The organism is Candidatus Paceibacterota bacterium (assembly GCA_035452965.1).
Classification (GTDB): domain Bacteria; phylum Verrucomicrobiota; class Verrucomicrobiia; order Limisphaerales; family UBA8199; genus UBA8199.
In genome coordinates, this window is the sequence record DAOTCE010000008.1 from 115343 (window position 1) to 160739 (window position 45397).

34 protein-coding genes (1 of these 34 only partly in view) are annotated in these 45397 nt (G+C 61.9%); 25 read left to right on the plus strand and 9 right to left on the minus strand.

What is annotated here, in order from left to right; all coding sequences use genetic code 11:
* Nucleotides 1-325 carry the 3' portion of a Gfo/Idh/MocA family oxidoreductase gene (locus P5205_09185; GenBank protein ID HSA10529.1) on the plus strand. It extends 989 nt beyond the left edge of the window, so only the last 325 of its 1314 coding nucleotides appear in the window; its start codon lies off the left edge, out of view; it ends in the stop codon at nucleotides 323-325.
* 215 nt (nucleotides 326-540) lie between these two features.
* On the plus strand, nucleotides 541-2556 hold the full coding sequence (locus P5205_09190; GenBank protein HSA10530.1) for a HEAT repeat domain-containing protein: 2016 nt from the start codon (nucleotides 541-543) through the stop codon (nucleotides 2554-2556).
* A gap of 19 nt (nucleotides 2557-2575) precedes the next feature.
* On the opposite strand, the gene P5205_09195 is transcribed toward P5205_09190, so the two are convergent.
* The 3 genes from P5205_09195 to P5205_09205 all read right to left on the minus strand — a co-directional run bounded on the left by P5205_09195 (nucleotide 2576) and on the right by P5205_09205 (nucleotide 5620).
* The gene (locus P5205_09195) at nucleotides 2576-3565 is read right to left on the minus strand and encodes a hypothetical protein (GenBank protein ID HSA10531.1); all 990 of its coding nucleotides are present in this window, start codon (nucleotides 3563-3565) and stop codon (nucleotides 2576-2578) included.
* 227 nt (nucleotides 3566-3792) lie between these two features.
* The gene (locus tag P5205_09200) at nucleotides 3793-4110 is read right to left on the minus strand and encodes a hypothetical protein (protein ID HSA10532.1); all 318 of its coding nucleotides are present in this window, start codon (nucleotides 4108-4110) and stop codon (nucleotides 3793-3795) included.
* Between the two features lie 172 nt (nucleotides 4111-4282).
* The gene (locus P5205_09205) at nucleotides 4283-5620 is read right to left on the minus strand and encodes a dioxygenase (protein HSA10533.1); all 1338 of its coding nucleotides are present in this window, start codon (nucleotides 5618-5620) and stop codon (nucleotides 4283-4285) included.
* Nucleotides 5621-5851: 231 nt separating this feature from the next.
* On the opposite strand from P5205_09205, the gene P5205_09210 reads away from it, so the two are divergent.
* The 10 genes from P5205_09210 (at nucleotide 5852) to P5205_09255 (ending at nucleotide 18439) form a co-directional block, all read left to right on the plus strand.
* Complete coding sequence (locus P5205_09210) at nucleotides 5852-8755, plus strand: bifunctional fucokinase/fucose-1-phosphate guanylyltransferase (GenBank protein HSA10534.1); 2904 nt, start codon at nucleotides 5852-5854, stop codon at nucleotides 8753-8755.
* A 220-nt stretch (nucleotides 8756-8975) separates the two neighbouring features.
* Entirely contained in the window at nucleotides 8976-11675 is a 2700-nt protein-coding gene (locus P5205_09215) for a family 78 glycoside hydrolase catalytic domain (protein ID HSA10535.1), read from the plus strand.
* A 270-nt stretch (nucleotides 11676-11945) separates the two neighbouring features.
* Complete coding sequence (locus P5205_09220) at nucleotides 11946-12527, plus strand: hypothetical protein (GenBank protein ID HSA10536.1); 582 nt, start codon at nucleotides 11946-11948, stop codon at nucleotides 12525-12527.
* A 109-nt stretch (nucleotides 12528-12636) separates the two neighbouring features.
* The gene (locus P5205_09225; GenBank protein HSA10537.1) at nucleotides 12637-12924 is read left to right on the plus strand and encodes an HU family DNA-binding protein; all 288 of its coding nucleotides are present in this window, start codon (nucleotides 12637-12639) and stop codon (nucleotides 12922-12924) included.
* Between the two features lie 619 nt (nucleotides 12925-13543).
* Nucleotides 13544-14410, plus strand: a complete 867-nt coding sequence (prmC, locus tag P5205_09230; GenBank protein HSA10538.1) for a peptide chain release factor N(5)-glutamine methyltransferase — start codon at nucleotides 13544-13546, stop codon at nucleotides 14408-14410.
* Between the two features lie 59 nt (nucleotides 14411-14469).
* Nucleotides 14470-15732: a UDP-N-acetylglucosamine 1-carboxyvinyltransferase gene (gene murA / locus P5205_09235; GenBank protein HSA10539.1), complete on the plus strand. Its 1263-nt coding sequence runs from the start codon at nucleotides 14470-14472 to the stop codon at nucleotides 15730-15732.
* Entirely contained in the window at nucleotides 15729-16133 is a 405-nt protein-coding gene (locus tag P5205_09240; GenBank protein HSA10540.1) for a hypothetical protein, read from the plus strand. The genes murA and P5205_09240 overlap by 4 nt, the downstream gene beginning before the upstream one ends.
* A gap of 135 nt (nucleotides 16134-16268) precedes the next feature.
* Nucleotides 16269-16787 (plus strand): hypothetical protein, encoded by a 519-nt coding sequence (locus P5205_09245; protein HSA10541.1) that lies wholly within the window; start codon nucleotides 16269-16271, stop codon nucleotides 16785-16787.
* A gap of 130 nt (nucleotides 16788-16917) precedes the next feature.
* Nucleotides 16918-17925 carry an outer membrane protein assembly factor BamD gene (gene bamD / locus P5205_09250; GenBank protein HSA10542.1) on the plus strand — a complete coding sequence of 336 codons (1008 nt, stop codon included), beginning with the start codon at nucleotides 16918-16920 and terminating at the stop codon, nucleotides 17923-17925.
* Nucleotide 17926: 1 nt separating this feature from the next.
* Nucleotides 17927-18439 (plus strand): LptE family protein, encoded by a 513-nt coding sequence (locus P5205_09255; GenBank protein HSA10543.1) that lies wholly within the window; start codon nucleotides 17927-17929, stop codon nucleotides 18437-18439.
* 95 nt (nucleotides 18440-18534) lie between these two features.
* On the opposite strand, the gene P5205_09260 is transcribed toward P5205_09255, so the two are convergent.
* Complete coding sequence (locus P5205_09260) at nucleotides 18535-19542, minus strand: serine/threonine-protein kinase (protein ID HSA10544.1); 1008 nt, start codon at nucleotides 19540-19542, stop codon at nucleotides 18535-18537.
* Nucleotides 19543-19723: 181 nt separating this feature from the next.
* Here P5205_09260 and P5205_09265 point away from each other — a divergent pair, with 181 nt between their 5' ends.
* The 6 genes from P5205_09265 (at nucleotide 19724) to P5205_09290 (ending at nucleotide 32086) form a co-directional block, all read left to right on the plus strand.
* Entirely contained in the window at nucleotides 19724-21154 is a 1431-nt protein-coding gene (locus P5205_09265) for a sodium:proton antiporter (GenBank protein HSA10545.1), read from the plus strand.
* An 84-nt stretch (nucleotides 21155-21238) separates the two neighbouring features.
* Nucleotides 21239-22546 carry a 3-deoxy-D-manno-octulosonic acid transferase gene (locus tag P5205_09270; protein ID HSA10546.1) on the plus strand — a complete coding sequence of 436 codons (1308 nt, stop codon included), beginning with the start codon at nucleotides 21239-21241 and terminating at the stop codon, nucleotides 22544-22546.
* Nucleotides 22547-22725: 179 nt separating this feature from the next.
* Nucleotides 22726-23322: a hypothetical protein gene (locus tag P5205_09275; protein HSA10547.1), complete on the plus strand. Its 597-nt coding sequence runs from the start codon at nucleotides 22726-22728 to the stop codon at nucleotides 23320-23322.
* Nucleotides 23323-23359: 37 nt separating this feature from the next.
* On the plus strand, nucleotides 23360-26827 hold the full coding sequence (locus P5205_09280) for a polysaccharide lyase family protein (protein ID HSA10548.1): 3468 nt from the start codon (nucleotides 23360-23362) through the stop codon (nucleotides 26825-26827).
* Nucleotides 26828-27767: 940 nt separating this feature from the next.
* Complete coding sequence (locus P5205_09285; GenBank protein HSA10549.1) at nucleotides 27768-29075, plus strand: MFS transporter; 1308 nt, start codon at nucleotides 27768-27770, stop codon at nucleotides 29073-29075.
* A gap of 242 nt (nucleotides 29076-29317) precedes the next feature.
* Nucleotides 29318-32086 (plus strand): glycoside hydrolase family 78 protein, encoded by a 2769-nt coding sequence (locus P5205_09290; protein ID HSA10550.1) that lies wholly within the window; start codon nucleotides 29318-29320, stop codon nucleotides 32084-32086.
* 24 nt (nucleotides 32087-32110) lie between these two features.
* On the opposite strand, the gene P5205_09295 is transcribed toward P5205_09290, so the two are convergent.
* A complete protein-coding gene (locus P5205_09295) occupies nucleotides 32111-33016 on the minus strand; it encodes a DUF4190 domain-containing protein (GenBank protein ID HSA10551.1) in 906 nt (301 codons plus the stop codon).
* 116 nt (nucleotides 33017-33132) lie between these two features.
* The gene (locus tag P5205_09300; protein ID HSA10552.1) at nucleotides 33133-34596 is read right to left on the minus strand and encodes an alginate export family protein; all 1464 of its coding nucleotides are present in this window, start codon (nucleotides 34594-34596) and stop codon (nucleotides 33133-33135) included.
* A gap of 264 nt (nucleotides 34597-34860) precedes the next feature.
* On the opposite strand from P5205_09300, the gene P5205_09305 reads away from it, so the two are divergent.
* The 3 genes from P5205_09305 (at nucleotide 34861) to P5205_09315 (ending at nucleotide 37236) form a co-directional block, all read left to right on the plus strand.
* Nucleotides 34861-35373 carry a thioesterase family protein gene (locus P5205_09305; GenBank protein ID HSA10553.1) on the plus strand — a complete coding sequence of 171 codons (513 nt, stop codon included), beginning with the start codon at nucleotides 34861-34863 and terminating at the stop codon, nucleotides 35371-35373.
* 73 nt (nucleotides 35374-35446) lie between these two features.
* Nucleotides 35447-36778, plus strand: coding sequence for a phenylacetate--CoA ligase (locus P5205_09310; GenBank protein ID HSA10554.1), 1332 nt, complete (start codon nucleotides 35447-35449; stop codon nucleotides 36776-36778).
* 17 nt (nucleotides 36779-36795) lie between these two features.
* Nucleotides 36796-37236 carry an amino acid-binding protein gene (locus P5205_09315; protein ID HSA10555.1) on the plus strand — a complete coding sequence of 147 codons (441 nt, stop codon included), beginning with the start codon at nucleotides 36796-36798 and terminating at the stop codon, nucleotides 37234-37236.
* Nucleotides 37237-37284: 48 nt separating this feature from the next.
* On the opposite strand, the gene P5205_09320 is transcribed toward P5205_09315, so the two are convergent.
* From P5205_09320 to P5205_09330, 3 genes are read right to left on the minus strand one after another with little or no spacing between them, the layout of a single operon-like run.
* Nucleotides 37285-37728, minus strand: coding sequence for a hotdog fold thioesterase (locus P5205_09320; protein HSA10556.1), 444 nt, complete (start codon nucleotides 37726-37728; stop codon nucleotides 37285-37287).
* Nucleotides 37729-37738: 10 nt separating this feature from the next.
* Nucleotides 37739-38218: an indolepyruvate oxidoreductase subunit beta gene (locus P5205_09325; protein HSA10557.1), complete on the minus strand. Its 480-nt coding sequence runs from the start codon at nucleotides 38216-38218 to the stop codon at nucleotides 37739-37741.
* Nucleotides 38219-38235: 17 nt separating this feature from the next.
* Nucleotides 38236-39864 (minus strand): thiamine pyrophosphate-dependent enzyme, encoded by a 1629-nt coding sequence (locus P5205_09330; protein ID HSA10558.1) that lies wholly within the window; start codon nucleotides 39862-39864, stop codon nucleotides 38236-38238.
* Between the two features lie 116 nt (nucleotides 39865-39980).
* On the opposite strand from P5205_09330, the gene P5205_09335 reads away from it, so the two are divergent.
* From P5205_09335 to P5205_09350, 4 genes are all read left to right on the plus strand, one after another.
* A complete protein-coding gene (locus P5205_09335) occupies nucleotides 39981-41273 on the plus strand; it encodes a phenylacetate--CoA ligase (protein ID HSA10559.1) in 1293 nt (430 codons plus the stop codon).
* 44 nt (nucleotides 41274-41317) lie between these two features.
* Complete coding sequence (locus P5205_09340) at nucleotides 41318-41746, plus strand: acetolactate synthase (protein ID HSA10560.1); 429 nt, start codon at nucleotides 41318-41320, stop codon at nucleotides 41744-41746.
* A gap of 406 nt (nucleotides 41747-42152) precedes the next feature.
* Nucleotides 42153-43631, plus strand: a complete 1479-nt coding sequence (locus P5205_09345; protein HSA10561.1) for a sigma-54 dependent transcriptional regulator — start codon at nucleotides 42153-42155, stop codon at nucleotides 43629-43631.
* Between the two features lie 557 nt (nucleotides 43632-44188).
* Nucleotides 44189-45151, plus strand: a complete 963-nt coding sequence (locus P5205_09350) for a ketose-bisphosphate aldolase (protein HSA10562.1) — start codon at nucleotides 44189-44191, stop codon at nucleotides 45149-45151.
* The last annotated feature ends 246 nt before the right edge of the window (nucleotides 45152-45397 follow it).

Consider the following 45397-nt stretch of genomic DNA (forward strand, 5'->3'; position numbering starts at 1 on the left):
GTCGGGCGAGGTGCTGGTCAGCCGTGGCGACCGACTGGACACAACCCCCGCCGAGCTAAAGAACCGGCCACTGGCTCCCGGCGACATTCACCTCTACGAATCATACGATCACGAGGGAAACTGGCTGGATTGTATTAAGAGCCGCAAGCCACCCATCTGCCCGGCTGAGATCGGGCATCGCACCGCAACTATCTGCCACCTGAACGGCATCGCCGAACGGCTCGGCCGGCCTATCAAGTGGGACCCGGTGAAGGAGGAAATCATAGGTGACGCCGCAGCCAGCCGCTGGCTGGATCGCCCGCGTCGCACCCCATACGTAATATGAGCCTCCCCCAATCCGCCATTTCCGGCCGCCAGGATGATCGCGGCCAGCCTAACCAACCGCCGCCGGGAGGCAGGGGCTGTTTCTGACTACCTGCCCGGAGACGAAATTATGAAGCAAGTCTTATGATAACTGAGGTGGCTTTCGCACGATGGCGAAGCGCCCAGGCTCGCCTTGGGTGGCGCAGCATTCGAGTCTGGGGATTTCTCTTCCTCAGCATGACCACGCTGCCAGCCGTTGCGGGCGTGGAGCAAACGGTCACCGACCTCCTGCCCAGGCTCGCCGCCGCCAAGGTGGAAGACCGCTATGACGCGCAAATGGAATTGCAGGCCTTGGCGGCCAATGCCGCCCGTCCCGGCGCGGAATCTGAGCGCGCCGAACTGGCCGGAGTCCTTACCGCTAAAGCCACCGACGCAGCAGTGCCTCAGCCGGCGCAGGTTTGGGTCGTGCGCCAGCTTGAGTATATCGGCGCGGCGGAATCGGTCGCAGCGCTGGCGGCATTGCTCGATGGTTCGGACGTGGAGTTGAAGGAATGTGCACGACGGGCTCTGGAGAAGAATCCTGACTCGACGGCGGGCGACCGCTTGCGCGCGGCGCTCCAGCGGGGCGGCGAGGTCAACTGGAGGATAGGACTCATTCAGTCGCTCGGGGAGCGCCGGGACAGCCGCGCGGTTGAGCTCATAAGCGGTGAACTGAGCGGCAAGGAGACCGCCCCTGTTGCAGCTTCCGCACTGGGAAAGATCGCCGACGCTCAAGCGGTGAGCGCGTTGTGGAGGGCCTACGACAGAGGCGTTGTCGGTGCCGCCGACGGATTGGTCATGGCCGGCAACCGCCTCCTCTCGGACGGCGTTGGCGATCCTTCGGCCCAGGCCGTCTTCAAGCGGCTTTATCTGGGCGGCGCCAGGCAGGCAAGCGCCAGGGATCCGATTGCGCCGGTTCAGGTGCGCGCGGCCGCTCTGATCGGCTGGGCCAAGGCCGATCCGCACACGGCCCGGCCCTATATCGAGGCGGCCCTGCGACTGCAGCAGCCGGAACTGCAGCTTGCGGCGGTATCCGCGGCCACAGCCGCTTTTGAAAAGGCTAAGGTCGGCCCCTTTCTTGTGCCTCTGTTGCCGGGACTTCCATCCACCGCCAAGACCTATGCGTTGCGGGTGCTCGACGCTTCCGCCGAGAAAGAGATCATCGCCGCCGCGAGCGACCCGGACGAATCGGTGCAGTTGGCCGCGCTCGAACGGCTCGGCCAGATTGGCAGTGCGGCCAGCATCCCGGTGCTGTTCCAGACCGCTGTCGCCGGTTCGGCCAGCGCGCGGAGGACAGCTGCGGGCGCGCTCGCGAGCATCTCCGACCGCAACGCCGGCGCGGCTATTGGCAAACTGGCCGGAGCAGGCGGCAGCCGGTCGCGCGCCGTGGCGATGGAGGCTTTGGCAGCAAGGAACGACAAGACGGCTGCGCCCGCGTTGCTGAAGTACGCAGGAGAACCCGACCCTGCGGTGAGCGCCGCGGCATGCGCCGCCCTGGCCAGGTTGGGAACCGACAGCGAACTGGATGGCTTGATTCAGCTTGTGCTGGCAGGCCGAGCAGCCGGCGCCGCGCCTGCCTTGCAGGCCGTTGCCGGCCGCACCACGGACAAGGCCGCCGCCGCTCAGAAGTTGATTGCCCAGGCACAAGCCGCCGCGCCGACACAGTTGGCTCCGCTCCTGGAGGTGCTCGCGGTGCTGGGCGAAGAAGAAGCTCTTGGCGCCGTCTCCAGTTTCGTGAACAGCAGCAAAGCAGAAATCAAAGATGCTGCGATTCGCGCCTTGGCTAACTGGCCGGATTTTGCCGCCAACAAGGAGCTTCTGGCAGTGGCTGCTGATCCCAACACGACGCGTACCCACAATGTGCTGGCCGTCCAGGCCGTCGCGCGGCTGGTAAAAGCGGCGGACAGAGAGCCGCCCGGGGCTCGCGTGGAGGTTGCGCTTTCCGCGCTGAATGCCGCCCGGCGCGACGAGGAGAAGAAGCTGCTGCTGTCTGCGCTTGCCTCGGTGCCAGACAAGAAGGCGGCGGACGCGATCAAACCCTATTTGCGCGATCCGCAGTTCCAGCAGGAAGCCGGCCTCGCCGCCATGACCCTGGCCGAGGCGTTGCGCAAACCCGACCGGCCGGCAGCCAGGGACCTGGCTCGGGCGGTGAAAGATGCCAACCTCTCCGACGAGCTAAACCGGAAAGCCAACGCGTTGTTGAACAAGAACTGATGCCCGGCGGCCGGCAGGGTTACTTCTTCACCCAAAGGTACTGCTGGACGACCGCATCGCGCAGCGTCACGACCAGCGTGCCGCGTGCAACCAGAGGAGGGTTGTCGTCATTGGCCTTCAGGCGGGCTTCGACCTTGTATTTGCCGAGTGGAAGCTGCCGTTTAATCTCCTGTTCCTGGCCAAAGAGGAAGACGGCTCCATCCTCTCGCTCGACACGCCAGTTCTGAACTTGCAGCGGATTTGCAGTCTGGCCAGTCCACCTGACTCTCAATCGCACCTCGACCAGATCGTTGGCCGGAGGCCGGGAAGTCCGGGCGGCTTCGATGGCCAGCGGGCCGGTCCAATCAACAGAGGGCGCGGGGAATCCAGGTTCGGTCAAGGCTGCCTGCGGTGGAACAGGTTCGCTTTGCGCCGACACTGCGGCTGCCGCCCGGGCGGGCATATCCACCTGAATGAAATTGGTAACCGGTTGTGAGAGCCAGTTGGTTTTGAACAGAACCACCGTCTCCCAGTTGGTCAAGCTGAGCGTGCTCCAATTAGTTTGATAGTTGTTGACGATGTTGGTTTGGAGCAGAGTGACGGTCACCGGATTGATCTGCGTCTTCTCAATCCGGTTGGTGCGATACTCGACTACCGTGTTAGTCCAGATGGCATCCACCACCACGTGGTTGGTGACCCGCCGCATATTCCAATTGGTATGAAAGGAAACCGCGTAGTTGGTCTGAAATGCGTCCACGACTACCCGGTTGGTCTCAGTGCGCAGCACGTGATTGGTGGCGTACACGTTGAAAACGTTTGTCCGCAGATGCGTGACCCAGTTGGTGTGGTACTCGTTGACAAAGTGATTGACGGGCATCGTCAATTCGATAACGTTCGTGATCCAGCGGTCAGACCAGTTTGTGCGCGTTATGTTCGCTTCCGCACCCGCCAGAGAGGATTTGGAGACCCATAACACCAGGCTTACTGTGAAAACACGCGCCAACCCTACAAGAGCTGAATTGCCAATCATAATCTCATTTATGAGTTAGCAGGCCACATGCCAAGCGGATGCGGTGTAAGTGTAGCGTCCACAGGTAGTTAGGAGTCATTCCCGGGACGAGCAGGTCCCCCTGCCATACATCAAACCGGGGGTGCCAAATGCTCCTGAGCGGCTTGGCATGCGCCGGAAGCCCGGCGCACACCAAAACCAGGCGGAAGAGCGGTAGGCTCAGGGATCGCCCGCCACTGCTGGTCAATTCAGCGTTTCGACGACTTTCGTTTCCGCTGTTGGGCTTGAAGCTTGGGAGGTCGAGCGGATTTTGGCCTGGCAGCTTGCCTGGCCGCAGGTTTCGGAGCGGTCTTCTCGTGGATTACCTGCCGCATCCGGTCGAGGTTTTTGTCAATCTCGACCCTGGCCCGGGTGATGCCTTTCTGGCTGAGGTTGATGGCGTCGGCCAGGAAAGAGCATCCCTTCTGAATGGCCGCCGGGTAGCTGCCATCCTTCATCTCGATTCCCTTGGCTTTGAGGAATTGGCTGAGGTAGTCGTAAAGTTCTTCTTTTTGTATTCGTTTCATACGCAATCCTGTTCCGGTGTTCGCCCGCAGCATCACCTACCTGTGACCAGGGGGCAATTACACAACCCGGTCAGGTTTGTAATTTCGGGCTCAGCCGTGGATTGCAGGAAGCCACGTTTGCGCGACTGCCCCATTACGCCCGGGCACAAGGCGACCGAGTTCAGCTTCCCTGCTAAACCCGACGCGGCTGAATGCTCACGGAGGGTGCTGCCGCGGCGCGTGAATACCGGGAGAAGGCAACCCCCTCAATCTCAACCAGCAAATCGGGCCGGCAAATGTCCGCCACCGCGTAAATGACCGGCACCCCACCAAAGCGCTGCTCACAGATGGCCCGGCATCTGGGCAGGTCCTCGGGACGCTTGAGATAGACGCGGATCTTGGCCAAGTCGCGAAGGCTGGCGCCGGCGCCTTCGAGACCGTGCTGACTGAAGTTCTCCTTCGCAATCAATCGTTCGATGTTGTCAATCGTCTGCTCGGTTTGCTTTTCGGGGTCGCCCGGGTAGCAGGTCTCGGAGTCAACGATGCTGGCGGTACCGGAAACCCAGGTGGTGAGGCAGTCCCCCAGCATTAGGGCAACGGCGCGCGAGAATTTCGGGCTCTGCGATGAGTACCTCGCGTCGTAGGCGTAAGCCGGGGTTTGCCGGGGATTCTCCAGCGGGAGCAGCACAATATCGTCGCGCGGGGTCTCCAGCGCAACACAGCTCATTACGAGTCCGCGGCCACCCATGCCAATGCCGGTGCTGGCCGGGTAAACGCCCTGCGCCGCCGCCGGGGCCAGCGAGCTGCAGCGAAAGCGAACCCCGCGGTAGTAGTCCGACCGCGCACGGTTTAGTTCCTGATAGCGCCCGACCTTGCCCTCGGGCCTGGTAATGCCGCCCAGGTAGAACCACGTGCGGACTAGGTGTTGGAAACCGCTGCCGGCTTCGGCCAGCGCGGCACGGGTGTGTTCCAGGACATCGAGCGTTTGCGCATAGACTCCCCGGGATGCGGAGGTCGGCTTGAAGCCGGCGCAGTAGATCCAGCGCACGCCGTCGTAGGCGACCGAAAGCGTGCGTGAGCCGAAGTGCTCGACGCGGACTGAATCACCTCCGATTGCCCAGGCCTCAAGAGCCAAAGCAGCGCCGTTGCAAGGCGGTTGCAGAATGAAATTGGCTACGGGCGCGTTGGAGTTGAAGAGGTCGGAGAGAAGTTCCTCGAAGGCCGGCTGGTCGCGGAGGTTCTTGAGGAAGACCGTCAGGACGGTGACCACCATTGTCTCGGGCTGACGCTCAAGCACGGCTTGCAGCGCCGCCAGCACCTCGCGGGCCTGCTCGCGAAATACGCCTCTTCGCCGGGGAGTAACCATAATGGCCACCCGCACAGAATCGCCCAAATCTACGCGCGAATGCATCAAGTCCACCGTCGTGCCCGGAGCGCCCGCGGCCGCGCCTATGGCCGGTCGCGCAGGCAGAGCGCGACCGCGCGAAGGTGTCTTAACCTGCGCGCGCTCAGCCGATGAAGTGGCACACATAGTCGGTGATGATAGCAGGACGGCTGCCTATCTCAAGGTACTCGCTCCTTTTATAGACTTATCTTTCCGGCTGTCGGTTTCACAAATAATTGTCGTTTCCGGGTGTTCCTTGCGTTGCGTCTGCTCGCGCCGTTCTGTGAGTTCTGAAACTTGCTGTTGTTTCGGCGACCTCCTCTGCGCAAATCCGCTCGACAGGCACGGCGGGTCTTTCCCATCATTCCGGCCACAGCTATGCCAGGCACCGAAGTTCCTTTGCAGTACCTGTTGACTCTCCCGCCACGCATGGTGCTGGAGTTCGAGGCATTGGAAGGCCGACGACGGCCCGAATGGATTGCAGCCTGCGATCCGCCCGGTCAGCCCTTGGGATCAGGGGGCGGCACGGCTAATCTCCTGGCGGAAGCCTGGCGCGCAAGCGCCCCCACCGAGTCGTTTGCCGCCTGGCTCCGCCAGAGCCGCAAGCTCATCCTGCATGCGGGTGGCCTGAGCCGGCGTCTGCCCGCCTACGCGCCCGTCGGCAAATTGCTCATGCCGCTCCCCGTGTTTCGCTGGTCGCGCGGCCAGCGACTGGACCAGTCGCTGCTCGATGTGCAATTGCCTGACTACCAGCGCGTCCTGGCCCATGCCGGGCCACGCACCGCCGCCCTGGTTACCAGCGGGGACGTGCTGCTGCGCTTCACTCGCGATCTGCCGCCCTTCCCTGAAGTGGATGTCCTCGGTCTTGGCATGAGAGTGGCGCCTGAGAGGGCGAAGGACTTCGGCGTGTTCTTTTCCCCGCGCGCTCATCCGACCGAACTGGCGTTCTTCCTGCAGAAGCCCGCCGCGACAAAGATTCGCGAGTTAGCAGAGGATTATCTCTGCTTGATTGACACTGGCATGTGGCTGTTGAGCGAGCGGGCGGTGGAGGTGCTGATGGAACGGTGCGGCTGGGAGACGAGCCGGTTCGCCGGCGGCGCACCGCGCCGCTACGAGCTCTACGCCGAGTTTGGCCTCGCCCTCGGCAAAACGCCCACGGCTCGCGAGGCAGCGGTTAATGCGCTGACTTGCGCCGTGGTGCCGCTGCCCGAAGCTGAGTTCTATCACTTCGGCACGAACGGCCAGATGATCGAGTCGGTCTCGGCCTTGCAGAACCTGGTCCTGGATGAAACCAAGGTCGGCCGGACGGGTGCGCGTCAGCAGCCGGACCAGGTGACCCAAAACTCACGCTTTGACGCCGCCTTGCGCCGACAGGGCAACCACACGCTATGGGTAGAGAACAGCGTGGTGCCGTCGGGCTGGCAGCTTGCCTCGCAGCACGTGCTCACCGGCGTGCCGGAAAACGAATGGGCCCTCAGCCTGCCGGCCGGCGTCTGCCTGGACTTCGTGCCGATCGGAAAGGACCAAATCTGCGTTCGCGCCTACGGCTTCAACGACGCCTTCCAGGGACCGCTCGGCGACGCCTCCACCCGCTGGTTTGGCCGCCCGCCCGCTGACTGGTTTGCTGCGCGTGGTATTCGGCCCGAAGACGGCGCCCTTGATCCGCAGGCCGATCTTCAATCCTGCGCGCTCTTTCCGGTTCTGCCGGAAGCCAAGCTCGATCCGCGGTTTATCGAGTGGCTGTTTGCAACCGCGCCCCAACGCGAGACTGGCTTCGCCCGTCGCTGGTGCGAGCTGCCCCGGCTTTCCGCGCAACAAATCCTCGACAAAGTCAACGTGCGCCGCATTTACGAGCAACGCTCCCGTCTGCGCCAGGCCTGCCTCTCGCCGATGCTCAGGAACTTTCGCTGGAGCGTGTTCTTCCGGCTCGACCTTGAAGCGACGGCGCGCGCCTTTGCCGCAGGCGCCGGCGCATTGCCCGAACTCCAGCTCGACGACCACGACGACCCGATGCAGTTGGTTCACGACCAGATGTTCCGCTCCGCTGTGCTGCGGCATCGCGGCGGGCCGGGCTGGGAGAAGTTTGAGGCGGGCGCGTTCGCCCGGTTGCGGGAGATGATTGTCCAGGAAACGCGGCTCCTGCCCGCCAGCCCGCGACGCAACGTCATGGAGGATCAGATCGTCTGGGCCCGCAGCCCGATCCGGTTCGATCTGGCCGGCGGCTGGACTGACACGCCGCCTTACTGCATCGAGCACGGCGGCAAAGTGCTCAACGTCGCCGCCGATCTCAACGGCCAGCCGCCCATCCAGGTCTTTGCCAAACTCTCCGAACGCCCCGAGCTGGTTATGCGCTCGATTGACCTCGGTGTCGAAGAGCGCGTGCGCACCTACGCTGAGCTGGACACGTTCTCCCGCCCCGACAGCCCATTCGCGCTGGCCAAAGCCGCTTTCGCGCTCGCCGGGTTTCTCCCCCGGTTCCACGCGCAAGGCGGGTGCGGCTCGCTGGAGCAGCAACTGCGCGAGTTCGGCGCCGGCATTGAAATCTCCCTCCTCGCTGCCGTGCCCAAAGGCTCGGGACTGGGCACCAGCAGCATCCTCGCGGCCACGGTGCTGGCCGCGCTGGGTGATTTGTGCGGGTTGGACTGGGATCGCAACACGCTGTTCACGCGCACACTGGCGCTGGAGCAGTTGCTCACCACCGGTGGCGGCTGGCAGGACCAGGCGGGCGCGATCTTCCGCGGCATCAAGCTCATCGAGACATCGGCTGGGTTGGCCCAGAGGCCCGCCATCGGCTGGCTGCCGCATCACCTTTTCGACCACGACTACGCCAACCGCTCGATCCTGCTCTATTACACGGGCATTACGCGCCTGGCCAAGAACATCCTCGCCGAGATTGTCCGCGGCCTCTTCCTTAACTCGCCCTCGCATCTGGGCATCATTGCCGACATCGGTGCCAATGCCGATTTCGCCAGCGCCGCGATCCAGAAGTGCGACTACGACCTGCTTCTGGCTGCCATTCGCAACAGTTGGACGTTGAACCAGCGCTTGGACTCCGGCACAAACCCGCCCGAGGTGCAGCAAATTCTCGATCGGGTCAACGACTGCCTGGGCGCCGTCAAGCTGCTTGGCGCCGGTGGCGGAGGGTATCTGCTATTGTTCGGCAAGGACGAAACTGCCGCGGGCCGGATCAAGCAACTGCTGACCCAGCATCCCCCCAACGCCCGCGCCCGCTTCGTGGACTTCAGCCTCTCGACTACCGGCCTGCAACTCACCCGAAGTTGACACGGCACAAACCTGCCGCCCGGAGCTTCTCCGATGGCGCGGCGCAAGTCAGCTACAGCGTGGTTGATCTGCGTCTCAGGAACCGCTACATACCCCCGTGCCCAAGTTGAAGCGGCACGACATCATGATTCGACGGAGCTATATATACGTTCTACCAATTGTATTGGCGTTGGCAGCCTCAGGAACCGGAGTCACGGCTGCGGCACTGAAAGTGCAGGGATTGAAGTGTGAGTACCGGGTCAATCCACTCGGGCTCGATACGCCGCAGCCACGGCTGAGTTGGCGGCTGGAATCGCCGGAGCGCGGCCAGACCCAGACGGCTTACCAGGTGCTGGCGGCATCAACCAGGGCTCTGCTCTCCAAAGACGAAGCCGACTTGTGGGACAGTGGGAAAGTGATCTCGGGCAAATCGGTCCACGTGGTCTATGGCGGGCGGGCGTTGCGCCCCGGTCAGCGGGTGTTTTGGAAGGTGCGCGCCTGGGATCGCGACGACCGGCCCTCGGGCTACAGCGCAGAGGCGTGGTGGGAGATGGGATTGCTGGAACCGGGGGACTGGCGGGCGGTTTGGATCGCGCGCCAGCCAAGTGAGCCGCGCTCGGAGCAGCAGATGTTTGAGGATGATCCGGCGCCGCTGTTCCGGAAGGAGTTCCTGCTCGAGAAGAAGCTCCGGCGCGCGCGGCTCTATGTGAGCGGGCTGGGTTACTGCGAAATGCGCCTCAATGGGCAGCGCGTTGGGGACCAGGAGCTTGACCCCGGCTGGACCACCTACTCGAAGCGCGTGCTCTACTCAACTTACGATGTGACGGCCCAGTTGAAGCGCGGCTGCAACGCGCTGGGGGTGATGTTGGGGAACGGCTGGTTCAATCCTCTGCCGCTACGGCTCTGGGGCCACATCAATCCGCGCGAGAATCTGACCATCGGGAAGCCCCGTGTCATTGCGCAGCTTGTCGCCGAGTTCGAGGACGACACCGTGCAGACGGTCGTTACCGATGAAAGCTGGAAGGTGGGCGATGGTCCCATTCTGCGAAATAGTGTGTACCTGGGCGAGGTGTATGACGCGCGGAAGGAGGCGCAGGGATGGGACATGCCTGGGTTCGATGACTCAGGCTGGCAGCCGGCTGTATGCGCGGTTGAGGCGCTCGGGCCTTTGCGGGCGCAGGATGCGCCGCCGATTCGGGTGACGCGCGTCCTGAAGCCGGTCAAGCTCACCGAGCCGAAACCGGGGGTTTATATCTTCGACCTGGGGCAGAACTTCGCCGGGTGGATCCGGCTGCGAGTGCAGGGCGCAGCGGGGACGCGTGTGCGGCTGCGCTATGGAGAGTTGCTATACCCGGACGGCACGCTCAACGGAATGACCGCGGTATGCGGCCAGATCAAGGGTGGCGGCCCCGGCTACCGCTACGATGGCAAAGGGGCGCCCAAGACGGCGTGGCAGATGGACGATTACATTCTCAAAGGGCAAGGCGAGGAAGTCTATTCGCCGCGGTTCACTTTCCACGGATTCCGCTACGTCGAGGTCGTCGGCTACCCGGGCAAACCGACGCTGGCGTCGTTGGAAGGGTTGCGGCTCAACTCGGATGTAACCACCGCCGGTTCATTCGTTTGCTCCAACGAGCGGCTGAATCGGATCCAGGCGATGGTACTATGGACGGAGCTGAGCAACCTGTTCAGCGTAGAGTCCGATTGCCCGCACCGGGAGAAGTTCGGCTACGGGGGCGACATTGTGGCGGCGGGAGAGATGGCGATGTTCAACTTCGACATGGGACGCTTCTTTGCGAAAGCGGTGCAGGACCTGGCGGACGCGGTGCGCCCGAACGGCGGATTCACGGAGACGGCTCCGTATGTCGGGATTAGCGATGAAGGACTGGGCGAGCGGTCCGGGCCAGTAGGCTGGGGCACCGCACACCCGCTGCTGCTGTGGCAATTGTATCAACGCTATGGCGACAAACGGTTGTTGGAAGAGAATTATGACGCGGCATGGCGGTGGCTATCGTTGCTGCGGTCGCGCGCGCACGACGGCATTTTGGATAACGGCATCAGCGACCACGAAAGCCTGGTGCCGAAGCCGCGCGCCTTGACGGGAACGGGCTTTTACTACCTAAACGCGAAGTTGCTGGCTAACATCGCGCGGGCGCTGGGGAAGGATTCCGAGGCGGGGGAGGCGGAGACGCTGGCGGAGACCATCAAGGCCGCATTCAACCGGAAGTTCCTTCAGCCGGGCACCGGGCGGTATGACACGGGAACGCAAGCCTGCCAGGCGTTTGCGCTTTACCTGGGCTTGGCGCCGCGCGACGAACAGGACCGCGCGCTGGCCGTTCTGGTGCAGGATATCAAGGAGAAACATGGCAGCCATCTGACGACGGGCATTTTTGGGACCAGATTCATGCTCCATGCGCTGGCCGACCTGGGTCGGGCAGACGTGGCGTTTGACGTGGTGAACCAGCGCACGTTCCCCGGCTGGGGCCACATGCTGGAGAACGGCGCTACGACTTTGTGGGAGCATTGGGAGTTCAGCGACAACACCTTCTCCCACAACCACCCGATGTTCGGCTCGGTTAGCGAGTGGTTCTACCGGGTGCTGGCGGGAATCAATCCCGCCCCGGACGCGGTTGGATTTGACCGGATCATTATCCGGCCGCAGGTGGTCGGCGACCTGAAATGGGTAAAGGCCAGTTACGATTCGGTGCAGGGCAGGGTTGTCAGCGATTGGAGCTGCGAGGCGGGCAGACTGAAGCTGCAGGTGCATGTGCCGGTAGGCGCGACGGCAACAGTGTTCGTGCCGTCGAGGGACGGCGCGCAGGTCATGGAAGGCGGCAAACCGATCGAGCGCGCGCCCGGGGTCCGGTTCCTGGGACGGGAACGGGGAGCCGCGGTGCTGGCAGTTGGGGCCGGAAAATACAAGTTCACGTCCGCCTTCTAGCTTTACCTGGAGCAAAAGAGGCTTCTGACGGCATCTGCATCCTGGGCTTGCGCATGCAGCGCATGCCCTGGCGGTGAGGTCTCATTCTCTCAGGATTGACGTTTCCCCCGACGATGTGCGACAGCGTGTTTGCCCGGTTCCCACACACACGAACGACCGCGGCATCAAGGAGACGCCGGAACTGACATTATTCGGGACAAGGGGACGCTATCCGGCATGAAAATAGCTGCAAATGCTCGTTTAGTTGGAATTGAAACGGCGACGATTCAAATGAACACACGCATGCGACTGAAGGTGATCCTGGCCAGCCTGGCCAACCTGCTGGTGCTGAGCTACATTGTGTACCTGACAGGCCACAATTTCCTCTTCTTCGTTTTCTTCTTTGTTCCGGTGGCCATCTGCGGCTGGCACTTGGGAAGATTGGCGGTGTTCTGCATGGCCGTCCTCAGCGGCATGAGCTGGTGCGTCGTGGACATTCTCCTCAATCATGGCTATCCGTCCGAGTTGATCCGTTGTGCCAACACGTGCATCTGTTTTCTGGCATTTGCCATCATCGGCTTGCTCGTGCAAGGCCTGCGCCAGAGCCTCCAAGAGCAACTGCGCGTCCGCGGGGAATTGGAGGTAGCGCTAGACGAGGCCGAACGTTCAAGCGAACAGGTCCGCCGAATGCAAAGCCAAATGCAAGTCGTGTGCGCCTGGACCAAACGCATCAACATGGAAGGACGCTGGGTCGCGCTCGACGAGTTCCTGACCGACAAGCTCAATACCAAGATCACTTACGGCGTCTCCCCGGAAGCCATGGAGGAAGTCCTGCACAACGTGGAGAAGATGGAAGCGCCGGTGGCGGCCTGACCGCCCCGGCAACGCGGGAACAGGCTGGCCAAGCCGAAAGCTGAAGGCGCAAATCGTCTCCTTTCAGCTTGCACTTGCGCCGTTTTGCCGATACTCCTCTCGCCCACATATGGCAAAAGCATTAACTAAATCACAAGTCATCTCATCAATTGCGGAAACCGTCGGCATTAGCAAGAAGCAGGCTGGCGAGGTCATCGAAACCCTCGTGGCGCTGGCGTACAAGAACGCCAAGAACAGCTTCACGCTGCCGGGCCTGGGGAAACTGGTGTTGGTCAATCGCAAAGCCCGCATCGGCCGCAACCCGGCTACGGGCGAGCAGATTAAGATTCCAGCCAAGCGCGTGGTCAAGTTCCGCGTCGCCAAAGCCGCCAAGGACGCAATCCTGGGCGCCAAGTAAGAGGGAACAGAACGGTTACGTTATTGTGAAGGCGGAGGATCTATCCTCCGCCTTTCTGTTTGGAATTCCAGGAGTCGGAATGGAGGAAGCACGGTTTGTTTCGCTTCAGTCAGCCACGGTGCCCGGACAGCCAGCATGTCTGGGCCAGACAATGCAGGAGCGCCAACATTTCTGCCGCCGACCCGGCTGCTTGTCAGCTTCTGAGCCGAAAGGACCATCGTCGCTGCTTCCCTTTCCTGGCAAGACCAGGGTTTCCTTCGGTTTGGGTGAAATAGATTGGATCGTGCCCGGAACACCGGGCAGATAACGACGCGAGTCCGGCGATACCCCGGTGTGTATCCCATGGGGAGCGCTCCCCATGGGATACACACCGGGGTCACACCGTTATCGGGCCGGGACCACACCGTAGAACCGCGCCGGACTGTCCACTTTTGAGACAGTTGGGGCGGGGATGCCGGCCATGGACCGGTGCGCTCATCTTTGCGCAGTTTGCTGCCATTGATCGTCGAACAAGCAGGAATCTCGGCGCTCCAGTGCAGGAAACCGGCATCTGTCCGGCGGGTCTCCTGGCGATTCTTTTGGGCTTTGAACATCCCCCCGGGCACGTAGCATGGTCCCTGTGACGGTTCTGGAAGCCATTCAACGCAGTACGGAATTCCTGACGAGAAAGGGCGTGGACTCGCCCCGTCTCCAGACCGAACTGCTGCTGGCGCACCTGCTCAAACTGCCGCGCATGAAGTTGTATCTCAGTTTCGAGCGCGTTCTGACGTCGGCTGAGGTTGACGCTTTCCGGGCACTGATCAAGCGGCGCGGCCAACGCGAGCCGTTGCAGCATATTGTCGGGTCCACCTCCTTCTGCGGCCTGGAGATAGCCGTGAACCGCCACGTGCTCATTCCGCGCCCGGAGACGGAACTGCTGGCCGAGCGCGGTTGGGAGTTTCTGGCCCAAGTCACAAGCCACAACGCTCAGCCTTCAACCGCTCTGGACTTTGGCACCGGCAGTGGCTGCCTGGCCATCGCGCTGGCAAGCAAGTGTCCCGCCAGCGAGGTGTATGCCGTGGACCTTTCGCCAGAGGCGCTGTCGGTGGCGCGCGAAAATGCCGCCCGTCATGGCGTGGCGGAGCGAATCCGTTTCCTGCACGGGGACGGTTTTGCTGCCCTGCCGACGGACGCTCGCTTTGACCTCATTGTCAGCAACCCGCCTTACATCCCCTCCGCGGAAATCAGCGAGCTGCAGCCTGAGGTCCGCGATTACGATCCGCGCGGGGCCCTGGATGGCGGCGCGGACGGACTGGAGTACGGGCGGCGCCTGGCGGCGGAATCCGCGCCGTTCCTCAAGCCGGGGGGGCGCCTGATGCTGGAATTCGGCGACGACCAGGGGGAACTCCTGCGCGGGATATTCCAGGAGCAAAAGTGGGTTGTCGAAACGATTGTCGCGGACTACACTCACCGCCCACGATTCCTGGTTGCGACGTGCTCAAAGTAAGGCGCTGTGCCAGCGGTGAAGCCGCTGGGCAAGTGGATCGTTGTGACAACTAAGTTTGCATGGATAGTCTTTTGATCAAAGGTTCGGCGCCGTTGCATGGGGAAGTAACCGTCAGCGGCGCCAAGAACGCGGTGCTGCCGATTATGGCCGCCACCCTGCTCACGGCCGAGCCCTGCGTGATTCGGCGCGTTCCGCAACTCAGCGATGTGAAGTTCATGGGTCAGATTCTCGCCTGGCTGGGCGCCCAGGTTCGGTTCCAGGGGGACGTGGTCCGAATTCAGGCCAGGAAGATCAAGGGGGTCGGGGATTACGATCTGATCCGCAAGATGCGCGGTTCGATCTGCGTCATGGGGCCGCTGCTGGGCCGTTTGAGGAAGGCTACGGTCTCGCTGCCGGGCGGTTGTGTGATTGGCGCCCGGCCCATCAACCTGCACCTCAAAGGGTTCGAGGCGCTCGGGGCGAAAGTCGTTATCGAAGGTGGTTATGCCCACGCGACTACCAAGCGGTTGGTGGGCTCGGCGCTGTTCCTGGGCGGGCGGGCCGGTTCGACGGTGCTTGGCACGGCGAACGTGATGATGGCTGCGACCCTGGCCGAAGGGGTTACCGTCATTGAAAGCGCTGCGTGCGAACCCGAAGTGGTGGACCTGGCGAATTTCCTGAACGCAATGGGAGCGAAGATTTCCGGCGCCGGCAGCCCCACCATCACCGTTACGGGCGTGACCGAATTGCATGGTGCCGAACACGAGGTCATTCCCGATCGCATCGAGGCGGCCACCTACGCGATCGCCGCCGCCGCCACCAACGGCGAGGTTACTCTGCGCGGCGCGCGCGCCGATCACATGCACGCCGTGCTCGACAAGCTGAAGGATGTGGGCGTGAGCGTTGGCCGCAGCAGCGGCGCCATTACTATTCGCCGTGCCGGCCGTTTGAAATCGGTGGACATCACCACCTTGCCGTACTCGGGCTTTCCCACTGACGTCCAGGCGCAAATGATGACGCTGATGACTTTGGTTCCGGGCATCAGCATCATTACCGAACGGATATTCGAATCGCGGTTCATGCACGTCAGCGAGCTGGCGCGCCTGGGGGCGGACATTGAAATCGAAGGACCGAGTGCGATTGTGAAAGGCGGCAAACCGCTGAGCGGCGCGCCGGTCATGGCCAGTGATCTGAGGGCTTCGGCCGCACTGGTGATCGCCGGCCTGGCCGCCCGCGGCACCACCCAGGTCAACCGGGTCTATCACCTTGACCGCGGTTATGAGAACATAGACGGCAAGCTGCGCCAGCTGGGCGCGCGCATTGAGCGGATTGAAGAATCATGACTAAACTTATTGGTGCCTTGATTATTGTGGCCGTGCTCTACGGCAGCTATTCACTGTTCCTGTACTGGGAGAAGGTCAAGAATGAGGAGGAAACCAAGGAAAGACAGGAAGCCGCAGCCATGGTGATGGGCGACCAACTGCCAGGTCTGCCTCCTGAACTGGAGCAGGGACTGCAAGATGCGCGGAAACGGGGCGCTGCTGGGCTCAGGGCCTGGCTGAAGGCCAACAGCCAGAGCGTGGAGGACCCGCGCAAAGCCTGGATCGAGCTGGATTACTGCGTGGCGGTCGCCCGAGAAGATCCCGCGGAAGCCCGCCGTGCGTTTGCCGCGGTCAAAGAGCGCACACCCCCCTCTTCGCCCGTCTGGCCACGCCTGAAACAGCTCGAGAAGACTTACGAGTAGGCGGAGGGATACAGTGACGCTGGTCAGCGCGGAGCTGACCCGTTTGGGTGAGCTCCAGAGGTAAACTTTTTTTAGTTGGCTTTCCCCGCCCAGCCGCCTATCCTGACCTCGGTAACAACAAACGAAGCCCGGCTTATGGATGTCATATTCAATTGCCCCAAGTGCGAACAAGAGTTGGCTGTGGACAGCACCGGCGTCGGCACCGAGATCAACTGTCCATCCTGCGACGAATTGATCGTCATTCCGGCTCCGGAAGCCGTCGCTAACCGAGCCGGCGTGGAAAGCACCGCTCCCCGACCGCGCGGCGAGGTTCATCCCATCAATCCCATCGCTTCTTCCGCCGCTGCGAAAGTGGAGATGCATCTGCGTGTGCCGGTCCGCACGACTCCCACTGAGAGCCTGATTGAAAAGCCGCCTCCGCCACTCGATGTCGCCGCCAAAGTAACGGATAAGAAGATCCGGGTTCGGACGATCAAGCACACCGATTGCATCGAGGTGGGGCATGACAAGTTTGATGAGATCGTATCGAACTTTCTGGCGAAGGTCGGCGAGGCCAACATCATCAACATCACAACGATTGTTTACAGCCATCTGGATATCGGCACGCAGAAGCTGCTCCAGGACTTCGGCGTAATGATCGTCTATCGGGGTTAGTCTGCTTGAGTTTCCGGGCAGATCGCCCGTTACCACCCAGGCTCGATTCCCAAACCCCAAACACGCAACCTCGCGCTTTGACCGGTACCTGCCTTGACTCGTCCCGGGGTTCGTCATTACCTTTCGCGCCATGAGTTTCCGGTTCGTGCACCTGCTCCTCGTTGTGATATGCCTGTTGGCATTCCCGTCGAGTTCGCCAGCGCCGCTGGTGTATCGTCCAGGAGAAGGCTGGGTTTATGAACCCGTCGGCGGCGAAGCCAAGTGGCAACGGCCGCGCGCGAAAGAGCAGCTGGAAGTCGCTCAGGCCTTGTTCGACAGGAAGGCCTACAGCCTCGCGCTGAGGGCAGCGCGCCGCGTCATGCAGCTGTGGCCGACTTCGGATTATGGCCCCCAGGCCCAGTATCTCGTCGCCCGTTGTTACGAGGCCGACGGCGAGCTGGAAAAGGCCTTTAAGGAATATCAGAAGCTCCTGGAGAAGCAGCCCAAGTATGAGAATCTCGCGGAGGTTAGGCAGCGCCAGTTCCAGATCGCGAATCAGTACCTGGCCGGCAAGTGGTTCAAGTTCGGGGGCTACCTTCCCTATCGATCGATGACCCGCACCGCCCGCATGTATGCTCAGATCGTGAAGACCGGGCCGTACAGCGACGTCGCGCCACAGGCGCAACTGAGCATTGGCACGGCGCAGGAAAAGCAGACAATCTTCTTCTTTAAGCATCCCGATTATCCCGAAGCCATCAAGGCTTACGATCTGGCCGCCGACCGCTATTTTGACCAGCCCGAGGTAGCCGCCGAAGCCATCTTCCGGGCCGGCCTGGCTTACAAGGAAGAAGCCCAGAGCGCGGACCGAGACCGAACCACCGCCGGGCAGGCGATCGCCAAATTCACCGACTTCATGGCGCTCTACCCGGACGAGCCGCGAGTGCCGGACGCGCAGAAGTTGATCGCCTCCCTCCGGGGGGAGCAGGCGCGCGGCAACTTCGCCATCGCCCAGTTCTACGAAAAGCGCAAGAAATGGGACGGCGCCCGGATCTACTACAATGAAGTCCTGTTGCAGGATCCGAACTCGCCTTACGCCAACAGTGCGCGGCAACGGATTGACCAACTGAAGCAGCGGCCGCAGGAGGGAGCCGCCCAATAATATGCGGGTCTGGTGCTGCCTGTTTGCCGGTGTGCTGGCCCTGAGTGGGAGCGGGTGCGCGGGGTACAAGCTCGGGCCCGTCAACGGCCTGGCTGTAGGTGAAAAGTCAGTGCAAGTGAACCCGTTCCTCAATGAGACGATCCAGCCGAACCTGGGAGACGCGGTCACGGCCCAACTGCGCAAGCAGTTGCAGCGCGATGGCACCTACAAACTTGCCACCCACAATGATGGAGACATCGTGCTCAGCGGATCAATCACCCGTTACGGCAGGCAGGAAGTTAGCTTTTCTGCGGAGGACGTTCTCACCGTGCGTGACTACCGTCTCGATCTGACCGCGCAGGTCACCGCGCACCACCGCAGCACCGGCAAGGTCATCCTCGACCAACCGGTTAAAGGCACCACCCTCATGCGCGTCACTTCTGACATGACGAGCGCCGAACGCCAGGCACTACCCTTGCTCGCGACCGACCTGGCCAGGAACGTGACGACATTGCTTGCAGAGGGTGGTTGGTAGGCCGGCGAAGCTGATTTGAGAGGGTTTGTTTCCCATCGGCAGGTCGCCGCCAGTGTGCCGGCTTGCCCCTCGGCCGGGTTGCTTGACCCCGCGGCTCACCGCCGCCACCAGCTTGTTTTGCTCTTGCCGCTGGAGCCTTGCGCGCTTTGGGTGTAGCGCTGCACCAGCAACTGGCTGCGCGCCGCCTCGAACGCCATCCGCAGCTCGTCATAGCTCAAGTAACGGTCGGCGGGATTCTTCGCCAGCACTTTCACCAGGGCATCGCTGGTCGGCTGAGTGATTTCGGGCACCACCAGATTGGGAGGGGTCACTGTCGTGTGCACATGCGCCGCCACCAACTCTTCCACGCTGGGAGCTTCGAAGGGCACGTGCCCGGTCAACGCATGATAGAGCGTGCAGCCCAGGCTGTACATGTCGGACAAGAATGTCTCGCGCTCGCGCTTGATCTTCTCCGGCGCCACGTAATAGGGAGTTCCTTCCGTTACCGAAGCGGACTCCGGCTCGGCCTCAACGTTGCGCGCCAATCCAAAATCCACCAGTTTCGGCTCGCCATCCGCGTTGAACAGAATATTGCCCGGTTTGATATCACGATGAAGGAGATTATGTTTGAGCGCCATGTCCAGGGCCGAGGCGATCTTGACTCCGACATCAAGGACATCCAATTCCCCCAGGGGCGGCTTCTTCTCGATGCGTGTGTCGAGACTGCCGCGGTCCGCCAGCTCCATCACAAGGTAACGTTGACCTTCAAACTCATCAAACGAGTAGATGTGAATGATGTTGGTGTGGTTGAGCGAGGCGCAGGCGCGCGCCTCCCGGTAGAACGCCTCCAACGCAGCCGGGTCGTTCTCCAACTCCTTCCGCATAATCTTGACCGCTACCAATCGCTCCAGCACGGTATCGAACGCCCGGTAAACCTTCCCTTGCCCCCCGCCGCCGATCTTGCTGCGCAGTTCAAACTGCCTCAACTGCATCGGCATCATGATCTGGCAGCCACATCGCTTGCACGGCTCGCTGGACAACGGTGGCAGGTCTCCCGGAATGAATACCTTGGCTTCACACCCGCTGCAGGTGACCATTTTCAGTGGTTTGTCGTGCACGCTCATTACGTTCTAATTGTAGCATTGCCTGTTCCGACGACAAGTCTCGGGCTGCCACCCAAACGCCTTCGAGACACCTGCCCTCATTAGCCTGCCTTTTATAGGCGGGTCGGTAGTCTTCTGGCTTCCTCGTCCTGCTCTGGAATCTGGTTGACCGTATTTTGCCAGCACCGGTAGGGTTTAGGTGATGAGTCACCACTTAGTCGAGCCCAATCCCTGGATGATTCTGCCCTTCGGGCTGCTGCTGGGCACCATCGCCCTGGCTCCGGTGCTCTGCCAGGCGTGGTGGACGAGGCATTACCCCAAGGTCGTGTGTTCGCTCGGCGCAATCACGCTCGCCTACTACATCTTCGGCCTTCGCGCCTGCGAGCGCATAATCCAAGTCGGTCATGAGTACATCAGTTTTATTGCGTTGATTGGATCGCTCTTTGTTGTCTCGGGCGGCATCCACCTCAATGTCCGGGGCGAGGCCACGCCGCGTGCCAATACGACCTTCCTGTTCCTGGGAGCACTGGTTGCGAACCTCCTCGGGACCACTGGCGCCTCGATGTTGCTTATCCGGCCGTGGATTCGGATGAACAAGTACCGAATCACCGCGCACCACATCATCTTCTTTATCTTCATCGTCTCGAACGTGGGCGGCTGCCTCACACCTATCGGCGACCCGCCCTTGTTTCTAGGTTACCTGAAAGGGATCCCTTTTTGGTGGGTTGCAGAACATTGCTGGCCGATCTGGGCTGTGGGCGTTGGCTTTCTGCTGGCGCTTTTCTACCTTATTGACACTCGCAATTACCGCCGAGCCCCGGAAGCAGTCCGCAACCGGTTGGCGGAACCGCCCGATCAATGGCGAGTTGATGGTTTGTGGAATATTGCCTTTCTCCTGGTCATCCTCGGGGCAGTATTCCTCGACCGGCCGTTATTCCTGCGCGAAGCCCTGATGGCTGGTGCCGCCCTGGGGTCTTGGTTCACCACGAAGAAGCGGGTGCACGAAGCAAACCATTTCAGTTTCCACCCCATACAGGAGGTCGCTATCCTCTTCATCGGCATCTTTGCCACCATGATGCCGGCGCTGGATTGGCTGCAAGACAACGCAGGCCACCTGGGCAGGCCAAGCCCGGCCCTGTTCTTTTGGGGCAGCGGGCTCCTTTCCAGTGTCCTGGATAACGCGCCGACCTACTTGAGCTTCCTGAGTGCCTCCTTCGGGCTTTTTGTTGAACCCGAAGTTGTGGATAGGGTGCAGTTTCTCATCCGGAACCACGGTGCGGATCTTGCAGGCCTTGCCGGGCCGCAGGCCGATGGAATTCGACAAACTTACGAAGTGTTACAGAAGTATCATGCCGGTGCTGTCGCCAGTGGGAAGGTGAGTGTGGAGCAAATTAAGATTGCGTTCCTGCTCGGCAACAGCGGCTTCAGTAGCTTTATCATCGCCATCAGCGTCGGCGCGGTATTCTTCGGTGCCAATACCTACATTGGGAATGGGCCCAACTTCATGGTCAAAGCCATCGCCGACCACCAGAAGGTCTCTACCCCCAGCTTCCTGGGGATGGTGTTCAAGTACACTCTGCCGTGCATGGGGCCGATGTTGATTTTGATCTGGCTGCTGTTTTTTCGCGCGTGAGCCGCAAGCATGCTTGTAGAAAAGCGTTGCGCGGTTTGCCGGCAAACTCCAGAATGAATCGGTAATTCGAAGGTAAAGAGCGGAGTGCGCATCCTTTACAATATTCTGTTCACGATTGGTTTTGTCCTGTCCTCGCCGTATTACTTCATGCGAATGCGGCGGCGCGGCAACTGGCAGCAAGGCTTCGCGGAACGGTTCGGCAAATACGACACGAAATTCAAGCAGGCTATCACCAACAGAGATACGCTTTGGATGCATGCCGTGAGCGTTGGCGAGGTGAACATCTGCACCCAGCTGATCCGCGCGCTCGAACCGCGCCTGCCGAACCTTAAGATTGTCGTTTCCACCACCACGACTACCGGCATGGGCGAATTGCACCGCAAGCTTCCCAACCATATCAGCAAGATTTACTACCCGATTGACCGCCGTTTGTATGTCACGCGCGCATTGGCTACCATCCGCCCTGTGGCGGTCGTGTTGGTCGAGGCCGAGATCTGGCCGAACTTCCTCTGGCGCGCGCGCGACCTCGGCATCCCTGTCTTTCTGGTCAATGCGCGTTTGTCCGACCGCTCTTATCGCGGCTACCGGCGATTCGGCCTGCTGTTTAGACCGATCTTTGCTTTATTCGCGGGGATAGGGGCGCAGAACGATTCTGATGCGGCCAGGCTCACCAAGCTCGGGTGCCGTCCGGAGGCGATTCATATTGTTGGCAGCTTGAAATTCGACGCCGCTAAACTCGAAGAACGCCGCCGGCTCGATGTCCCCGCCCTTCTGCGCCGGGTTGGCGTGCGGCCGGGGGCGCGCCTGCTCATCGGCGGCAGCACGCACGCGGGCGAGGAAGCCATACTCGCCGAAAAATATCTCCGCCTGCGCGCGCGATTCCCAGACTTGTTCCTCGTGCTGGTGCCGCGGCATTTTGAGCGCAGCCGGGAAGTTGGCCGCGAATTGGAAGCGCAAGGTCTCAAGTGTGCGTACCGGACCGAATTAACCGCCCGCACCCGCCTTGAGCCCGGAAAGGTGGATTGCCTGATTGTCAACACCACCGGCGAATTGAAGTTCTTCTACGAGCACGCCACCGTCATCTTCGTGGGCAAAAGCCTCGCGGCTCAAGGCGGGCAGAATCCGATTGAACCAGGCGCACTGGGCAAAGCCATGGTCTTCGGCCCGCACATGCAGAACTTCGCGGAAGCCGCGCACAGTTTTGTGCAGCAGGGAGGCGCGGCGCAGGTGCGCGACGCAGCGGAGCTCGAAGCGGTGTTGGGAGATCTCCTGGCCAACGAATCGCGGCGCCAGGAGTTGGGTCGAAACGCACAAAAGGTGGTTAGCGAGAACCTCGGCGCCGTTGACCGCACAGTGGATCTGATCGTCGAACGTCTCGCCCCCGGCGATTGACGGCCGCTCCCAGCGGGGGATGGAGTAACCTGGAAGTCATGGTGGTAGTGGCAAGCCGTGCCCTGCCTCTTCGTCGCCGCGCGAATGATGTTGGCACTGCCGAAAACCCGCACTAATGTAGCCCTCCGATGTCGCCACGCGCCCTGTGGATAGTGCTTTGCCCTATGCTGTTGGCGGGCATGGCTCTGCCTGCCCTGGCCCACACGCTGCCCATCAGCTACCTGCGGCTTGTTGCAGAGGCCGAATACCTGCACCTCGAACTGGTGTTCAATCCCTTCGAGCTGTCCTTCATGCCCGACCTGGACGAAAACCGGGACGCCGAGCTCAACCTGGCCGAGTTGGGCAAGCACGGCCAGACGCTGGCCGAGCGAGTGGTTGGCGCGCTGCAGCTCAGCGCCGGCGGGTCCGTGCTGCGTTCCGAAACCGCGGGTATGGACCCGGACCTTAGCGGCCACCACGTGCGGGTGCGCGCGCACTACAAGCTGGATGCGCGCAAGCTCCCATTGACGGTGGAAACGGGGCTACCCAAACTCACCAGCATGTCGCACCTGACCCAGGTGACGTATCAGAACGGCGCCCATCAGCAACTTGCCCAGCTTGACTCGCACTCACGAAAGGTGACCTTCCATCCCAATGAACCCTCCCCTGCGCCCGACGTCCGGACCCCACCGCGGCAACGCGCTATGTCGGGCCACATTCTCGTGGCCGGCACCGGTTTCCTGTTGCTGGCCGGGGCAGCGCTGGTTTGGGTGTTGCGCAAGCAACGCCTCCGGTGATAATCGCTTCACAACCGCAGCTACTGAACATCAAATTATGATTACAGACAAAGCCCCCACGACCAAACGTATGCTCGTTGCCGCGGCCGCCCTGTCAGCCGCAGCGGCAATCGCAGCGCCATCCGCAGCGCCGCTCTGGACCATTGGCAAGCCCGATGGCGCCGCCATGGAATTCGCGCCGGGCAGCCGCCCGGAGCTGACCTTCAGCGTTGGCACGAGCGGCGTGAGTAAAGACTTCGCCGGCAGCCAGGGCGGTTCCGTAGGCTGGGACGGCAAGGTGCGGGAGAATCCCTACCACATCACTTTCGACCTCGATGATCCGCCCCAAGGCCGCTACGAGGTCGTGCTTGACTTCATCTACCACTCCGGCGCGCCGACGCAGCTCAAAGTGCTGGTCAACGACAAGGCCGGCATCTTTCCCATCCAGTTCGCAGCGAAGAAAAGCACCTGGGGCGAAGAAGGCAACGAGATGCTCATGGCCAGCCAGCACCTGGTGGTGCCGGTGGACGCCGCGTGGCTGCGGGCCAAGGGCAACAAGCTCACCCTGGTCCCGCTGGGCATCGGCAGTCTCGCCTACGACGCCATCAGCTTCCGCGCCGCATCGGACCCGCCCGACGCCGCGCCGCGCCTGGAGCCCACCATTCTCTTCCACAAGCGGGGTGGCAAGCTTGTCGAGGTGTGCAACCTGACGGTCCCCTTCACGCAACGCTTCGACCGCGCACCTGCGACAGTCAAGGTCGGCAAATCTTCCATCACCGCCACCCTCACCAATGCCGTCTACGACTTCGGCCTCTGGGTGGAACCGCTCGAAGTGGCGGCGGCCGAGGTCGGCGGCCAGGCCAGCATCGAGCTCACGCTGGCCGGCCAGACCTTGCGCAACAGTCATGACGTTAAGCCCGCCAAGCAGTGGAAGATTTTCGTCTGCCCGAAGGTCCATAACGACGTCGGCTACACCGATCTCCAGCCCCACGTCAACGAGCTGGACAACCGCAACACCGACCGCGTGCTCGACCTCCTGGCGGAATACCCCTTCTACAAGTTCAACTTTGAAACTTCCTGGCTGGTGGACAACTACATGGACTGCCGCACCGCGCCTTTCCAAGACAAGTTCTTTGACTACGCCCGCAAGGACCGCATCGGCATCAATGTCCTTTACCTCAACCTCATGACCGGTCTCTGCACCGGGGAGGAGCTCTACCGCGCGATGTACTTCACGCACAAGCTCCATCGCACCCAGGGCAGCGACTTCAATTACGCCTGCCTCACCGACGCGCCGTCGCATAGCTGGTTCCTGCCAACGCTCCTCCGCGATGCCGGCGTCAAAGCCTTCTCCAACGGCGCCAACCAAACCCGCGCCCCGATCCTCCATTACAGCGACCTCAACGAAGACTCGCCCTACTATTGGGAAGGCATGAACGGCGAGCGCATCTTCATGTGGTATGCCCGCAGCTACGTTCAGCTCAAGCGCCTTACCGGCCCCGGCTGGGGCGGCGACATCTCGAGCATTGCCTTTCTCAAACGCAGCGTGCCGCAGTTCCTCTCCCGCTACCTGCGCGACAATTACGCGCCCGACGCCGTCATGATCTACGGCGCCTACGTGGACAACGCCGCCATCCCCGCGCGCGGCGACGCCCCCGCCATCGAGCAGTGGAACAACGAGTTCGAGTATCCCAAACTGGTGGTCGGCACGGACGCCGACTACTTCAACTACGTCGAGCGCCACTTCGCGGACAAGCTTCCCGTGTATCGCGGCGACTGCGGCGCCTACTGGGAGGACGGCGTCGGCTCCACCATGCGCGCCACCATCCTCAACCGCGAAACCCAGCGTGTCCTGCCCGCGGCTGAAACCGCCGCCGCGCTCGCCACCATCTTCGAGCCGCGCGACCGCTACCCCGCCGAGGACTTCCGCCGCGCCTGGAACAACGTGATGTTTTACAACGAGCACACCTGGGGCGCTCACAACAGCGTCTCCCAGCCCGGCCGCCAGTTCGTCGAGCGGCAGTGGGAAATCAAGGAAAGCTACTCCACGCGCGCAAACCTCGATGCCCGCAGCCTATTCGCCCGCGGTTGCAACCGCCTGGCCCAGCAAATCGCGGTGGATGGCAGCAGCATTCTCGCCTTCAACTGGCAGAACCGCCCGCGCACTGCGGCGCTGGAGACCGAGTTGGGCAGCGGCGACCAGCTTGTGGATCTCGCCGACAATAAGGTTGTGCCCATGGACATCTACTCCGAGCTGGACGGCTGGCGCAAGGTGCGCTTCATCGCGCGCGACGTGCCGCCGATGGGCTACAAGGCCTATGCCATCCGCGGTATCGACCCCGCCGCCCACAAGGCCAACGAGAAGCTCGACGGTGACACCATCGAGAACCAGTTCTATCGCCTCACCGTGGACGCGAAAACCGGCGGCCTCAATAGCCTCTTCGACAAATCCGCCAACCGCGAACTCCTCGACTCCTCGGCGCCCTATAAGCTCAATGAGTATCTTTACGTCAGCGGCGGTGAGGGCTCGCTCATCCTCAACTTCACTTTCGGCACCCCGCCCGCCAACCTCACCGTTCACGAGCCCGCTCAGGCCACCATCATCAAAGTTCGAAAGACTCCCCTGGGCCACCGCCTCCTCGTCGAAACCAAAGCGACGAACACGCCCAAAGTCACCAGCGAATACCTCCTCTACGACGCCCTCAAACGTGTGGACATCGTCAACACAGTCGAGAAGGACGAGGTCCGCGCCAAGGAAGCCGTTTATTTCGCCTTCCCCTTCGCCGCGGCAAACCCCGCCATGGAATACCAAATCCAAAACGGCTGGTGCCGCCCAAACGATGACCAAATGCCCGGCGCCTGCCGCGAATGGTTCACGCCGCAAAACCTCGTCCACGTCCGCGACGGCGATTTCTCCGTCGCCTGGTCCACGCCCGATGCGCCTCTTGTCACCCTTACCGACATTAACCGCGGCAAATGGCTATCCCACCTGCCCATCCGGAACGGCCATGTCTATTCCTATGTCATGAACAACTATTGGTTCACCAATTACCGCGCGCAGCAGGGCGGACGCTTTGTCTTCCATTACTCCATCACCAGCGGGCGCGGCTTGGACCGCGAGCTTCTCGCCCGCTTCGACGAAGACACCCGCTCCCCGGTGCTCGCCTACCCATTCCTCTCGTCCTTCTCCGCCGCCATCTCGCAGGCCGGCCGTCCCATGCCCGCCAGCGGCAGCTCCTTCCTCACCTGCGACGCCCCTAACTTGGAAATGGTCACCCTCAAGGAAGCTGAGGACGGCGACGGTTTCATCCTGCGCTTCCGCGAAGTCGCCGGCCGCGGTGGCGAAGCCTCCCTCAAGCTGCCGACCTTCCGCGCCGCCGCAGCATCCCTCTGCAACGGCGTTGAAGAGAGTATCCAGCAGCTTGCCATTTCCCGCGAAGCTGTGACGGTTCCCTACAAACCCTACTCCTTCACCACGCTCCGCCTGAAACCGCGGAACCCCGCTGCCAAAATCTCTCCCAAATAGCGTCGGATCCGGGATAACCGGATTACACTGACGCTGTACGCGCCTAACCCACGTTTCTTTACCGGGATGTTGATGGCGATCCGCCGTCTCGGACACCTCTTTTGCCCTCCGGCACTCCCACCGGAAGGGCTCAACGCCGTCGCGGTGGTCGTACGCCGGCGTTGGCTTGCGGCTGGCTGGTGGATGGCTCGTCAGTGTGGTCGGGCTACGGTGTGTATCCCATGGGGAGCGCTCCCCATGGGATACACACCGTAGCACCACCGTGCTGTCACCGTTTCCCCAAGCCAAGAGTGCCGGAGTCAGCGGGGACTGGAGAAGGCAGGCAGGCGGCATGACTGTCCCAAAAATGGACAGTGTGCAGGTTTGAGGTTCGGATGGCCCATTCGGTTCTGGCCGAATAGTAATGATGGCCTTCTGTTCCCTGAGCCTCGGCCATCCGAGCTGCGAGGGTGAGAACCATAGTTGGGACATCCCTGAAATCCGTGATGAACCGAATTCCTGACGTATTTTTCCCTCCTGCCTTTTGAGGCGTCTGCCTGCCCCGTGGGTTTGCAGGGCTTTACGCCTTCGGCACATTTATCTTCTGCCTCCTGCCGTTCAAGTTTTACCGTGCGCGAATCCGCGCTGGCACAGGAGCAAAGAACTGGGGTAACATCGAGTTGGACTCGACTGTCCAAAATGGGAGAGCCAGTCTAGCGAATAATCTATGGCAAACAGTGGCAAGCCGCGATGGTCCAAGTGCCTGCTCACCCCGGTGATGATCGGCGCTGCGGCGGCTGGGGTGTTGTGTTTCAGGAACAGCCACACTGAAGTTCTTGACGGTTTGGAGGAAGGGAACTCCGTCATTAGGGCGGTGAGGCTGTCCGCGGGCCAGGCGGCTGCGCCGGCCCTTGCGGGCACAAGTCCGTTTGGTGGTCCGGCGCGATTTTGTTGATGCGCCATGCCGCCCGAATCGGACAACTTAGCTGCCACGGTCCCGGCCGTGCCCGAGGAGGTGGTGGGCCAGCCACGAAGGCTGGAATCAGGGGTATTTCCGTGGCGGCAGACGTTCGCCGCGCTCAAGCACCGCAACTTCCGGCTCTTCTTCTCCGGCCAACTGGTTTCGCTGGTTGGCACGTGGATGCAGAACACAGCCCAAAGCTGGCTGGTCTATCAACTCACGGGTTCCAAGCTCCTGTTGGGCATCGTCGCCGCCGTGGGGACCGCGCCGCTGCTGCTGTTCTCGATGTGGGGCGGGTCGGTGGCCGACCGGCATTCGAAGCAGACGGTGCTGCTGTGGACGCAGAGCGGCATGATGGTGCTGGCGTTTCTGTTTGCCGCGGTGGTTTGGACCGGGGTGGTGCGCCCCTGGCACATCATGGTGCTGGCGGGGCTCGGGGGGATAGCGATGGCCTTCGACATGCCGGCGCGGCAGGCCTTCGTGGTCGAGATAACCAGCCGCGAGGACTTGATGAACGCGGTGTTGCTCAACAGCTCCGTCTTCAACGGTGCGCGAGTTGTCGGGCCGGCGGTGGCGGGGTTCCTCATGGCGCAGGTGGACCTGGGAGCGTGTTTCTTCCTGAATGGGCTGAGCTTCGTGGCCGTGCTGGCGGGGCTGTTGATGATGCGGCTGCCTCGGTTTGTGCCGCCCGCCCAGCCGGAATCCAACTGGCAGCATGTCCTGGACGGCTTTGCCTATGTGGCGAAGCACCGCCGGGTGCGCACCCTGCTGCTACTGGTCGCCTTTGTCGGCGTGTTTGGCTGGTCGTATTCTGTGCTCATGCCGGCGTTTGCGACCGACGTGCTGCGCGTCGGCAGCCGCGAGTATGGGATGTTGCTGAGTGCCAATGGCATTGGCGCGCTGGCGGGGGCGCTGGCGGTCGCCACCTACGGCGCTCGTCTGCCCCGGCGGTTATTGGTGTTCGGCGGCTTGGGACTCTTCTCGCTGATGCTGCTGCTGCTTGCCGTTACGCGGAATTATTACGTGGCGCTGGTGTGGATGGCGATCGCCGGCTGGGGAATGCTGCTTTACATCTCCACCAGCAACACCGCGATCCAGATGAGTGTCGCTGATGGCATGCGCGGGAGGGTCATGGGAATTTGGGCGCTGATGTTCGGCGGCATGATGCCTCTGGGCGGTTTGGAAGCTGGCGTCCTCTCGCACTGGGTTGGAGTGCCGTGGACAGTGGCCATTGGCGCGATGGGATGCGGCACAGCCGCCCTGGTGGCATGGCTGTTTGTCCGCCGCAGTCCGCAGAGCGCCCAATAAGCACAACCCCCTCGCTCGCGCCAGGGCTTGCTGGACTGGCCGATTCCAGATGAACTCCGTGAGTCAACCCCCCGGGCTCGTTCGCTGCTAGGCGAGTTGGTGCCGCAACTCGCGGAGGATGGATGCGGCGGCACCGCACCACCGGGAATTGGCTTGATTGTGGACGTGATCCGGCCCATCAATGCGGCGCTGCTGAGCCCGGTCAAAGGCCCGGCGGCTCGAACGTGAATCGCACAATACCCATGAAACTACCTGTCTTTGCCCCAACAGCGCCACCTCCCTTCTCCACCTCAAGCGCCCATCGTTTCGGGCGGCGAATCCTGGTGGCCTGCATGCTATTCGGCGCGGGCTTTGGCATCTCACTTCCTGCCGCCGCAAACGGAGTGACTGTCGGCCAGCTGCGCTGCGAGCACTTGGACAACCCGCTGGGCATAGACACCCCGCAGCCGCGCTTGAGCTGGGTGCTCGAATCCAGGCAGCGGGCCCAGGTGCAGACCGCGTATCAGATTCTCGTGGCGAGCAGCGAGGCGCTGTTGAAAGCAGACAAGGGCGATCTTTGGGACACGGGCAAAGTAGCCTCGGACCAAACGCTGCACGTAGTCTATGCAGGCAAGGTGTTGGCCCCTTGCCAGCGGTGTTATTGGAAGGTGCGCGCGTGGGATTCAGACGGAGCGACCTCCAGTTACAGCGGTCCGGCGCATTGGGAGATGGGCTTGCTTTCCCCGCAGGATTGGCACGCTCAGTGGATTGCCTCAACGACGGACACCAATTCCCTGCCTGCGCCGCTGCTGCGCCGCGCGTTCACGCTGGAGGGTAAGATCAAGCGAGCCCGCGCCTACATCTGCGGGCTCGGCTATTACGAGCTGCATATCAATGGAAAGAGAATCGGCGACCACCTGCTCGACCCCGGTTACACGCGCTATGACAAACGTGCGCTCTATGTCACTTACGATGTCACCGGCGCCTTGCGCCGGGGCGGCAACGCCGTCGGCGTAATTCTGGGCAACGGGTGGTATAACGTGCAAACCCGGGCGGTTTGGGATTTTCACAAGGCCCCATGGCGCGCTGCGCCAAAACTGCTGATGCAGTTGCGCGTGGAATATGCCGATGGGCGCAAAGAGACCATCGGCACCGACAGTCGCTGGCTGACCAGCACGGGCCCGATCACGTTTAACAGCATTTACGGCGGCGAGACCTACGATGCCCGCGCAGAGAAGCCGGGCTGGGACACGCCGGATTATGATGACGACAATTGGTCCAAAGCGGAGGTTGTTTCAGGTCCCGGGGGCCGACTGACGGCGCAGATGATGCCCCCGATCAAGGCGGACAAAAGCATCAAGCCGGTCAAGTTGACCGAGCCGAAGCCCGGGGTTCTTGTGTTCGACATGGGCCAGAACTTCTCGGGCTTCGCCGAGCTGCGTCTGCGGGCGCCGGCTGGCACCAGGGTGGTCATGAAATACGGCGAACGGCTGGCCAAGGACGGCACGCTCGACCGCGCCGACATCCAACAGCATGTCGTCCGGGTTGATACGAACCAACAGTTCCAAACCGACACTTACATCGCCAAGGGCGCGGGACTGGAAACGTGGCATTGCCGCTTCACTTACCACGGCTTCCAGTATGTCGAGGTTACCGGCTTCCCGGGCAAAGCAACGCTCGACAACCTGCGCGGCGTCTTCATCCGCTCGGCGATACCCGTGGCGGGCGCATTTGAATGCTCAAACCCGCTGCTGAACAAGATTTGGCAGGCCGGACGCTGGGCCTACCTGAGCAACCTGCAAGGCATCCCCACGGACTGTCCGCATCGCGAGAAGAACGGCTGGACGGGCGATGCCCACATCGCCGCCGAGCAGGGCTTGCTCAATTATGCGCCGGCTGCCGTGTATGCTAAGTGGATTAACGACTTGGGTGACGAGCAGCGCCCGACGGGCGAGTTGCCTGGCATTGTGCCGACGAGCGGCTGGGGCTACATATGGGGCAACGGCCCCGCCTGGGACAGTGCATTCCTGCTGATCCCATTCTACCTCTACCAGTATTGCGGCGACACGAGGGTGCTGTGCGACCATTACGACGGGATGAAGCGCTACGTGGATTACCTTGCCACCAAAGCAAAGGACGGCATCGTGGATATCGGCCTGAACGATTGGGCGCCGTTCAAGACTAAGACACCCGCGGACATCACCTCGACTGCGTATTATTACCGCGACGTCCAAATTGTCGCGTTTACGGCGGATTTGATGGGGAACGCAACCGACGCAAACAAGTACGGCCAGTTGGCCGCCAGCATCAAAGAGGCATTCAACCGGAAGTTCTATCACCCCGATACCGCGCTTTACGGCAACGGCAGCCAGACCTCGCTCAGTTGCGCCCTCTACCAGGGCCTGGTTGAACCGAAGGACAAGGCGCGTGTGCTCAACAATTTGGTGGCAGCAGTGGAGAAGTCCGACAACCACATGGATACTGGCATCCTGGGCGCGAAGTATCTCCTCAACGCTTTGCTGGAAAACGGGCGCGCCGATGTGGCCTACCGCCTGGCCAGCCAGAAGGACTTGCCGAGCTGGGGCTGGTGGATCGAGCAGGGCGCCACCACGCTTTGGGAGCAGTGGAACGGCAGCGAATCCCGCAACCACATCATGTTCGGCGACATCAGCGCCTGGTTCTACAAAGCGCTGGCCGGGATCAACCTCGATCCCGCGGCGCCGGCCTTCAAGCGCATCATCATCCGCCCCAACCCAGTCGGCGATTTGACGTCAGCCGAAGCCAGCTATGATTCGGTGCGCGGGCGCATCGCGAGCGATTGGATGATCAAGGATGGCCACTTCAACCTGACGGTTACCGTCCCCGCCAACACCACCGCCACTGTCGCCCTGCCCACTGGTAGTATGGCTTCGGTGTTAGAGAGTGGCAGGCCGGCAATCAAGGCCGAAGGCGTGAAGGGGTTCCGTGTGGAAGCCGGCTGCGCAGTGTTCGACGTCGGCTCCGGCACGTACCACTTCACCGCCCCGCTGTAACGGAGCGCCACTTGGCCATGTGGTTCAGGGGCTGCGCGCGCCCTTCCCCATGGCGTCCCAGCGGGACTTGGTGAAGCCCTGGACGCTGCCGTCGCACAAAGCCACGTTGCGGTGGATTGGGCAGACGGCGAGCACCATCTGGGGATGAGCATCGTTCACGTTCGTTCCCGTTTGCACCTGATAACTCACATTTCCGAGCTGCAGGCGCTCGAAATCGGGCGCTGGCTTCTTCCTGTCGGCCGGACAAACCAGAATCTTCGGCGTGCTCAGCTCCTTGGACATGACCTGGAAATGGAACGCCGCGTTCTGGTCAAAACCGTCGCTTCCCGGCCGGCATAATTCCAGAGTGCCCCCTTGGTTGGTGCTGACGTTGAAGGGGAAGCTATCGTCATGATCAATTGCCCACATGCGAAACGCGAAGCCGATCTGTTTCATGTTATTGGTGCAATCGATCCTCTGGGCCTTGTCCTTGGCCCGGCTCAAGGCCGGCAGCAGCATCGCGGGCAAAATGACCAGGGTGGCCAGCAGGCTGACATAGCCCATGATCAGGCCTGCCAGAGCGAAACCAGCGCCACCATACTGCCCGGGCAATCGCTGCGCCCGGCCGCGCGCCAAATGACCGCAAATGATGGCGGGAATACCCGCCAGGAAGCCGAAGCAGACCAGCGACAACAGCCCCAGGACGAAGCTCGTAATCGCCAAGCCGCTTTGTTGGCTGGGTGCCTGCCCTGCCGGCAAGGTTGGCGGTGCGGCGCCAGCCCCGGAAGTCAAGCCAAGCTCCGAAAAATCCGCCGCTTGCTTCCATTCCGCAGCACCGGCCTCTTGCACGCGCGTCTGGGCATTTACCCGTCCCTCGGCAATCCACCGGCGCATCTGTTCGAGGCTGATGGGGCCGTATTCTTTGCCGTCCGATCCGATGATCTTGTACATGGCTCGCCCTTTCTGTGTGCGCCGCGGGCGCACAGGCTCGTCTTCCGGCGCGCCTTGGCGCTGCCCTTCGCAGGCCGTCGCAGGCAGCGCTTATCCTTCAACCGCGATTGGGCTCGCTAGAAAGTGAACATCACTTCCGCCCGCAGGAAGGACATCATCTTCTGGCTGATGTAAAAGTCGCCGGGGAACAGGAATTCGCTCCAGAGATGGCCCTTCATATGCCGGCTGAAGGTGTATTCCAGCATCCCTGACACGAAATGACCGCGGAAATTATTGTCGTTGTTGAACAATGGGGCGCCTCGGGTGGCCACGTTCCGGTCAGAGAACAACGCGTAATAACTGGTGCTGAATCTCAGGTTCTTAACTGGATACACCGTCCATGTGGGGCCGACGCGGTAAAGGTTTGCCTGCTGCCCGATCCGCGCCTCCGCCGCAGTGCTGTAAAGCCCGATCTCACTCCAGCGCGGCCACCGGCCCCACAGTGAGTCAAACATCTCATCGCGCTTCGTATCCGGGTCGTCACCGGATAACGCCTCAAACGACAGGTCTAACCGGTTCTGCATTTTATCTTTGAACAGGTAGCTTACCTTGCTATTGAATCCGTACGCCAGCAGGTCCCGGTAGGAGCTTGTCGGTGCAGGGAAGTTGATTCTCGTGTCCGACTTTCGGCCAATCTGGTAAGCGCCTTCCAGCCAGTATTGCCAGTGATCATCCAGCATTCCGTGGATCCGGCCGCCCATGGTGTATATATCCGCGTCGTCGCCCACGGTCGGGTAGTGGAGCGTAACCCTGTCGTCGTTCTTGTAAATGAAGTAAAGGGCCATATTCGCCGCCTTGATGGAGCTGTTAGCCACTTGCAGGATCGCGCCCTGCTCGCGTTGGTCGCCTTGGTTGAGATTCTGGTTGTTGATGGTCGGCAGCCACGCGTCGTCTTTCGGGTCTTGAACGATCCCCATCGCTTCAATCGTCGTTTTCTGCTCCTTGAGCTCGTACTTAAACCGCGCTGCATCGAAGTAATAGGTCCAGGAACCGTCACTGGGCGTGCCATCGCTCAATAACCACCCATCTCCCGCCAGCGAGTCCCGGCCCGGAATAACATCCTGCCGCCCGACTTTTATGGTGGCTGGCAAGCCCGCGATGTTCGCGTATTGGACCCACAGGTTGTCAATGATCCCCTCCCGCATGTCCAGTCCCTGACGACCGCTCATTGGCGTATACCCCGCCGGCTTCATCCACTCGCGAGGTTCCGCCGCCAGCCGCGCGGAAAAGCTAAGGTCTTCCAGCGGCGTAACGGTGGCCCAGAGACGCGCCCGGAACCGGAAATAATCCTGCTCGTGCAAAGGATTGTTTCTGCTCAACGTGAGCAGGTTGTCGAAATACTCGTTGCGGACCCGGAAATCGCCGCCCCAATTCAACCACGACGTCGGATTCTTTATGTCATGGATCGCTTGCTCGGTTGAACTGAGCGTCGGCGGGGCCGACTCCGGGGCTTTGGCAGTTGCCTGGGTGGTCTGGGCTGAGGCGACCCCCAGGGTCGCACCCAGAAACACAATGGTTAGTACTTGGGTTTTGGTTTTCATGTGTTGGATTAGCTGAGGGCGATTCCGCTCCCTGGAAAGCGGGTGCCGGCGCGTTCACTTGCTTTAAGGTTCTTGTTCACAATCAGGACCGTTCCCGGCCCGTTTATGCGCGCCTCTTAACGAGGCGGGCGACATTTTAGGCTCCAACGTCAAAGTGTCTAGCGTTATCCGGAGATTGTCGGACAATTTTCCCGCGTAGGCCCTGTGTGATATTTGGCCTTTAGTCCGCAAAATAAGGCAATCTGGCGCAAGGGTTTGCTGCCCGTGCTCCACCGCGCAGAACCGGGGCACGGCGCGCCGACGCTCGATTTTGTTGAAGCCGCCCGCGTATTGGGCAATCCTGCCGCCATGACCAGGTTGTCCGATGTGCTGCAGTTGCGCGTCCGCTACAGTGAGACGGACCAGATGGGGACCTTTTACAACTCGCGCGCGCTGGAGTGGTTTGAGTGCGGCCGCACCGAGTTGATGCGCCGCCGGTTGGGGATGTCCTACGCCGCGCTGGAGGCGCGCGGAATCTTCCTGCCGCTGGTCGAAGCGCACCTGGAATTCCGCGGGGGAGCGCGCTACGACGACCTGCTGGAGATTGCTTCCCAAGTCGAAGTATCGGGACGTGCCAGGCTGCGGTTTGAGGTCCGGATCCAGCAATGCGAGACCCGCAAATTGGTCGTCTGCGGCTACACCGTTCATGCCTTCACCGACCGCCAGGGGAAGCCTATTCGCCCGCCGCTGTGGTTCCTCGAACTGCTGACCCGGGCCGCGAACGTCCCGGCCAGGTGAACGGACAACTAATGATTTGCCTCCCGCCCGCCTCGCTGCTTAGAGTTGCGCAGTTGCCAGAGGCTCGACTTTTATGAGCAAACACTCGAAGAAATCAAACAGAAGCTTCCACCCGCTCAGCGCGCCAGATTACCTCCCGCTGCCGCAGTTGCGCGAGCTGCAACTCCAACGGCTCAAGCGCATCGTCACGCGCGCTTATGACCATGTCGCGCTATTCCGCAAGCGCATGGACGAGCGCGGTTTGACCCCCGAAGACCTGCAGAAGCTCGACGACCTCAGTGAACTGCCGTTTACGGAGAAGACCGACCTGCGCGACACCTACCCCTTCGGCCTGTTCGCCAGCCCGATGAACGAGATTGTCCGACTGCACGTCTCCAGCGGCACGACTGGCAAGCCCACTGTCGTGGCCTACACGCGGGAGGATGTTCAAGTCTGGACCAACGTCATGCTGCGCAGCCTGGCCGCCTGCGGGCTGCATGAAGGCGATATCATCCAGAACGCGTACGGCTACGGCCTGTTCACCGGCGGACTGGGCGCGCATTACGGCGCCGAGGCGCTCGGCGCGACAGTCATCCCCATTTCCGGGGGCAACACCCCGCGTCAGTTGATGGTGATGAAGGACTTTGGGGTCACGGCCATCTGCTGCACGCCCAGCTATTTCCTCCACCTGATTGACCAGGCCCCGGAGGTCGGGGTGGACATCCGGGACCTGCGGCTGCGGGTGGGCGTCTTCGGCGCCGAGCCGTGGACCGAGTCCATGCGCCGCCGTATCGAAGCGGACAGTGGCATCAAAGCCTACGACATCTATGGCCTCTCCGAGATTGTCGGCCCGGGCGTCGCGATGGAATGCCAGTGTCAGGCAGGGCCGCACATCTTCGAGGATTACTTCTATCCCGAGACCATTAACCTCAAGACGGGCAAACCCTGCGAAGACGGCCAGGAAGGCGAGCTCGTCCTGACGACCCTCGGCAAGCAGGCGATGCCGATGATCCGCTACCGCACCCGCGACATTACGTCGCTGGCTTCCGAGACCTGCGAGTGCGGCCGCACGCTGCGCCGCATCAAGCGCATCGGGCGCCGCGCCGACGATATGTTCATCATCCGCGGCATCAATGTCTTTCCGTCGCAGGTCGAGACCGCCCTGCTCGCGGTGGAAGGGGCGCTGCCGCACTACCAGATCGTCCTGACGCGCGAGAAAGACCTGGACGTTATGGAAGTGCAGGTTGAGGTCACGCCGGAAGTGTTCAACGACACCGTCGGCGCGCTGGAGGCGCTGCAGAGCAAGCTCAGCAAGTCCATTGACACCATCGTGGGCGTTCGCGCCAAGGTGCGCCTGGTCCAGCCCCGTACCATCGCGCGGAGCGAGGGCAAGGCCAAACGCGTGATTGACCAGCGCAAGATGTAACCCGAGGAGAATCAGCCATGAAAGTCAAACAGCTCTCACTATTCCTGGAAAACAAACCCGGCGCGCTCAGCCGGCCCGTCAAGCTGCTCGCCAAAGCGAAGTTTAACATCCTGACGCTCTCCATCGCTGACACCGAGCAGTTCGGCATCTTGCGCATCGTCGTGCGCGACTGGCAAGCGGCCCGGCGCGTGCTGACCGAGGCGGGCTTCGTCGTCAAGGTCTCCGACATGGTCGCCGCGGAAGTGGCCGACAAACCCGGCGGGCTGGCGAAAGTCCTGGTAGCGGTGGAGAAGGCGCGCGTTAACCTGGAGTACATGTACGGCTTCACGCTTAAAGCCGAAGGCACCGGCGTGCTGGCGTTCCGGTTCCGCGAGCCGGATCGTGCCATTGCCGCCCTGCGTAAAGCGGGCGTTCGCCTGCTCCGCAGCGCGGACTTGTTCCAACGGTTGGAGGAGTGAGCGGCGCCGCGGCGCGGTTTCGCTCGCTCCGTCCGACGCCCAGGCTCCTCAGCCCGGGATCTTCTCCGATTTCCGATACGCCATGCCCTGGAAGAGCGCGACCAGTTCGCCCGCGTCGTCCTTCACTTCCACCGTGTAGGAGCCCAGCTTGAAGTTGCGGGAGATTTCCCTTGCGTCGGCCCACAGGGTGCCGGTCTGGCCGGCTTTCATGAACGTGATGCTTACGTTGATGGCCACGGCGACCGTGCCGTGTGAATTCGACGCGGCGGCAAACGCAAAATCGGCCAGCGTGAAAATGGCGCCGCCTTGCACCGTGCCATAACCATTCAAATGGTGCGGATGCAGCGTCATCTTGGCCCGGGCGTATCCGGGCGACACCGCCAGCAGTTCGATGCTGCAGCGATCGGCAAACCGGTCGTTCTGGAAGAAGCGTTGGAGGCTGGCGAACGCGTCACCGTGGGCAGCCGTGTGGGGCCGGGTTTCTTTGCTCATATCGCCTCGCTCACCTGCTCGCCGCCTTGCGCCCGAGGAGAAAGGCCTGCCGATTGCCTTCGAAGTAAGTTTCCGCAAAGCCTGCGCGCAAGGCGGCTAGCCATTGTTCCTCGGTCATCGGCAGGTGCGCGCTCAACGCGCCCAGCAGCGCCACGTTCAGCGTCTTCTTGTTGGGTAACTGGTCCACGCTCACGGCATCGGGCGCGATCAGCACTCCGTCCGGGCGCAGCATGTGCTTCTGCGGCTCCAGTTGCGTCGGTTCAAGCACCAGCAGGAAGTCTGCCTCCCCGGCCGACACCATCGGGCTGAAAACCCGCCCGCCGAACCGTACATCGCCCGTCACCGAGCCCCCGCGCTGGCTCATGCCCTTGATCTCGCTCTTCTTGACGTCATACCCGGCGCGCAGCGCCACATCGGCCAGGATATCGGTGCCCTTCAGAACGCCCTGGCCGCCGATGCCGGCCACGACGATGTTGGTGACTTTGTTCATGGAAGCGTAACGCGTATTTACGTCTGGCACGGAGCAGCCGTCCGGGCGGAGTCGCATTCGCAGCGCTGCTCCTCGTATTGCTTGAGTTGCTTGGCGATCAGGATGCATGGCCGCCGGGCAATAATCACTGCCAGTTCGCCGCTCGCCAGGCAGTCCGTCAGCAGGCGGTCAAATTCACCTGTGCCAAACCGTGGCTCGATCACATGCACCCGCCGGATGCCGAGCGAGCGGGCCAGGTCCTCCAGCACGACTTTGCCGGTGGGCTCGTGGCCCAGCGTGCGGCCCGTGCCGGGATGCTCCTGGTGCCCGGTCATCGCGGTAGTGGAATTGTCCAGAATGATCAACACATGCCCGTTGGGCGGCGGGTTATACACCATCTCCACCAACCCGCTGATGCCGCTGTGCACGAATGTGCTGTCGCCGATCACGCTTACCACGCGCCGCGCCTGGTCGGGCGGCAGCACGTGGCGCAAACCCAGCCCGACTCCCAGGCTCGCCCCCATGCATACGCACGAGTCAATCGCCTCGAATGGCTGGAGCACGCCCAGCGTGTAGCACCCGATGTCGCCTGCCACGATGCAGTCGTGCTTGCGCAGGGCCTCAAAGACAATGCGGTATTGGCAGGCGTCGCACAGTTGCGGCGGTTTGCCCGGCGGCGGGGCCGGCTCCGGACTGAGGTCGTTGTTGAGGATGCGCCGCACCCGGGGCACGTTCAGCTCGCCGAAACGGTACATGTCTGCCTTGCCCTCCACCGGAACCCCCGCTCCGCGGATCGCCTCAACGAGATACGGGTCGCCTTCCTCGACCACCAGGCAGCGTCCGACGCCTTTGGCGAACTGCGCGATCTGCTTGAGCGGCAGGGGATGAGTAAAACCCAGCTTGAGGACGCGGGCGTCGGGAGCGGCTTCCCGGACGTGCATGAACGAGATACCCGAGGTGATGATGCCCAGCCCCGAGCCGCCCTCCACCACGCGGTTCAATCCACACGTCTCGTTCCACTCCTGCATGTCGGCCAGCTTCTGCCGCAGCCGCCGATGCGCGGGGCGGGCGTAAGCCGGGATCATCACCCGCCCACGGATGTCCCGCTCGTAGTTGGCCAACCGGGGTGCTCCAGCCTGCGGACGAGGCTGCACCACCGTGTAGCTGTGGCACACGCGCGTGGTCACCCGGAACAGCACGGGAAGCTTCCAACGTTCCGAAATCTCGATTGCCGCGAACAGGAAGTCATACACCTCCTGCGAGTCGGAGGGCTCCAGCATCGGCAGGCCCGAGGCGACCGCATAGCGCCGGTTGTCCTGCTCGTTTTGGCTCGAGGCCATGCCCGGGTCATCGGCCGAGACAACGATCAATGCCCCTGTCACGCCGGTGTAGGCAGCCGTGAACAGCGGGTCCGACGCCACGTTCAGGCCCACGTGCTTCATCGTGCACAGCGCCCGCGCTCCGCCGAATGCGGCCCCGATGGCCACTTCCAAAGCCACTTTCTCGTTGGGCGACCATTGGGCATGCCCGCCCAGCTCGTGGAACGACTCGAGGATCTCCGTGGACGGTGTGCCCGGGTAGCCGGCCCCGAGCGCCACGCCCGCGTGCCGCGCCGCGAGCGCGAGGGCCTCGTCGCCGCTTAACAGAAGTCGGTTTGATTCATTCATTCGATGTTATCCGCGCGAGCTTAATACCTCATTCTTCGATCAAGGGACAACACTTTCCGCGCCTATTTACGGGCTGGACATCGCTGCCGCGAGGAGTATAAACACCCCTCACCAAAATGTTTTGGGATCAAGAAACTGAAACACTGGCTCGGCCAACCCTCGAACAACTGCAGCTCAAGCACCTGCGGGACACTCTCGGGCGCGTCGCGCAACGCGTGCCTCTCTACCGCCAACGATTTGCGGAGCTGGGCATCACCCCCGAAGCTATCAAATCGCTGGCCGACGTCCGGCGGCTGCCCTTTACCACCGGTGACGATCTGCGCGCCATCTACCCCGAGGGCATGTTGGCCGTGGACCGCGACGAGCCGGTGCGCTTGCACACCTCCAGCGGCACCACCGGCAAGCCCAAGGCGATCTTCTTCTCGCGCCAGGACGTGGACAACGCCGCCGAGCTCATTGCCCGCTCGCTGGTCTCGACCGGGATCACCCGGAAGGACGTGCTCCAGAATATGATGAGCTACGGTCTGTTCACCGGCGGGTTGGTAATGCACTACGGCGCCGAGAAGGTCGGCTGCATGGTCATTCCCGCCGGCCCGGGCACCTCCGAGCGCCAGTTGATGCTGATGCAGGATTTCCGGACCACCGCCGTCCACATCCTCCCCAGTTACGCGCTCTACTTCGCCAGCTTTCTCGAACAAAAGGGCATTGACCCGCGCAAGGACCTGACGCTGCGCAAGGCCTTCGTCGGCGCGGAACCGCACACCGAGGAAACCCGCCGCCGCATCGAGCAGGCCTTCAACTGCAACGTCTATAACTCCTACGGCCTGACCGAGATGAACGGCCCTGGCATCGCGTTCGAGTGCGAATGCAGAGCCGGGATGCACCTGTGGGAAGACCACTTCATACTGGAAATCATCAACCCGGCCACCGGCGAACCCCTGCCGGACGGGCAGACCGGAGAGTTGGTCCTTACCAGTCTCCGGCGCCAGGCCATGCCCATCCTGCGCTATCGCACCCGGGACATCACCTCCGTCATACCCGAGCCCTGCGAATGCGGGCGAACCCATCGCCGCCTGGCGCGCTTCACGGGCCGCTCGGACGACATGCTCATCATTCGCGGCGTGAACATCTTCCCGCAGCAGATCGAGCGGGTGCTGATGTCCTTCCCGCAGGTGGGACGCAACTACGTCATAGTCATCGAGGGCCTGGACGACATGACCATCAGAGTTGAGCTGTCGGCCACCGCCTTCGACGGGCAGGTCGAGCACCTGGCGGCGCTGCAGCGCCAACTGGTGGAGAAGATCAGAGCTGAGACCTGGGTCAGACCCAAGGTGGAGCTGCTTCCCGCCGGCACACTGCCCATCGCCGAGGGCAAAGCCAAACGTGTCATTGACAAACGTTCCCTTTAGTCGCGCATCGAGCATTGATCCAACATTCCAACGCCCCCCTCCTTATGAGCGCCGTAAACCTGGTAGCCGTATTCGTTGAAAACAAGCCGGGCCAGACTGCCCGCATTACGCGGATGCTTGCTGACGCGGGCGTCAACCTGAGCTGGCTCACCGTCGCCAACAGCGGCAGCTTCGGTGTGATGAAATTTCTGGTGGACCAGCGCGACCTGGCCGTCCGCACGCTCAAGGAGAAGGGCGTGATGGTCTCGCTGCTCGAAGTGCTGGCCGTCGAAGTCCCCAACCAGCCGGGTTCCCTGCAGGCGGTGGCTGATTTGCTGGGCCGCAGCAACATCAACCTCGAAAACTGCTCCGGTTTCGTTGCCAACAACCGCGCCATCCTGATTATTGAAGTCCCGGCCCTCTCCCAGGCCTGCCCCATCCTGGAACAAAAGGGCTTCCGTCTCCTCACCCAGGAAGAGATGCTGCGGCTCTGACCTCGCGCGGTACCCGGCTGAGCGGAGCGGCAAGACCTTCCGGGATGAACAACCGGCCGGGAAACGCGAGCGCCCTTGGCCGCCTTTTGAAATGGCGCGCACTTCTGCAAGCAGGCGCCAGTACAACAAAAAAGCCGGAATTCGATTCCGGCCTTCTTGCCACATTCTACACCGAGAACAACCTTAAATCTTACCTTGATGCGGCGCCGCAGATTTACGCCTGTCAGTTACACACGGTCTGACTACTGCGCTTTTGCATCACTGACGCTACCACCATACCAGATTCCCCATTCCCGTCATGTCACCAGTTGTGGGGACAGGCCCGGTCCCCAGCCTGGCAGTGCTGAAATGTGCTGGAGGGAGTTCCGCTTGCGGGAGGTTACGCTTTGGGGTTAACTCCTGCCCAATGGCGAAAGTTCTGCTGGTTGATGATGACTTGACCATGGTGCAGATGGTCAGCGAGTTGCTCCGACAGGAAGGGCACGAGGTTTTCCCTTTCTCGAATGGCAGCACCGCGCTGGCCGGGCTCACGGCGCATACGCCCGACGTGGTGATTACGGACCTTTACTTCGACAAAACGCGGGCGCATGGGCTGGAGGTGGTGCAGAAGGCGCGCGCGATGTCCCCGCCGGCCGTGGTGATCGTCATTACCGGCTACGGGACGATCGAAACGGCGGTGGAGGCGATGAAGCACGGGGCGTTCGACTACCTCGAAAAGCCGTTCAAGGTGGAGGAATTGAAGCTCCGCGTGCAGCGCGCGCTTTCCCACAACGCGGCCATTAGCGAGACGGTCTACCTCCGCAAGCAGCTCAAGAAGAAGTACGAGTTCAGCCAGATCGTCGGCAGCGCCCCGAAGATGCAGGAGGTGTTCAAGATGATCGAGCGGGTGGCGAACACCGACAGCACAATCCTGGTGCTGGGGGAGAGCGGCACGGGCAAGGAGTTGGTGGCCCGGGCCTTGCATTACAACAGCCGGCGGCAGTTCGCGCCGTTCGTGCCGGTCAATTGCAGCGCGCTGCCGGAGAACCTGCTGGAGTCGGAACTGTTCGGGCATCGGCGCGGATCGTTCACGGGGGCGATCAGTGACAAGAAGGGATTGTTCGAGGAGGCGGACGGGGGGACGATTTTCCTGGATGAAGTGGGCTCGATGTCGGCGATGCTCCAGAGCCGGCTGCTGCGGGTGCTGCAGGAGCGCGAAGTCCGGCGGGTGGGAGAAAACACGCCGATTTATGTCAATGTGCGCGTGGTCGCCGCGTCCAACGAGCCGCTGGAGAAACGTATCCAGGAGGGCACCTTCCGCGAGGACCTCTATTACCGGCTCAATGTCATTGCCATTCCGCTGCCAAGCCTGCGGGAGCGGCGGGAAGACATTCCCCTGCTGGTGGCGCACTTCCTCAAGGGCAAGACCAGCGGCACGCCGAACCGGCTGGTGCAAGTGACCCGGCAGACGATGGATCTCCTGTGCGCCTACGATTGGCCGGGCAATGTGCGGGAGCTGGAGAATGCCGTCGAGCGGGCCGTGGCTTTGTGCGAAGACGGCGTTATCCGGGCGGCCGACCTGCCGCCGCGGCTCCTGGCCAGCGTTAAAGCCGCCGCTCCAGGGAAGGACGGTCAGGCCGCAGCCGCGTTGCCGGCCGTGCCCGAATCCGCCCTCTACCCGCTCCACCTTGGGCCCGAGTCGGAAGCCGCATCGGCGCTGGGTCAACCGGCGGAAGAGCCGCTGATGCCGATGAGGCTCTACCTGCGGCAGCAGGAGTTGGCCTATCTCAACCGTGCTATCCAACACTGTGGAGGCAACAAGGAACAGGCAGCCCTCCAGCTCGGCATCAGCACGGCGACGATGTACCGGCGGCTTAGCGCCGACGACAAGGATTCGTCTGTCTAACCGCGCGATTGCGCAAACCCACTAACGCATTGCCTGCCCGCAGCGCAGGATCAAGCCTGGCCAGTATCGGTTAAAATCGTCTCACCTCGCAGGTGGGCTCCAGACCTGCGCCGCAAACCGGCTGAACCCGGCTACGCCCATCGCCTGCCGCCCCAACGACTGACCTCGCCCGCTCCACAAGCCTGGGGCACCCCACACCCAAGCCGGATATGGTGATAAAACGGTGCCAATCCGGTGGGACTACGGTGTGGTTCCCATGGGGGTCGGCCCCCATGGGAACCACACCGGGCTATAAGGGGTGTCACAGCGTTGTCACACCGGTAATTCCGGCTGTGGGGGCTGTGCTGGGAACCACCACTGTCCCAAAAATGGACACAGCGTCGTTTTTCGCCAGGAGGGCTGATCAACTCAGGATTATGGGACGGGACCAATGGATTGCGGCACCGAGCCAACCGCCTTTTTTGCTTTCTTTGGTCAGGGGGCGGCCTATGATGCCCAAAGGTCGCAGAAAGCGCGGCCCTCCCGGTAACTGGTTTACTGGCCGGAAACCGACATTTATGCCATTAACACATACCAAAGAACTGTTCGCCAAGGCGCTGAAGGGCAAATACGCGCTTGGCGCCTTCAACGTCAACAATATGGAGCTCCTCCAGGCCATTATCGAGGCTTGCGAGGAGGAGAAGGCGCCAGTCATGCTCCAAATCTCCAAGGGAGCCCGCCAATACGCGAACCCCGTTTACCTCAAAAAGCTGATCGAGGCCGCCGTCAGCCTTTCCAACATCCCCATCGCGGTCCACCTCGACCATGGCGACACCTTCGAGCTGTGCAAGGACTGCATTGACGACGGTTTCACCAGCGTGATGATTGACGCCAGCCACGACCCGTTCGAGAAGAACGTCGAAATCTGCCGCAAGGTGGTCGAATACGCGCATGCGCACAATGCCGTGGTCGAAGGCGAGTTAGGCTGTTTGATCGGGGCGCAGTTTGATGAAGGCGAAGAGGGTGGCCAGCATTCCAAAGAGGGGCGCTACACAAATCCCGAACAGGCGGTGGAATTTGTGAAGGCCTCCGGCGTGGATTCGCTGGCGGTCGCCATCGGCAACTCGCACGGAGCGTATAAGTTCAAAGGCGAACAGCACCTCGACCTGGAGCGGCTCAAGGCGATCAAGAAAGCGCTCATGGACGCCGGCCTGGGCGACTATCCGCTGGTGCTGCACGGCGCTTCGAGCGTGCCCAAGGATCTGGTGGAAGAGATCAACCATCACGGTGGCAAGCTGGCCGATGCCGCGGGCGTCCCCGAGGGAGACATCGAAATCGCGCGCCGCACCGGTTGCGCCAAGGTCAATATTGACACCGACCTGCGCCTGGCGATGACCGCGGCCATCCGCAAGGTTTACGCCGAGAACCCCAAGGAATTCGACCCGCGCAAGTATCTAGGCCCGGCCCGCGCCAAGGTCAAGGCGCTGGTGCAACACAAGGTCCGCAACGTCCTTTGCTGCGCCGGACACGCCTTCGACTAGGCAATTGTACCGACCAGGTTTTGCTCCAGCAGCGTGACGGATCTGGTCCCGCCACGTTGCTTTTGTTGTAAGCTGTACATGACTCAGAGCCTGTGTGATTGAAGGCCCGTGCAGGCGATCACGACCCGAACTGCGAGCCAAAAGCACCTGCGAAGCGTTTGGACGGCAGATTGGGAGTCAGCCGAGGGCGTAGATGTTCTCTGTATTGCAAGTGGGATTCTCATCAAAGTTATTCACACAGCCTTG

Excerpts from the sequence above, each read along its gene's own strand:
- P5205_09265 (HSA10545.1), top strand. The coding sequence starts at position 19,724 with ATGAGTCACCACTTAGTCGAGCCCAATCCCTGGATGATTCTGCCCTTC.
- P5205_09260 (HSA10544.1), bottom strand. The coding sequence starts at position 19,542 with ATGAGCGTGCACGACAAACCACTGAAAATGGTCACCTGCAGCGGGTGT.
- P5205_09295 (HSA10551.1), bottom strand. The coding sequence starts at position 33,016 with ATGTACAAGATCATCGGATCGGACGGCAAAGAATACGGCCCCATCAGC.
- P5205_09335 (HSA10559.1), top strand. The coding sequence starts at position 39,981 with ATGTTTTGGGATCAAGAAACTGAAACACTGGCTCGGCCAACCCTCGAA.
- P5205_09345 (HSA10561.1), top strand. The coding sequence starts at position 42,153 with ATGGCGAAAGTTCTGCTGGTTGATGATGACTTGACCATGGTGCAGATG.
- P5205_09200 (HSA10532.1), bottom strand. The coding sequence starts at position 4,110 with ATGAAACGAATACAAAAAGAAGAACTTTACGACTACCTCAGCCAATTC.
- P5205_09280 (HSA10548.1), top strand. The coding sequence starts at position 23,360 with ATGATTACAGACAAAGCCCCCACGACCAAACGTATGCTCGTTGCCGCG.
- P5205_09300 (HSA10552.1), bottom strand. The coding sequence starts at position 34,596 with ATGAAAACCAAAACCCAAGTACTAACCATTGTGTTTCTGGGTGCGACC.
- P5205_09255 (HSA10543.1), top strand. The coding sequence starts at position 17,927 with ATGCGGGTCTGGTGCTGCCTGTTTGCCGGTGTGCTGGCCCTGAGTGGG.
- P5205_09245 (HSA10541.1), top strand. The coding sequence starts at position 16,269 with ATGGATGTCATATTCAATTGCCCCAAGTGCGAACAAGAGTTGGCTGTG.
- bamD (HSA10542.1), top strand. The coding sequence starts at position 16,918 with ATGAGTTTCCGGTTCGTGCACCTGCTCCTCGTTGTGATATGCCTGTTG.
- P5205_09285 (HSA10549.1), top strand. The coding sequence starts at position 27,768 with ATGCCGCCCGAATCGGACAACTTAGCTGCCACGGTCCCGGCCGTGCCC.
- murA (HSA10539.1), top strand. The coding sequence starts at position 14,470 with ATGGATAGTCTTTTGATCAAAGGTTCGGCGCCGTTGCATGGGGAAGTA.
- P5205_09210 (HSA10534.1), top strand. The coding sequence starts at position 5,852 with ATGCCAGGCACCGAAGTTCCTTTGCAGTACCTGTTGACTCTCCCGCCA.
- P5205_09195 (HSA10531.1), bottom strand. The coding sequence starts at position 3,565 with ATGATTGGCAATTCAGCTCTTGTAGGGTTGGCGCGTGTTTTCACAGTA.
- P5205_09205 (HSA10533.1), bottom strand. The coding sequence starts at position 5,620 with ATGTGTGCCACTTCATCGGCTGAGCGCGCGCAGGTTAAGACACCTTCG.
- P5205_09225 (HSA10537.1), top strand. The coding sequence starts at position 12,637 with ATGGCAAAAGCATTAACTAAATCACAAGTCATCTCATCAATTGCGGAA.
- P5205_09325 (HSA10557.1), bottom strand. The coding sequence starts at position 38,218 with ATGAACAAAGTCACCAACATCGTCGTGGCCGGCATCGGCGGCCAGGGC.
- P5205_09330 (HSA10558.1), bottom strand. The coding sequence starts at position 39,864 with ATGAATGAATCAAACCGACTTCTGTTAAGCGGCGACGAGGCCCTCGCG.
- P5205_09310 (HSA10554.1), top strand. The coding sequence starts at position 35,447 with ATGAGCAAACACTCGAAGAAATCAAACAGAAGCTTCCACCCGCTCAGC.
- P5205_09190 (HSA10530.1), top strand. The coding sequence starts at position 541 with ATGACCACGCTGCCAGCCGTTGCGGGCGTGGAGCAAACGGTCACCGAC.
- P5205_09290 (HSA10550.1), top strand. The coding sequence starts at position 29,318 with ATGAAACTACCTGTCTTTGCCCCAACAGCGCCACCTCCCTTCTCCACC.
- P5205_09340 (HSA10560.1), top strand. The coding sequence starts at position 41,318 with ATGAGCGCCGTAAACCTGGTAGCCGTATTCGTTGAAAACAAGCCGGGC.
- P5205_09315 (HSA10555.1), top strand. The coding sequence starts at position 36,796 with ATGAAAGTCAAACAGCTCTCACTATTCCTGGAAAACAAACCCGGCGCG.
- P5205_09275 (HSA10547.1), top strand. The coding sequence starts at position 22,726 with ATGGCTCTGCCTGCCCTGGCCCACACGCTGCCCATCAGCTACCTGCGG.
- P5205_09240 (HSA10540.1), top strand. The coding sequence starts at position 15,729 with ATGACTAAACTTATTGGTGCCTTGATTATTGTGGCCGTGCTCTACGGC.
- P5205_09350 (HSA10562.1), top strand. The coding sequence starts at position 44,189 with ATGCCATTAACACATACCAAAGAACTGTTCGCCAAGGCGCTGAAGGGC.
- P5205_09320 (HSA10556.1), bottom strand. The coding sequence starts at position 37,728 with ATGAGCAAAGAAACCCGGCCCCACACGGCTGCCCACGGTGACGCGTTC.
- P5205_09220 (HSA10536.1), top strand. The coding sequence starts at position 11,946 with ATGAACACACGCATGCGACTGAAGGTGATCCTGGCCAGCCTGGCCAAC.